At 38.0% G+C, this 57,490-nt stretch carries 59 protein-coding genes, 2 pseudogenes, 2 riboswitches and 1 other annotated feature (2 of these 64 only partly in view); of the genes and pseudogenes, 38 read left to right on the top strand and 23 right to left on the bottom strand.

The annotated features are described in order from the left end of the window. A pseudogene (locus tag ACQKMI_RS16255) lies at positions 1 to 398 on the bottom strand (serine hydrolase domain-containing protein) (it extends 595 nt beyond the left edge of the window). Positions 399 to 1,014: 616 nt separating this feature from the next. Here ACQKMI_RS16255 and ACQKMI_RS16250 point away from each other — a divergent pair. Further along, positions 1,015 to 2,640, top strand: a complete 1,626-nt coding sequence (locus tag ACQKMI_RS16250) for a long-chain fatty acid--CoA ligase (protein WP_427490564.1) — start codon at positions 1,015 to 1,017, stop codon at positions 2,638 to 2,640. 43 nt (positions 2,641 to 2,683) lie between these two features. Here the strand turns inward: ACQKMI_RS16250 and trpB are convergent, their stop codons facing one another. Then, positions 2,684 to 3,847, bottom strand: coding sequence for a tryptophan synthase subunit beta (gene trpB / locus ACQKMI_RS16245; protein ID WP_427490562.1), 1,164 nt, complete (start codon positions 3,845 to 3,847; stop codon positions 2,684 to 2,686). A 59-nt stretch (positions 3,848 to 3,906) separates the two neighbouring features. Continuing rightward, positions 3,907 to 4,107, bottom strand: a binding site (T-box leader). Positions 4,108 to 4,365: 258 nt separating this feature from the next. On the opposite strand from trpB, the gene ACQKMI_RS16240 reads away from it, so the two are divergent. Both ACQKMI_RS16240 and ACQKMI_RS16235 read left to right on the top strand, forming a co-directional pair. Then, complete coding sequence (locus tag ACQKMI_RS16240; RefSeq protein WP_427490560.1) at positions 4,366 to 5,097, top strand: MerR family transcriptional regulator; 732 nt, start codon at positions 4,366 to 4,368, stop codon at positions 5,095 to 5,097. Continuing rightward, positions 5,094 to 5,825 (top strand): CPBP family intramembrane glutamic endopeptidase, encoded by a 732-nt coding sequence (locus ACQKMI_RS16235; RefSeq protein WP_427490559.1) that lies wholly within the window; start codon positions 5,094 to 5,096, stop codon positions 5,823 to 5,825. The genes ACQKMI_RS16240 and ACQKMI_RS16235 overlap by 4 nt, the downstream gene beginning before the upstream one ends. 70 nt (positions 5,826 to 5,895) lie before the next feature. Here the strand turns inward: ACQKMI_RS16235 and ACQKMI_RS16230 are convergent, their stop codons facing one another. The 3 genes from ACQKMI_RS16230 to ACQKMI_RS16220 form a co-directional block, all read right to left on the bottom strand. After that, positions 5,896 to 6,378, bottom strand: a complete 483-nt coding sequence (locus ACQKMI_RS16230; protein WP_427490557.1) for a QueT transporter family protein — start codon at positions 6,376 to 6,378, stop codon at positions 5,896 to 5,898. Between the two features lie 6 nt (positions 6,379 to 6,384). Then, a riboswitch (PreQ1 riboswitch) is annotated at positions 6,385 to 6,429 on the bottom strand. 240 nt (positions 6,430 to 6,669) lie between these two features. Continuing rightward, a complete protein-coding gene (locus ACQKMI_RS16225; protein ID WP_427490555.1) occupies positions 6,670 to 7,065 on the bottom strand; it encodes a DUF1259 domain-containing protein in 396 nt (131 codons plus the stop codon). Positions 7,066 to 7,158: 93 nt separating this feature from the next. Next, positions 7,159 to 7,416 carry a hypothetical protein gene (locus ACQKMI_RS16220; RefSeq protein WP_427490553.1) on the bottom strand — a complete coding sequence of 86 codons (258 nt, stop codon included), beginning with the start codon at positions 7,414 to 7,416 and terminating at the stop codon, positions 7,159 to 7,161. Between the two features lie 168 nt (positions 7,417 to 7,584). Here ACQKMI_RS16220 and ACQKMI_RS16215 point away from each other — a divergent pair, with 168 nt between their 5' ends. From ACQKMI_RS16215 to ACQKMI_RS16195, 5 genes are all read left to right on the top strand, one after another. Continuing rightward, positions 7,585 to 7,944 (top strand): TetR/AcrR family transcriptional regulator, encoded by a 360-nt coding sequence (locus ACQKMI_RS16215; protein ID WP_427490551.1) that lies wholly within the window; start codon positions 7,585 to 7,587, stop codon positions 7,942 to 7,944. Positions 7,945 to 8,428: 484 nt separating this feature from the next. Beyond that, positions 8,429 to 9,451, top strand: a complete 1,023-nt coding sequence (locus ACQKMI_RS16210; RefSeq protein ID WP_427490549.1) for an ABC transporter substrate-binding protein — start codon at positions 8,429 to 8,431, stop codon at positions 9,449 to 9,451. 110 nt (positions 9,452 to 9,561) lie between these two features. After that, complete coding sequence (locus ACQKMI_RS16205; protein WP_427490547.1) at positions 9,562 to 10,590, top strand: ABC transporter permease; 1,029 nt, start codon at positions 9,562 to 9,564, stop codon at positions 10,588 to 10,590. Beyond that, on the top strand, positions 10,583 to 11,377 hold the full coding sequence (locus ACQKMI_RS16200) for an ABC transporter ATP-binding protein (RefSeq protein ID WP_427490545.1): 795 nt from the start codon (positions 10,583 to 10,585) through the stop codon (positions 11,375 to 11,377). The genes ACQKMI_RS16205 and ACQKMI_RS16200 overlap by 8 nt, the downstream gene beginning before the upstream one ends. Positions 11,378 to 11,554: 177 nt before the next feature. Beyond that, positions 11,555 to 12,520 (top strand): nuclease-related domain-containing protein, encoded by a 966-nt coding sequence (locus tag ACQKMI_RS16195; RefSeq protein ID WP_427490543.1) that lies wholly within the window; start codon positions 11,555 to 11,557, stop codon positions 12,518 to 12,520. Positions 12,521 to 12,786: 266 nt separating this feature from the next. On the opposite strand, the gene ilvA is transcribed toward ACQKMI_RS16195, so the two are convergent. Continuing rightward, positions 12,787 to 14,049 (bottom strand): threonine ammonia-lyase IlvA, encoded by a 1,263-nt coding sequence (gene ilvA, locus ACQKMI_RS16190; RefSeq protein ID WP_427490541.1) that lies wholly within the window; start codon positions 14,047 to 14,049, stop codon positions 12,787 to 12,789. Positions 14,050 to 14,273: 224 nt separating this feature from the next. On the opposite strand from ilvA, the gene ACQKMI_RS16185 reads away from it, so the two are divergent. Further along, on the top strand, positions 14,274 to 15,017 hold the full coding sequence (locus ACQKMI_RS16185) for a TerC family protein (protein ID WP_427490539.1): 744 nt from the start codon (positions 14,274 to 14,276) through the stop codon (positions 15,015 to 15,017). Between the two features lie 75 nt (positions 15,018 to 15,092). Here ACQKMI_RS16185 and bshB2 read toward each other — a convergent pair whose 3' ends face one another. From bshB2 to ACQKMI_RS16170, 3 genes are all read right to left on the bottom strand, one after another. Beyond that, positions 15,093 to 15,782: a bacillithiol biosynthesis deacetylase BshB2 gene (bshB2, locus tag ACQKMI_RS16180; RefSeq protein WP_427490537.1), complete on the bottom strand. Its 690-nt coding sequence runs from the start codon at positions 15,780 to 15,782 to the stop codon at positions 15,093 to 15,095. A 13-nt stretch (positions 15,783 to 15,795) separates the two neighbouring features. Continuing rightward, positions 15,796 to 16,146, bottom strand: coding sequence for a YojF family protein (locus tag ACQKMI_RS16175; RefSeq protein ID WP_053484519.1), 351 nt, complete (start codon positions 16,144 to 16,146; stop codon positions 15,796 to 15,798). 680 nt (positions 16,147 to 16,826) lie between these two features. Further along, entirely contained in the window at positions 16,827 to 17,153 is a 327-nt protein-coding gene (locus ACQKMI_RS16170; RefSeq protein ID WP_427416452.1) for a hypothetical protein, read from the bottom strand. A 235-nt stretch (positions 17,154 to 17,388) separates the two neighbouring features. On the opposite strand from ACQKMI_RS16170, the gene ACQKMI_RS16165 reads away from it, so the two are divergent. Continuing rightward, complete coding sequence (locus ACQKMI_RS16165) at positions 17,389 to 17,868, top strand: acyl-CoA thioesterase (RefSeq protein ID WP_427490618.1); 480 nt, start codon at positions 17,389 to 17,391, stop codon at positions 17,866 to 17,868. A 95-nt stretch (positions 17,869 to 17,963) separates the two neighbouring features. Here ACQKMI_RS16165 and thiD read toward each other — a convergent pair whose 3' ends face one another. Beyond that, positions 17,964 to 18,794 (bottom strand): bifunctional hydroxymethylpyrimidine kinase/phosphomethylpyrimidine kinase, encoded by an 831-nt coding sequence (thiD, locus tag ACQKMI_RS16160; RefSeq protein ID WP_427490535.1) that lies wholly within the window; start codon positions 18,792 to 18,794, stop codon positions 17,964 to 17,966. A gap of 340 nt (positions 18,795 to 19,134) precedes the next feature. On the opposite strand from thiD, the gene ACQKMI_RS16155 reads away from it, so the two are divergent. From ACQKMI_RS16155 to ACQKMI_RS16130, 6 genes are all read left to right on the top strand, one after another. After that, positions 19,135 to 19,812: a uracil-DNA glycosylase gene (locus tag ACQKMI_RS16155; protein ID WP_427490534.1), complete on the top strand. Its 678-nt coding sequence runs from the start codon at positions 19,135 to 19,137 to the stop codon at positions 19,810 to 19,812. A gap of 146 nt (positions 19,813 to 19,958) precedes the next feature. Next, positions 19,959 to 20,138 carry a hypothetical protein gene (locus ACQKMI_RS16150; RefSeq protein WP_049667953.1) on the top strand — a complete coding sequence of 60 codons (180 nt, stop codon included), beginning with the start codon at positions 19,959 to 19,961 and terminating at the stop codon, positions 20,136 to 20,138. Further along, a complete protein-coding gene (locus tag ACQKMI_RS16145) occupies positions 20,135 to 20,401 on the top strand; it encodes a YwdI family protein (protein WP_427490532.1) in 267 nt (88 codons plus the stop codon). The genes ACQKMI_RS16150 and ACQKMI_RS16145 overlap by 4 nt, the downstream gene beginning before the upstream one ends. Positions 20,402 to 20,424: 23 nt before the next feature. Continuing rightward, positions 20,425 to 20,805 carry a DUF423 domain-containing protein gene (locus ACQKMI_RS16140; protein ID WP_427490530.1) on the top strand — a complete coding sequence of 127 codons (381 nt, stop codon included), beginning with the start codon at positions 20,425 to 20,427 and terminating at the stop codon, positions 20,803 to 20,805. 209 nt (positions 20,806 to 21,014) lie between these two features. Beyond that, positions 21,015 to 22,193, top strand: coding sequence for a M20 family metallopeptidase (locus tag ACQKMI_RS16135; RefSeq protein WP_427490528.1), 1,179 nt, complete (start codon positions 21,015 to 21,017; stop codon positions 22,191 to 22,193). A gap of 211 nt (positions 22,194 to 22,404) precedes the next feature. Beyond that, positions 22,405 to 22,500, top strand: coding sequence for a putative holin-like toxin (locus tag ACQKMI_RS16130; protein WP_427490526.1), 96 nt, complete (start codon positions 22,405 to 22,407; stop codon positions 22,498 to 22,500). A gap of 314 nt (positions 22,501 to 22,814) precedes the next feature. On the opposite strand, the gene gerQ is transcribed toward ACQKMI_RS16130, so the two are convergent. The 3 genes from gerQ to ACQKMI_RS16115 all read right to left on the bottom strand — a co-directional run bounded on the left by gerQ (position 22,815) and on the right by ACQKMI_RS16115 (position 23,850). Continuing rightward, positions 22,815 to 23,156, bottom strand: a complete 342-nt coding sequence (gene gerQ / locus ACQKMI_RS16125; protein ID WP_427416458.1) for a spore coat protein GerQ — start codon at positions 23,154 to 23,156, stop codon at positions 22,815 to 22,817. A 21-nt stretch (positions 23,157 to 23,177) separates the two neighbouring features. Beyond that, positions 23,178 to 23,510 carry a cell wall hydrolase gene (locus ACQKMI_RS16120; RefSeq protein WP_427490524.1) on the bottom strand — a complete coding sequence of 111 codons (333 nt, stop codon included), beginning with the start codon at positions 23,508 to 23,510 and terminating at the stop codon, positions 23,178 to 23,180. 139 nt (positions 23,511 to 23,649) lie between these two features. Continuing rightward, positions 23,650 to 23,850: a hypothetical protein gene (locus ACQKMI_RS16115; RefSeq protein ID WP_427490522.1), complete on the bottom strand. Its 201-nt coding sequence runs from the start codon at positions 23,848 to 23,850 to the stop codon at positions 23,650 to 23,652. A gap of 740 nt (positions 23,851 to 24,590) precedes the next feature. On the opposite strand from ACQKMI_RS16115, the gene ACQKMI_RS16110 reads away from it, so the two are divergent. Next, positions 24,591 to 24,773 (top strand): hypothetical protein, encoded by a 183-nt coding sequence (locus ACQKMI_RS16110; RefSeq protein WP_079559343.1) that lies wholly within the window; start codon positions 24,591 to 24,593, stop codon positions 24,771 to 24,773. 42 nt (positions 24,774 to 24,815) lie between these two features. Here ACQKMI_RS16110 and hemQ read toward each other — a convergent pair whose 3' ends face one another. Further along, positions 24,816 to 25,565, bottom strand: coding sequence for a hydrogen peroxide-dependent heme synthase (gene hemQ, locus ACQKMI_RS16105; protein WP_427490520.1), 750 nt, complete (start codon positions 25,563 to 25,565; stop codon positions 24,816 to 24,818). Between the two features lie 157 nt (positions 25,566 to 25,722). On the opposite strand from hemQ, the gene ACQKMI_RS16100 reads away from it, so the two are divergent. Next, complete coding sequence (locus ACQKMI_RS16100; RefSeq protein WP_427490517.1) at positions 25,723 to 26,559, top strand: lipoate--protein ligase family protein; 837 nt, start codon at positions 25,723 to 25,725, stop codon at positions 26,557 to 26,559. Between the two features lie 75 nt (positions 26,560 to 26,634). On the opposite strand, the gene ACQKMI_RS16095 is transcribed toward ACQKMI_RS16100, so the two are convergent. Further along, positions 26,635 to 27,282 (bottom strand): RsfA family transcriptional regulator, encoded by a 648-nt coding sequence (locus ACQKMI_RS16095; protein WP_427415406.1) that lies wholly within the window; start codon positions 27,280 to 27,282, stop codon positions 26,635 to 26,637. 244 nt (positions 27,283 to 27,526) lie between these two features. Here ACQKMI_RS16095 and ACQKMI_RS16090 point away from each other — a divergent pair, with 244 nt between their 5' ends. From ACQKMI_RS16090 to ACQKMI_RS16080, 3 genes are all read left to right on the top strand, one after another. After that, a complete protein-coding gene (locus tag ACQKMI_RS16090; protein ID WP_049667962.1) occupies positions 27,527 to 27,751 on the top strand; it encodes a DUF1450 domain-containing protein in 225 nt (74 codons plus the stop codon). 334 nt (positions 27,752 to 28,085) lie between these two features. Next, on the top strand, positions 28,086 to 29,459 hold the full coding sequence (locus ACQKMI_RS16085; protein ID WP_427490515.1) for an HD domain-containing protein: 1,374 nt from the start codon (positions 28,086 to 28,088) through the stop codon (positions 29,457 to 29,459). Positions 29,460 to 29,956: 497 nt separating this feature from the next. Beyond that, the gene (locus ACQKMI_RS16080; protein ID WP_427490513.1) at positions 29,957 to 35,509 is read left to right on the top strand and encodes a SpaA isopeptide-forming pilin-related protein; all 5,553 of its coding nucleotides are present in this window, start codon (positions 29,957 to 29,959) and stop codon (positions 35,507 to 35,509) included. Positions 35,510 to 35,560: 51 nt separating this feature from the next. On the opposite strand, the gene ACQKMI_RS16075 is transcribed toward ACQKMI_RS16080, so the two are convergent. Together ACQKMI_RS16075 and ACQKMI_RS16070 are read right to left on the bottom strand one after the other, a co-directional pair. Continuing rightward, positions 35,561 to 36,229 carry a class A sortase gene (locus ACQKMI_RS16075; RefSeq protein WP_427490511.1) on the bottom strand — a complete coding sequence of 223 codons (669 nt, stop codon included), beginning with the start codon at positions 36,227 to 36,229 and terminating at the stop codon, positions 35,561 to 35,563. Between the two features lie 200 nt (positions 36,230 to 36,429). After that, positions 36,430 to 36,615, bottom strand: coding sequence for a 2-hydroxymuconate tautomerase (locus ACQKMI_RS16070; protein ID WP_053484500.1), 186 nt, complete (start codon positions 36,613 to 36,615; stop codon positions 36,430 to 36,432). 153 nt (positions 36,616 to 36,768) lie between these two features. Between ACQKMI_RS16070 and ACQKMI_RS16065 the strand changes: the two genes are divergently transcribed. Continuing rightward, complete coding sequence (locus ACQKMI_RS16065; RefSeq protein ID WP_427490509.1) at positions 36,769 to 37,284, top strand: YwhD family protein; 516 nt, start codon at positions 36,769 to 36,771, stop codon at positions 37,282 to 37,284. 351 nt (positions 37,285 to 37,635) lie between these two features. Here the strand turns inward: ACQKMI_RS16065 and ACQKMI_RS16060 are convergent, their stop codons facing one another. Further along, positions 37,636 to 39,690 (bottom strand): PBP1A family penicillin-binding protein, encoded by a 2,055-nt coding sequence (locus ACQKMI_RS16060; RefSeq protein WP_323648778.1) that lies wholly within the window; start codon positions 39,688 to 39,690, stop codon positions 37,636 to 37,638. Positions 39,691 to 40,106: 416 nt separating this feature from the next. On the opposite strand from ACQKMI_RS16060, the gene speB reads away from it, so the two are divergent. Then, positions 40,107 to 40,979: an agmatinase gene (gene speB, locus ACQKMI_RS16055; protein ID WP_427490507.1), complete on the top strand. Its 873-nt coding sequence runs from the start codon at positions 40,107 to 40,109 to the stop codon at positions 40,977 to 40,979. 102 nt (positions 40,980 to 41,081) lie between these two features. On the opposite strand, the pseudogene ACQKMI_RS16050 reads toward speB, so the two are convergent. The 3 genes and pseudogenes from ACQKMI_RS16050 to ACQKMI_RS16040 form a co-directional block, all read right to left on the bottom strand. After that, positions 41,082 to 41,198, bottom strand: a pseudogene (locus ACQKMI_RS16050) (tyrosine-type recombinase/integrase); the annotation flags it as partial. A 122-nt stretch (positions 41,199 to 41,320) separates the two neighbouring features. Further along, positions 41,321 to 42,436 (bottom strand): hypothetical protein, encoded by a 1,116-nt coding sequence (locus tag ACQKMI_RS16045; RefSeq protein ID WP_427490505.1) that lies wholly within the window; start codon positions 42,434 to 42,436, stop codon positions 41,321 to 41,323. Positions 42,437 to 42,887: 451 nt separating this feature from the next. Next, positions 42,888 to 43,604, bottom strand: a complete 717-nt coding sequence (locus ACQKMI_RS16040) for a 3-ketoacyl-ACP reductase (protein ID WP_427490503.1) — start codon at positions 43,602 to 43,604, stop codon at positions 42,888 to 42,890. A 168-nt stretch (positions 43,605 to 43,772) separates the two neighbouring features. Between ACQKMI_RS16040 and ACQKMI_RS16035 the strand changes: the two genes are divergently transcribed. The 4 genes from ACQKMI_RS16035 (at position 43,773) to ACQKMI_RS16020 (ending at position 45,775) form a co-directional block, all read left to right on the top strand. After that, the gene (locus ACQKMI_RS16035; protein ID WP_427415396.1) at positions 43,773 to 44,156 is read left to right on the top strand and encodes a winged helix-turn-helix transcriptional regulator; all 384 of its coding nucleotides are present in this window, start codon (positions 43,773 to 43,775) and stop codon (positions 44,154 to 44,156) included. Positions 44,157 to 44,254: 98 nt separating this feature from the next. Continuing rightward, on the top strand, positions 44,255 to 44,449 hold the full coding sequence (locus ACQKMI_RS16030; RefSeq protein ID WP_400725628.1) for a hypothetical protein: 195 nt from the start codon (positions 44,255 to 44,257) through the stop codon (positions 44,447 to 44,449). A 254-nt stretch (positions 44,450 to 44,703) separates the two neighbouring features. Beyond that, complete coding sequence (locus tag ACQKMI_RS16025; RefSeq protein WP_427490501.1) at positions 44,704 to 44,859, top strand: hypothetical protein; 156 nt, start codon at positions 44,704 to 44,706, stop codon at positions 44,857 to 44,859. Between the two features lie 157 nt (positions 44,860 to 45,016). Next, the gene (locus ACQKMI_RS16020; RefSeq protein ID WP_427490499.1) at positions 45,017 to 45,775 is read left to right on the top strand and encodes a CPBP family intramembrane glutamic endopeptidase; all 759 of its coding nucleotides are present in this window, start codon (positions 45,017 to 45,019) and stop codon (positions 45,773 to 45,775) included. 61 nt (positions 45,776 to 45,836) lie between these two features. On the opposite strand, the gene ACQKMI_RS16015 is transcribed toward ACQKMI_RS16020, so the two are convergent. Next, entirely contained in the window at positions 45,837 to 45,962 is a 126-nt protein-coding gene (locus tag ACQKMI_RS16015) for a hypothetical protein (protein WP_427490497.1), read from the bottom strand. A 271-nt stretch (positions 45,963 to 46,233) separates the two neighbouring features. Here ACQKMI_RS16015 and ACQKMI_RS16010 point away from each other — a divergent pair, with 271 nt between their 5' ends. Continuing rightward, a complete protein-coding gene (locus ACQKMI_RS16010; RefSeq protein ID WP_427490495.1) occupies positions 46,234 to 46,803 on the top strand; it encodes a TetR/AcrR family transcriptional regulator in 570 nt (189 codons plus the stop codon). Continuing rightward, positions 46,800 to 47,561: a CPBP family intramembrane glutamic endopeptidase gene (locus ACQKMI_RS16005; RefSeq protein ID WP_427490493.1), complete on the top strand. Its 762-nt coding sequence runs from the start codon at positions 46,800 to 46,802 to the stop codon at positions 47,559 to 47,561. The genes ACQKMI_RS16010 and ACQKMI_RS16005 overlap by 4 nt, the downstream gene beginning before the upstream one ends. A 64-nt stretch (positions 47,562 to 47,625) precedes the next feature. Here ACQKMI_RS16005 and ACQKMI_RS16000 read toward each other — a convergent pair whose 3' ends face one another. Next, positions 47,626 to 48,561, bottom strand: coding sequence for a threonine ammonia-lyase (locus ACQKMI_RS16000; protein WP_427490491.1), 936 nt, complete (start codon positions 48,559 to 48,561; stop codon positions 47,626 to 47,628). Between the two features lie 215 nt (positions 48,562 to 48,776). Between ACQKMI_RS16000 and ACQKMI_RS15995 the strand changes: the two genes are divergently transcribed. The 9 genes from ACQKMI_RS15995 to ACQKMI_RS15955 all read left to right on the top strand — a co-directional run. Then, on the top strand, positions 48,777 to 49,208 hold the full coding sequence (locus ACQKMI_RS15995) for a DUF1934 domain-containing protein (protein ID WP_427490489.1): 432 nt from the start codon (positions 48,777 to 48,779) through the stop codon (positions 49,206 to 49,208). Beyond that, positions 49,208 to 50,875 carry an arginine--tRNA ligase gene (gene argS, locus ACQKMI_RS15990; protein WP_427490487.1) on the top strand — a complete coding sequence of 556 codons (1,668 nt, stop codon included), beginning with the start codon at positions 49,208 to 49,210 and terminating at the stop codon, positions 50,873 to 50,875. Before ACQKMI_RS15995 ends, argS begins: the two co-directional genes overlap by 1 nt. 298 nt (positions 50,876 to 51,173) lie before the next feature. Next, a complete protein-coding gene (locus ACQKMI_RS15985; RefSeq protein WP_427490485.1) occupies positions 51,174 to 51,404 on the top strand; it encodes a hypothetical protein in 231 nt (76 codons plus the stop codon). Positions 51,405 to 51,496: 92 nt separating this feature from the next. Further along, entirely contained in the window at positions 51,497 to 51,886 is a 390-nt protein-coding gene (locus ACQKMI_RS15980) for a MerR family transcriptional regulator (RefSeq protein WP_427490483.1), read from the top strand. Next, entirely contained in the window at positions 51,879 to 53,381 is a 1,503-nt protein-coding gene (locus ACQKMI_RS15975) for a class I adenylate-forming enzyme family protein (protein WP_427490481.1), read from the top strand. The genes ACQKMI_RS15980 and ACQKMI_RS15975 overlap by 8 nt, the downstream gene beginning before the upstream one ends. A 1-nt stretch (position 53,382) precedes the next feature. Beyond that, a complete protein-coding gene (locus ACQKMI_RS15970) occupies positions 53,383 to 55,050 on the top strand; it encodes an acyl-CoA dehydrogenase family protein (RefSeq protein WP_427490479.1) in 1,668 nt (555 codons plus the stop codon). Positions 55,051 to 55,300: 250 nt separating this feature from the next. Next, positions 55,301 to 55,483, top strand: a riboswitch (cobalamin riboswitch). An 89-nt stretch (positions 55,484 to 55,572) separates the two neighbouring features. Further along, the gene (locus ACQKMI_RS15965) at positions 55,573 to 55,746 is read left to right on the top strand and encodes a hypothetical protein (RefSeq protein WP_427490477.1); all 174 of its coding nucleotides are present in this window, start codon (positions 55,573 to 55,575) and stop codon (positions 55,744 to 55,746) included. Between the two features lie 66 nt (positions 55,747 to 55,812). Next, entirely contained in the window at positions 55,813 to 56,778 is a 966-nt protein-coding gene (locus ACQKMI_RS15960) for an ABC transporter substrate-binding protein (RefSeq protein ID WP_427490475.1), read from the top strand. Further along, positions 56,775 to 57,490, top strand: the 5' portion of a protein-coding gene (locus tag ACQKMI_RS15955) for a FecCD family ABC transporter permease (RefSeq protein WP_427490473.1). The gene runs 286 nt beyond the window's last position; the window shows 716 of its 1,002 coding nt (coding positions 1-716); the start codon lies at positions 56,775 to 56,777; its stop codon lies off the right edge, out of view. Before ACQKMI_RS15960 ends, ACQKMI_RS15955 begins: the two co-directional genes overlap by 4 nt.

The raw sequence follows: 57,490 nt of genomic DNA, 5'->3' as shown, positions 1-57,490 counted from the left end.
ATGATATCCGTTGATGTACGAATTTAATAATTGGGATAATCTATCCATAGTTCGTCGTAATCTTCCATGACAGACTCATCAAAATAGTCGGGTATTCCCGATGTATGATTAAGCAACTGCCTGATGGTGATAAGAGGATCAATATTCTTTAAATCAAAATTCACGATGTCCCCGATACAACTATCAAAAGATAATCGACTTTGTTCAATCAATTGTAAAATGGCTATGGCAACAAATACTTTTCCTGCCGAGGCTGTTGCAAACTTCGTATCAATCTTGTTTGATACTTTATTTGGTAAATCTGCGTATCCAAAGGCTTTACGGTATACATTTTTACCATTTTGAGTGACTGATATGACCCCACTAAAATCTTCGTTTATACATTCGTCAAACCCCATTATTTCTCTCTCCTTTAAGTAAACTTATATTGAAGTATGCAAGTATTAATTTTACTCAATCTTCCCTCCAACGCTCCCAAGAAGCTTTGCTCTGTGTGAAAGCGAAGCGTCAGCAACAAAGCGCCTTGCCGGAACGGAAATCAACCCCACATTATGGTGATGAGCCATACAAGTGGATTTTCTAATATATTCTGGTTCATCATCGGAAGGTTAAGGTGTCATTTTGAAATATATGCTATGCGAATAAGTTGATTGGAGTGGAGACTGGGCGACTCCTCGGGGATCAGCGATAGAGGAACGAAGGCTAAAACCATCACATCCTGTGATAACGCCTTCGTGACCAACATCGTGTTGGCCCGAGACCCTGCAGCGAAGCGGCTCATCGGACGCCCCCAGGAAAGCGCCCAGTCGGAACGGAAATCAACCCCACATTATGTGGATGAGTTATTTTAGAAAAAGTTTACAATAAAAAGAAAATTATTGGAATTTATAGCTTAATTTATAATTTTCCAATATAATCATATTCAGAATATTAATAGTATTCAATTATAATTCTATTGATATTTCACAAGGGGTAAGAGAGGAAATTCACAATACGAAGGGATGGATGGTTTTTATGATGCAGACGCCGTTAGTATTAACAAACTTTTTTAAACGTGCAGAAACTTATTTTGCTAGAAAGACTATTGTTTCACGGACGAGTCCACAGAAGATTCACCGTTTAACATATGGAGAATGGGCGAAAAGGACGCGTCGCTTAGCGGATGCGCTCACAAAGCTGGGAATGACAAGAGGGATGAAGGTTGGCTCCTTTGCCTGGAATCAGCATCGCCACTTAGAGGCTTATTTTGCGGTACCATGTTCAGGCGCCGTTTTGCACATGGTGAATATTCGTTTATCAGAAGAGCATTTAACTTATATTATTAATCATGCAGAAGATGAGATTTTAATGATTGATGTAGATATGCTGCCAGTTATAGAAAACATTGCGCCTGAGCTCAAGACAGTGAAACATTATATTATAATGACGGATGAGGATACTTTGCCAGAAACGACATTACCGAATGCATTATCCTATGAGGATTTATTAGCAGCAGCAGATGAAAACTATCAGTTCCCAGAGGATATAGGGGAAGAGGAGCCTGCTGGCATGTGTTATACAAGTGCTACAACGGGAAATCCAAAAGGGGTGGTTTATTCACATCGAGGTTTAGTGCTACATAGTACGATGCTGAGTATGTCTGATTCAATGGGCATTTCTGAGCCTGATGTCGTGATGCCGATTGTACCGATGTTTCATGCAAATGCATGGGGCTTACCATTTGCAAGTGTCAATGTAGGTGCTACACAGGTATTGCCTGGTCCGCAATTCACATCGGCAATCATTTTGGATTTAGTAGAGCAGGAGAAAGTTACATTAACAGCTGGAGTGCCGACAATTTGGATTGGTGCGTTGCAAGAACAGGAGAAGCGTGAGCGAGATATAAGTTCATTACGTGCCATTTGTTGTGGCGGCTCTGCTTCACCTACTCGACTTATTCGTACATTTGAAGAGCAGTATGGCATACCGTATATTGTCGTGTATGGGATGACGGAAACAACACCGATTGTGGCGCTATCAAATTATATGTCTTGGATGGATGAATGGCCTATTGAAAAGCGTATTGAAGCGCGAGCAACGCAAGGGATGACGATGGCTGGTATTGAATCGAGTATTATAAACGACCATGGGGAAGTACCATGGGATGGAGAGACGATGGGTGAGTTACGTTTACGAGGCCCATGGATTTCACACGAGTATTATCGGGATGAACGTACAAATGATGCCTATCGAGACGGTTGGTTATATACAGGGGATATTGCGGTACGAACAGAGGATGGCTTTATCAAAATAACAGATCGTACAAAGGATTTAATTAAATCAGGTGGGGAGTGGATATCCTCAGTTGATTTAGAAAATACATTAATGACTCATGACGCTGTGTTGGAAGCAGCAGTTATTGCAATTCCGCATGTCAAATGGCAAGAACGCCCGTTAGCTTGCGTAGTATTGAAGGAAGGAATGTCAGCAAGTGAAGAGGAGCTTCTTGCGTTTTTAGAAAGTCAGTTTGCAAAATGGTGGGTACCAGATGATGTAGTATTTTTAGATGAAATTCCAAAAACATCAGTCGGAAAGTTTCTGAAAGCCAAGCTTCGAGATAATGTAGCAGAAATTTATCCGAAATTAGGTTCATTCGTATAGTTAAAAGAGCGATTTCCACAAAGGAAGTCGCTCTTTCATTTATTTATTTATTTAGCATTTGGAATACTTGTTCAACGTCTTTGTCTCCACGACCAGAAATATTAATAATAATGCTCTCTTCTGGAGATAATGTTGGCGCAAGCTTTAGTGCATGAGCAACTGCATGCGAGCTTTCAAGTGCAGGAATAATACCTTCAACTTTTGACAGTACTTGGAATGCATCAAGCACCTCTTCATTCGTCACCGTTACATATTCCCCACGACCAATTGTTTTTAAATAGCTATGCTCTGGACCAGCTCCGGGATAATCTAGTCCAGCGGCAATCGAATAGGTTGGTAATGGATTGCCCTCTGCATCTTGCAGTACTAAACATTTGAAGCCATGTAATTCACCCGGTGTTCCTTCATTTAATGTGGCAGCTTTATCTGGTTCAATACCGATGAGGCGAACCTGTTCATCTGCAATATATTCCGCAAATGCACCGATTGCATTACTACCGCCGCCGACACAAGCAAGTACTGCTGCAGGTAGCTTGCCTTCTTTTTCTAAAATTTGTTCGCGACTTTCACGGCTAATGACGGATTGGAAATGCTTCACCATTGAAGGGAACGGATGAGGCCCAACAGCAGAACCTAGTAAATAGAAAGTCGTCTCATAGTTTTCTACTAAATCAGCAAATGCTTCATCCACTGCATCCTTTAGTCGCCCTTGACCTTTATCAACAGCTACTACCTTTGCACCAAGAAGCTCCATACGGAAGACGTTTAATGCTTGGCGTTTAGTATCTTCTAAGCCCATATAAATTGTGCAATCCATCCCGAACATTGCGCAAGCAGTTGCTGTTGCTACACCATGTTGACCTGCACCTGTTTCAGCGATAACACGATGAGCACCCATGCGCTTGGCCAATAAAATCTGTCCAAGAACGTTATTAATTTTATGTGAACCTGTATGATTAAGATCTTCACGCTTTAAATAAATTTTTGCGCCACCTAATTGTTTTGTTAAATTTTCAGCAAAATAAAGTGGAGATTTGCGCCCAACGTATTCACGGAAATAATAATCTAGCTCTTTATTAAAGTCTTCATCGTCTTTATATTTTTGAAAGTTTTCATCTAAAATACTTAAAACATTTTGAAGCTCATCGGGAACAAAGCTACCGCCAAATTCACCGAAATATCCTTTTTTCTCTGCTACTGTACTCATCTTCTCTCGACTCCTCTATCTAATTTTTCCATAAAAAAAAGCCACTACAATCCTTCTGTAAAAAGGACGAGTAACCGTGGTGCCACCTTCATTCGCAAAAAATGCGCGCTTTCGTACTCCGATAACGGGGAGTAACTTCGTCCTCACATTTGATGAGGCTGCTCCAAAGTCCATTCACAAGTAAGCACTACTGATTTGCACCAACCATCAGCTCTCTTTAAGTACTACCGCTTGCTACTATTCTTTTTCTTCGCATTTATTGAAATGAATTGTAAGGTAGTTTCAGAATATTGTCAAGGCGTGCTGTGCAAAATCAAATCAATTAATCCCCGGCATAATTGTGCGACTCCGCTGAAAGAAATTTACAGGCAAGCTATTTTAAGAAGGATATAATGCATTAATTATTAACTGAAAATAAAGTTCTTTAATTCTTTATAAATAAAAGTAAAAATCACTATTGATTCTACCGTTACGTTAGAAACTATAATGAATGTATTAAAAGAAAAGGAGAAATATCAATGTATTCGATTGGTCAATTTTCAAAGAAAACAGGTGTCTCGATCCGTACTCTTCGCTATTATGATGAAATGAATTTGCTAAAGCCATCTTACATTTCGGAAACGGGACGTAGATTTTATGAAAATGAAGATATAATTACACTGCAAAAAATAACAGGATTAAAAACGTTAGGATTTTCGTTAAAAGATATTCAAGAGCTAATGAGGCAATCACAATGGGACATAACAGAGTCTTTAAAGTACCAAAAGGGGGAAATGCTCCGTAAATTGGTGGAAATTAAAAAGAATATTGAACTACTTGAATACACAATTTCGTTAGCGCAATCAAATCAGGTAATCGAACCAGAGATATTTATTGCATTAATTCAAAATAATTTACATATGGAATCTCAACAGCGATGGTTAAAGGATTATTTACCAAATGAAGTTGTAGATGAGATTTATGCTGTATCAAACGGTCACAACGTTCGTTATGATACACAATTAATAAACATTATAAATCAATTAAAAATAGCTTATAAGAACCAATTTACGGATACCGAAGTACATACTATTCTCGAAGGGCTTTTTTCTCAAGTACCACATGAACTATTTAATCGGTTACTAACAGAACCAAAACTAATGGAGATACAGTTGGATAGCATGTTATTTCCGTCACCATTTAGTAAACAAGAGGGAGAATGGTTAATTGAAAAAATAGAGAACATGCTAAAGGAGTATAAAACAAAATGAACATACTGTTATGGGGATTCATTGGGTTTACTCTTTTATATGAACCAATTATAGGTTATTGGTTATATCAAAGATTTAAAATACGTGTTCGGACTAATCCAGCAAGCAGAATACACTATTATAAGATTGTTATGCTAGGTTTGTGGTTACCGACACTTATTATTTTAATAGTAGTGGCAAATTCTGAACTTACTTTAGAAGAACTACGCGTAATAATGCCGAGTATTAACACAGAAGCATTAGGACCAATTGTTACATATATTGTCATAGTGGGAGCTCTATTATATAGTATATTGCTTTTATATTACGCGATTGGATATTTTATAAGTAATAATGTTAAAAGTAAGATGATATTAATGAAGCAAAAACAAATGAAGCATAAAGCGTTTACTGAGTTACTACCTGTTACAAAGAAAGACAAAGTTATCTGGAATCTAGTGGCATGGACAGCGGGGATCACAGAAGAAATTATTTACCGTGGATTTCTTATATTTGCATTTAACGCACTATTTCCAGAATGGTCAATTTGGTTCGTTCTATTGTGTACTTCAATAATATTTGGTCTTGCGCATACATATCAGAGTTTATCTGGTGTCATTCGGACAACCATTATTGGCTTTGTGTTCGGGATGCTTGCGATCGCATTGAACTCCATTATACCTCTAATACTTCTTCATGCTTTGATTGATTATGTTGGAAAATTAGGCGATGAGAATGAAAAGGATTAAATACAACAAAAAAGAGGAACGGTGAAACCGTCCCTCTTTTCATTAAATACGGCTCGATAAGATCCGTCAGTTAAATTAAATTTTTGAAGTTTAAGCGTTTATTCAATAGATACATAATCGGTGCACCAACCGCTAAAACAACAAATTCACCTGCAGCAACAGTTAACCATGTCCAGAAGAATGGTAATTCTAAAGCTAAGTTCAATTCGAAAGCAATGATGAACATTGTGCAAGTAAATAACAATGTATTGATGATTAAACGTGCCCAAATATTTTTGACAAATTTACAAATAAGAATGAACAACCCAAGTGTAATCATCGAATGGCCTACACCGAAAACTAAATCGTAAATGCCAAGTGGTGAAAAGATATTGGAGATAAAAACACCAATAATGATTCCAACGGCAAAGCGCGGATTAAACGCAACTAGATGGTTAAACATTTCCGATATACGGAACTGCACCTCGGTAAAGCCAAATGGTGTGACTAGCAATGTTATAGCAATGTAGAGCGCTGCAATAATGCCACTCGTAGCTAAAAATTTAATTTTCATATTTATTTCTCCTTAGTTTTTTTGCGTGGGATGGTTACGAACCACGTAAAGCAAATGCAATCATATCAATGTTCATGCTTATTTGTAAATAGCAAAGGGTAAAAAATATACGATAATAGTTAGATCTTGCTCAAAGCCCCTTAATGACAATGTATCTATGAAAAGGGACTTGTACACTTACTAGAAAATTATACAAAAATAGCAGATGATAAGTAACCTTGAAAGTTAGAAGTCGTGTCTATCGGGTCACTTGTTAAAAGAACTGCTTAGTTCTTTTAACAAGTGACCATTTCAATAGTTTTGTAAAACACTAAATGCTTGAGCAAATTTTTGAGCAAAGGTTAATGGAGGCTCTATTGATTGAAAATGGACGTACAAAATAGTTGGATCCGAATATATCCAATGATTATGAACAGCACTTATAATTAAGTTATTTTCTGCGAGTGCCTTAACAAATGGCTGTAATTCCTCTTGGCGTACTACTATTTCACCTAAGTTAAGTGCATTTCCATAGACATCAAGCGATTCGAACGTTATTCCAGCATGAAGTGCACTACGACTTGGGCGACCTTGAATCTTCACATGAAGGTTTCGAGGAAGTTTTACTGAGCATACGCCATGTTCCACAGAAGCTTTTCCGTTCGCAATCTGTGCAAATTTTGTACACATATCTTGAAAGCTTTGCATTTTAGACACCTCTCCTTTTTTATATTTATAGTGAGGATGTCTTGGCGCGAAAGTAGTACGTAAACATATCACTACCCTGTTTCCGATTTGAAATTACCCCTCTAAAATATTTCTAATTTCTTCTATTTCCAAAATTAAATCGTCTACTTGTTGCTTGAATTCATCTGTATATTCTAATTCCTCATCCAATTCTTTTGTATACTCTAAGGCATTTAAGGCGAAATCCAGAGCAAAAGCAAATAGACTGTCACATAGATTAGAAATGATTGTATCAATATTTCCTGTAGTTGTTGCATTTTGTTTCTCTTGTGAATAAGACGGCTGATTTAAATCGATATCATCATTATTCATGATATTCCTCCTTTTTGGGAACAGCACTAACCTCATTTGCATCATATGCGTTAAATGTAAAAAGGGGGACTAAAGTGAACATTTTTGTAGAAAAGTTAAATCACATCTAATCAGGTGTGGCTTTTTACTATACATAGTGCGGGAGCAAATTCTAAACGCGGGCTTAGATTGTTTATTAGAAACGGTTATCAAGGAACTACAACTAAAGAAATCGGCGACGCAGTTGGAATTAGCCAAGGATTACTGTTTCATTATTTCGGCTCTAAGGAAGAGGTATACCCTGAACTTTTAAATCGAGCTAAAGCTAGTATGTCTGTTATTGGGATTTCTGAAGGGGAATTTGCACAACCGTTAGAATATATAAATGTGATCGTTACTTCAATACTGGACTCCTTTAAAACGCATCCACTATCGGCAAAACTATTAATGTTAGTTGCTCAAACGCAAATTGCAAGTAACTTACCTGATACGATTCAACAAGTTGCTAAGGATCTTGCTGCATCTGAGGGAATTGAAAGTTTAGTATAAGAGGGTCAAGTTAAGGGAGTAGTACGAGAGGGTGATTCTAAAGCACTCGCGGGTTGTTTTTATTCTGCAATTCAAGGTGTTGCTCAAACGTACGTATGCTTCCCTGATATCCCGTGACCGCAAAAGTAGATGGTTAGTAGATATCTTAAAAAAGTAAGAGAGAATTATACGTGTTAATGGGGAATGTTAGGTACAGTTTTTACATATATTAGATTAAATTAGATGTCAGAAAAATAACTTCGCTAAATTGTCGAAAAAAATTTTGTTATGTTAGAAAAAGAAATCAATTTGTAAAAATAGCGCAGTTTAGCGGTTTAAAGCGACAAATTGAGCGAAAAGAAAGAATATTTAACTGAATCTAATAGTCAGAACATTCATAATGTTGTTGACGAATGTCGCTATTAAAGATACTATAGCGATACGTTCACACTTCGCTTGGATAAAGTGTGAGAAAAATCAGAGATTAAAATCGGGGGGATTATTTGTGAAAAGTAATTTAAAAAAGCTTTCGTTCCTGTTATTTGGGTTAGTTTTACTGCTAGCTGCTTGTGGTAGCAGTGGTTCTAGTACGTCGGATTCGAAAGGGAACGAAACGAATAATGCAAGTGGAAGCGACACTGCAGATGATAAAACATATAAGATTGGGATTACTCAAATTGTAGAGCATCCATCTTTAAATGCTGCAACTGAAGGTTTCAAAAAAGCAATTGAAGAATCTGGCTTAAAAGTAGAATACGATTCACAACTAGCGCAAGGGGATAACAGTCTTAACACGACGATTGCTAACAATCTAGTAAGTGCCAACGTAGATTTAATCTTTGCGAACTCTACGCCATCTGCACAAGCGGCGGCGACAGCTACTAGTGATATTCCAATTGTCTTCACTTCTGTAACAGATGCTGTTGGTGCGCAGCTCATTGACTCTATGGAGAAGCCAGGGAAAAATGTAACAGGAACGATCGATTTACATCCTGATACTATTTCGAAAACAGTAGCATTCTTAAAGGAATTGGGTGCGAAAAAAGTAGGTATGGTTTACAACGCTGGTGAACAAAACTCAGTAGCACAAGTAAAAGAAGTGAAAAAAGTGATGGGTGAACAAGGCCTAACAGTGGTTGAGGCATCTGCGGCAACTTCTGCGGAAGTAAAACAAGCTGCTGAATCATTAATCGGTAAAGCAGATGCATTCTATATCATTACTGATAATACAGTAGTTTCGGCACTGGAGTCTGTTATTGATGTAGCGAATGCTAATAAACTACCACTAGTTGTAGGCGAGCTTGACTCTGTGGCACGTGGTGGCTTAGCGGCATATGGTTTTGAATATTATGACATTGGTTATGAAGCAGGGCAAATGGCTGTGAAGATTCTAAAAGGTGAAGCAACTCCTGCTGATATTCCAGCTCAATATCCACAAAAGCTAAAACTATTAATCAATAAAAAAGTAGCGGATGGTTTAGGAATCGACATTAAAGATTCTTGGGGTGCAGAGCTTTTAGAAAAGTAATGACCTGACATGATCATCTATGGAGCGAAGCGGGGGAGAACTAAAACTGCCTCCGCTTTATCTTCTTTAAGCGTAAAAATTGAAATCAAATATGAGGAGATGATTCAATTATGTTTTTGGCAATATTTGGCGCAATGGAGCAAGGAATCATCTATGCAATTATGGCACTTGGTGTGTATTTAACATTCCGCGTGTTAGATTTTCCGGATTTAACGGTTGACGGAAGCTTTGTAACAGGAGCCGCTACAGCAGCGACGATGATTCTGCTCGGCTACCACCCGATCTTAGCGACTTTAGTAGCCATGGTTGCTGGATTTATCGCTGGATGTATGACAGGAATTCTTCACACAAAGGGGAAAATTAATCCTTTGTTATCGGGGATTTTAATGATGATTGCTTTATACTCTATTAATCTACGTATTATGGGATCAACGGCAGAAAATACGATAGGTCGACCGAATATTCCACTATTAAATTCAGAGACTTTATTTTCAAAGTTTCAAGCATTTTGGAGTAATTTAGGAATCGATACAGCATTAAATAACTTACTAAAAAGCTTCGGTGCTCCGCAATTACCTTCAACATGGAGCACGATTTTCGTAGTATTAATCATCACGATTTTAATTAAGTTCATTGCAGACTGGTTCTTGAAAACAGAGATCGGCCTCGCTATTCGAGCAACTGGTGATAATAAGCGTATGATTCGTAGCTTCTCGGCAAATACAGATACTCTTATTATTCTTGGGCTAGGACTTTCTAATGCACTTGTCGCATTTTCCGGAGCTTTAATCGCGCAATATTCGAAGTTCTCAGATGTAAGTATGGGAATTGGGATGATTGTTATCGGTCTGGCATCTGTTATTATCGGGGAAGCAATCTTCGGTACAAAAACGATTATGCGCACAACTTTCGCTGTCATTGCTGGAGCTATCATTTACCGCATTATTTTAGCACTAGCATTACGAGTAGATTTCCTTGATTCAGGAGATATGAAATTAATCACAGCTATCATTGTTATTATCGCGTTGATTTTACCTCAATTTATCAATAAGAGTAAGGAGCGCAAACGCAAGGTGAAGCGCGCAGCAGAGAAGACACGAGTAAAGACGGTTGAGCAAGGAGGGAAGGGCCTTGCTTAAATTAAAAGATATTAATAAGGTTTTCAATGAAGGTACGCCTGATGAAAAAATAGCACTTGCAGAAATTAATTTACACTTAAAACCAGGGGATTTTGTCACAATTATTGGTAGTAATGGAGCTGGTAAATCGACCGTGATGAATATGATTTCTGGCGCACTAACACCAGACTTCGGCACGGTTTCAATTGATGGAAATGAAGTTACGACTTTACCAGAATATAAGCGCTCCCACTACATCGGACGCGTATTCCAGGATCCAATGGCTGGTACAGCACCAACAATGACAATTGAGGAAAATTTAGCATTAGCTTATTCACGTAATAAGAGTAGAGGCGTGCGCTTCGGCGTTGATAAAAAGCGTCGGGAATTTTTTAAGGAATCTTTACAGATGTTAGGTTTAAATTTGGAAAACCGTCTATCTGCAAAAGTCGGCTTACTTTCCGGAGGGGAGCGTCAAGCGCTATCTCTTTTAATGGCAACCTTTACGAAGCCTTCGATTTTATTGCTAGATGAGCATACGGCAGCACTTGACCCATCTCGTGCAGAGTTAATCACACGTATTACGAAATATTTAGTTGAGAAAGACAACTTAACGACATTAATGGTCACGCACAATATGCAACAAGCATTAGACTTAGGAAATCGACTGATTATGATGGATAAAGGTCAAATCATTTTAGAGGTTGGCGAGGATCGCAAGCATGAATTAACCATCCCAGATTTAATGGCAGAGTTCGAACGTATCCGCGGTGAGAAAATGAACTCAGACCGTGCGTTACTAGGATAATAAATGATAAAACGCTCATACATTTAGTGTGGGCGTTTTTTTTGTTGGATGTCGATATTTTTTAGAAGTGGGGTGATAAATTAAAAAAAGTAGGTCGATAAACAATCAAAAGTTCTCGATAAATAAGCAAACTCTTTCGATAAAGTGCATTATAATCTAGCTAAAGGAGGTGAACATATGCTACTGAAAAAGCGGGGAGTTTCATCGAAGCAACGCATGTTAGAAATGATTGAGAGGCGGTTACCGAAATCTCACGCTAAGTATGATTATTTTCAAGAAATGCTAGGAAGAACAAAGGCTGGCATTGCTGGTGAGCAAAGAGTAGATCGAGAATGGCGGGAAATCTATTTGGAGCATGCGTATTATTTATTGCATGATGTAGAGCTTAAGGCTGAGAGTACTGGTGGATGGACACATCAAATGGATACATTATTTATGTCCCAACATTTTGTGCTAATCGTTGAAATTAAAAATATCGTTGGTCATGTAGAATATATGGAAGATAACCATCAATTTATTCGAATTACTTCTGATGGCAGAGTAGATGGCTTTAGAAATCCCTTTGATCAAGTGAAGCGACATGCTAGGTTTTTGCGTCGGCTATTTCAAATGAGCGGGCATCATATACCTATTGAATATATAGTCGTTTCTGCAAATCCGAATATGATTATGACGCCCACTTTCTTGTCCCAGCCAATTATTCATGTAAGTGGTTTGGCAGAAAGGATAGATCAACTGTTCAAGCAGCATCAACAAGTCTGTCTAAGTGAAAAAGATTTGAGAGAATTATCAGCGCATATTTTAACGAGGCACAAACCAATTCAATGGACCATAGATATTAAAGTGGATGAATTGAAGAAAGGTGCACTATGCTCGCATTGCCATTTTGACCATGTCCTACGTTACACTCATGGGAAATGGCGTTGTAGCAATTGCCAATCGATTGATAATCAATCGATGCTAGTCGCATTACATGATTTTCGATTAATGATGAGCAACAATATTACAAATGCTCAGTTTCGTAATTTTTTTGATATTGACTCAGAGAAGGCGGTTTATTATTTATTGAAAAAGTTAAAATTTGAAGCGATAGGTGAAAATAAAAATAGAAAATATATAATTCCTGCCAAATTGTTAGATTAAATGTAAGCGACGTAAACTATCGGTGCGGTCAGATAGTGTCGCTTGTAAGGTAGATGTCGATAAACGCTGAAAAGTTTCGATAGACAAGAGAAAAGTTTCGATAAACCTCAAAAAAGTCTCGATAAACAATCAAAAGTTCTCGATAAACCTCAAAAAGTCTCGATAAACAATCAAAAGTTCTCGATAAATCTAAAAAGTTCCTCAATAAAAATCTCTCATTCCCGCAAAAAAAAGCCACACTCACATAGCAAGTGTGACTCTTTATTTTAGACTAGTAAGCCAAATAGTTGAATGTCGTTGTTTACTTCTTTGTATTTGAAGCCGAATTCATCCATGCGTACTAGTAAGCCGTCGTAGTCCTCACGATTACCGAGCTCGATACCGACTAAGGCTGGACCACTTTCTCTGTTGTTTTTCTTTGTATATTCGAAAGTTGTAATGTCGTCATTTGGTCCTAGAACGCTAGTTAGGAATTGGCGAAGCGCGCCTGCACGTTGTGGGAAGCTTACGATGAAGTAGTATAGTAAGCCTTCGTGAATTAAAGATTTTTCTTTAATTTCCTGCATACGACCGATGTCATTATTACCACCACTAATGATAATAACGACTGATTTGCCTTTAATTTCCTCTTTATAAGAATCGAGGGCTGCTACTGATAATGCCCCAGCAGGCTCTGCGATTATGGCATGTTTATTGTAAAGATCTAAGATTGTTGTACATACTTTTCCTTCTGGTACTAGGACGATGTCGTCTAAATAGCGACGACAAACATCATATGTGTGATTACCGACGCATTTTACCGCAGCACCATCTACGAATTTGTCAATCCAATCAAGTGCTACTGCACCGCCTTCCGCAAATGCAGCCTTCATACTGCCTGCCCCAGCAGGTTCTACACCGATAATTTTGCTATGAGGAGAAAGGTTTTTCACATAGGCAGAAACACCGGACATTAAGCCACCACCACCAATACTACCAAATACGTAGTCAATTGGCTCCTCCATGTCATTCATAATTTCAACAGCGACCGTTCCTTGACCAGCAATGACATCAAAATCATCAAATGGGTGAATAAAGATTTTATCGTGTTCTTCACAGTAAGCGAAAGCACTTTCTGCAGAATCATCAAAGGTATCGCCTGATAAAATAATTTCTACATAATCACGACCAAACATACGCACTTGGTCAATTTTTTGCTTAGGTGTTGTTTGAGGCATAAAAATACTTGCTTGAATTTTCAATTGTGCACAGGCGTAGGCAACACCTTGAGCATGATTGCCCGCACTTGCGCAAACAACGCCAGCTTTACGAGCCTCTTCTTCAATTTTTTTAATCTTATAATAGGCACCGCGCAGTTTAAATGAGCGTACATGCTGTAAATCTTCGCGTTTAAAATAAATATTAGCTCCGTATTTCTCGGATAAATAGTCATTTTTTTGTAGCGGCGTGTGCACCACTACGTCTTTTAAAAAATGATGTGCAATCAAGATATTTTCTACTTGCACGGTTCTAGTGTCAGCAGCTTCCATAATATTCATCCTCCGTATGCGTATAAAACATTTATCTATGATAGCACACTTTATAAGCTTTTTGTCACTAATTTTTAGTAAATTCTAAATTTTCGGTGTCTATTTAATACAAAATTGATTTCTTCGAGAAATTTTTGGAGAAATAAAGGATGCACACATTTCCTCATAACGAAAATGGTCAAGCATATAATAGAATACCTTAGGACAAGTAGGAGGGTATGTAATTGGAAATCATTCAAGGAATTCTATCTACATACATTCAATTTTTCAATTGGGAAATGTGGAAAGAAATTTTGACTGACCCTGTATCTTGGGGGTTAATATCAACACTCATTATAATAGAAGGTTTACTTTCGGCTGATAACGCACTTGTATTAGCAGTGTTAGTAAAGCATTTGCCAAACAAGCAACGCAAACGAGCATTAATGTACGGAATGATGGGGGCTTATTTTTTCCGATTTTTATTTATTGGGATAGGCGTTTATTTGGTAGAATTCTGGTTTATTAAATTGCTAGGAGCTCTGTATTTGGGTTGGCTATGTGTCGCGCATTTCTTACAGATTGGGGAAGCGGATAGTGTCAAGGAAATGAAAAAAACAGGATTGATGGTTCGGCTTTTTGGAACGTTTTGGGCAACAGTTATTTCCGTAGAGCTGATGGATATTGCCTTTTCAATTGATGCAATTTTTGCAGCATTTGCGATATCCAATCAAATTTGGATATTACTAATCGGGGGAATGCTAGGTATTTTAATGATGAGAACGATTGCAGGCTTATTTTTAATCATTATTGAAAAAATACCAGAATTAGAGGCAACAGCATTTATTATTATTGGCATTATTGCACTGAAAATGCTAGCTAGCGTCATCGGTATTCACGTTCCACATTATATGTTTTTTGTTGTGTTAATTATTATATTTGCTATAACCTTCATGATACATTTCTTGAAAAAAATGAAGGTCGCTTAACATAAAAACGGTTCTGATCTCCATTTAGAAAGGGGACAGAACCGCTTTATTGTTAGTATCGAAACTAAAGCTTTTTTATTTTACATAATGATCAGGATTCACAATGTAGAACTTTTCAATATTAAGCCAGCTTTCGCTCATTGGTTCACCATCATCGATACGTTTTTCTGTTTCTTGCATCATCCAAGCAGTTTGGGATGCGTGTGCTTGTAAGGCTTTAATTTTATCCGCCTTCATTTCACTTATATTGACGACAACATGTGGCTCTCCATTTTTTTCAATCGTATCATTTGCAAAGGCACAGCCCATCACTTGTGGACGGGCAGCTTTTGGCATACGACGAACAGCTTCTACTACGGCACGTGCTGTTGCCTCATGGTCAGGATGCACAGCAAAACCAGGTAAGAATGTAAAGATAAGAGAAGGCATTAACTCCTCTATTAAACCTTCCATAAGCTTTACCATTTTTTCATCGTCTTCAAATTCAATCGTTTTATCACGGAAACCAAGCATACGTAAATCTTGTATTCCCATAGCATCTGCTGCTGCAATAAGCTCCTTACGTCGAATTTCTGGCAATGATTCACGTGTTGCAAAAGGTGGATTTCCTAAATTACGCCCCATCTCGCCTAAAGTTAAACAGGCATATGTAACAGGTGTATTCATTTTCTTCGTATAGTAGGCAATTGTTCCAGCAATTGAAAAAGCCTCATCATCTGGGTGAGGGTAAACAATTAAAATATGACGTTGTGGTTGTAAATTCAAAAAGTCGTCCCCCTTAATAAGTAAATGGCGTTTCGCTAATTTCAAGTGCAATCGCCAATTTACCTGAGTAATCTAGTCCTGCCATTAATAAACGGCCTAAATCATCTAATTCAAAATGTGTGATGCCTTGTGCATAAACCCAGCCATGTGCCATTTTCAAGCCAACACGATGGGGTGAATCATCTACCACTTTAGCAAGTTCATAGTTGATTTTAGCATTACGAATAAAAGCACCTGCATTAAAAAATTTCTCATCAAAGTGTGCTGCATAAGAACCGTTCGTCGTCTCAAGATGGATATAAACGTCTTTGTTGGCGAAAGAATTCAATAATTCCTGTAACGTCTTTACTTGTACCTCTTGCATCTTAACACTCCTCTCGATTATTTCTCCTTTAAGTATAGTAAAAATAATTCACAAAGGGAAATTGAATGCCTCCGTAGCATAACATCATCAATAACTTTCCTTCAAAGGTATCTAGAAGGCTTGTTCATTCACAAATTGAACTGCTTTTAGAGGATGTTCAAACACACACTGAATAAAGGAACTCAGTCTGACAACGCCACGTCCTGTGGCAATTTATCTACGCTTTCGCGCAAAAAAAAAAATTGTTGGCAGCCTAAAGCCTCTAAACGCAATTATACCAAGGCATAATTGAATGCATCTTTTAATCTATGAAAATGTATCGAGCAATATTCTTGAAAAAAATTTTGAAATATATCAATATAATAAGTGTGAAGCAATTTTGTACAAAATGTGTCGTTTTGTATTGTATCCGATTTCACAAACGAAAAGATACTGCGACCATAATTTCTTCCTAATTGACGGATAAGCAGTACATAGTGTTGAAGGGGATTTTAAACTAGGTAATAACGAATTCTATCTTGGTACAATAGATGACGTTCCTTTAACATTTTATGTATGGCTATGGCAAGGGAAGAAGACGGAAAGCTCATTATCATAGTATAGTAAAAAAAGCCGCGATTCTCTTTATGACGGAGAATCGCGGCTTTTTTATAATTAACGATTTTTGGAGTATGTATTTGTTAATATCGGTTGAGTTTTCGTTCAATGGAATCTAGACGATTGTTGAGATGTGATAGATGCTTATGCATTTGTCTATATAGTACATGTTGATTTTGCGCGTCGGATGTTCTTGTTTGTTCCATTGCCTCTTCCTCCTGTAATGCTAAAATGTTGGAGAGGGTTGCTAAGGAATACCCTATTGTCAAAACCATTGAAGATATTAATTCTACTTTAGTAGAAGTTATATCTCCACTTTGGATACCTGCATTTTCACCTAGGAGACCTGCTTCTTGGGCACCTAGATTAGGTGGATCAACATTTGTGTTTTGTTGTTTACGTCTTGCCATTTTTCTCCCTCCCATATACAGCTAATATATGGCATATGAAGTAGTAACGTATCTTGTCCTAAGCTTTTTACATTTGAAGCAATAATCCCTGCGCTTCTAAAGGTAAAATTCCTAATTTTCTAATAATTAAATTGATTTTTATGGATAAATAGAGCAATATAGTAAAAACAAACAGTTGTTTTTAGGGGGAATAAATGTGAATAAAGACTTTAAATATTGTAAAGAATCAAGAGTTATGCGTACAAGTCGCGTTTTTCCGAATGATATTAACAATCATAATACACTGTTTGGCGGTCGATTAATGAGTGACATCGATCAAGTAGCTTCAATTTCTGCTGCGAAGCATAGTCGTAGGGATTGCGTGACAGCCTCAACGGATTCTGTAGACTTCTTGCATCCAATACGCCCGACTGATTCTGTATATTTCGAATCTTATGTATCGTGGACAGGTATATCTTCAATGGAGGTTTTCGTAAAGGTTATTTCTGAGAAATTGAAAACGGGTGAACGTAAGGTAGCGGCAACAGCATTATTAACCTTTGTTGCATTAGATGAAAATAATAAACCAACTCCAGTGCCATCTGTCATTCCGGAAACAGTAGAGGAGACAAAGCTACATGAAACCGCAGCTGTACGAGCAAATGCACGTGCAGCGCGTAAAAAGGAAAGTAAGGCATTGGCCCAATTCATTTCAATAAACAATCCATGGGATTAACGGCTCGAATTGATGGAGAACTAAAAAAGGCATCTGATCACTAGACAGATGCCTTTTTCGTTGTTAAATTTTTTCGTTGTTAAATTTTTTCGTTGTTAAATTTCAGTTACCGTTACTTGTGGTGCGCCAAAACGAGATTTAGCACCGTGCATAACTGGTCCTACATAGTCATTTAATGCCCAACCGTGAGCGATTGCAGCTGAAACGAATTCTTTTGCTTCAATGACAGCCTCTTTTACTGAAAGACCGTTTGCCAAGTTTGCTGTTACTGAAGCAGCAAATGTACAGCCAGCCCCATGGTTATAAGTAGAAGCGACTTTTTCAGATTCTAATAAGTAGAATTTTTCACCGTCGAAGAATAAGTCAGTCGCTTTTTCGGTAGCTAACGCTTTTCCACCTTTAATGACAATAGCTTTAGCACCAAGCTCGTGGATTTTACGAGCTGTTGTTTTCATGTCCTCGATTGTTTTTGGTGTGCCAGTTCCTGCTAATTGTCCAGCCTCAAACAGGTTAGGTGTTGTAACTGCAGCTAATGGTAAAAGATGTTGAATCATTGCATCTGTGTTACCAGGGTTCAATACTTCATCTTCTCCCTTACATACCATTACAGGGTCAATAACAACATTTGTCGTACCAGATTTTGCGATAGCATCACCTGCGATACGAATAATTTCTTCCGTTGACAGCATACCAGTTTTTATTGCGTCAATACCTGTTGAAAGAGCTGTATCGATTTGTTTTTGTAAAAGCTCTGTCGGTAATGGCGTTACGTTATGAGTCCAACCGTTTGGATCCATTGTTACGACAACTGTTAATGCCACCATGCCATATGTGCCGTGCTCTTGAAATGTTTTAAGGTCGGCTTGCATACCTGCGCCACCTGATGTATCAGAACCAGCAATCGTTAAAGTTTTTTTAAGAACCATGTGGAAGATCTCCTTTATAGAGGGAATTTTTAAAATTATCATCTAGTATAGTCTTATTCTGGGTGTATAAAAATAGTCAGAATTATATATTTTTATAAGGTCAGTTTATCTTCTATTAGTAGAAGTCTCTTACCTCTATATAGGAAAGGAGTTCATATAGGGTGTTAGCCTAACATCATCGCGTCCATAACTGACCTGCAGTAGCAATACAGTCTTCATGAAGGGCTAAACAAAAAAGTAGATTCTGGACGCAATTATGCCTTGGCATAATTGAATTGAAGCTTGAATTCGACATTATTTTTTTGTACCGTTGTAAGAAGAGAAAGGGGCTTATATTAAGATGAAACAAGCATTTCCGAATGATTGGCAAGCAATACTTGCAGAAGAAATAGAAAAAACATACTATACAAAGCTATGTCAATTTGTAGAACATGAATATTCAACCCAAACAATTTATCCACCGATGAATGATATAATGAATGCATTTTATACGACAGCTTATCAAGATGTGAAGGTCGTAATTTTAGGTCAGGATCCTTATCATGGACCAAACCAAGCACATGGCTTAAGTTTTTCGGTCATGCCAGGAATCCCGCATCCACCAAGCTTACGAAATATGCTAAAAGAGTTACAGGATGATCTTGGCTGTCCAATCCCTTTGGACGGAACATTAACAAGATGGGCACGGCAAGGTGTAATGTTATTGAACACTGTATTAACTGTTCGAGCGGGCCAGGCGAATTCCCATAAAGAACAAGGATGGGAGCAATTTACGGATGCTGTCATCGATAAATTAGCTTCAAGAGATAAACCCATTATTTTTGTACTTTGGGGTAGACCAGCACAACGAAAAAAACAATTAATTCGTCAATACTCAACGCAACATTTTATTTTAGAAGCGCCTCATCCAAGTCCACTAAGTGCTTATCGAGGTTTTTTTGGCAGTAAACCATACTCGAAAATCAATGCACAGTTAGAGGAATGGGGAGAGCGAGCAATTGATTGGAGCCTAGCTTAGTGGTCTATATCTTCCGAAAGCGAAGCGACAGCAACAAAATGTTTTCTGTGCGAAAGCGAAGCGACAGCAACAATTAAGCCAAGGCGAAATTGATGCACTTATCGTTTCGTGTTACAGTTAATAATAGAAGAAAGTGGGTAACAACGATGAATGTAAATTGTTTCAAATGTCAATATTTCAAAGTAACATGGGACCCACAAACACCACGGGCCTGTGTAGCATATGGCTTTAAAACAAAGCAAATACCATCCGTTGTCGTTAAACAATCTTCTGGCACGGACTGTCTGAAATTTGTGCCAAAAGCAGAAAGTGGGAGAATGCAATGATTCCTTATCAAGCCGTTATTCAACAACTTGAAAAACAATTATCCGGTGTCAAAAATGCTGGAGACGAACAACAAATTCGTGAAGCTTTAACAGCAATCCGAGCATTATGCGACGTGGTATTAGACGCATCTGACGGCATTTCTAAAGCACAGTCAAAACCTCTGCCACAAATGCTAGTGTCAGAGCCGAAGCAAACAAGTTTATATACAGCAAAAATTGAAGAAGAAGACGGAGCGAATGGTGATTCAATTTTTGACTTTTAACCATTAAAGGCAGGGTAAACAATATGAAAAAATTTATCGTGACAGGTGCACTTCATGGCTTTTTAGCAGTGGCACTGGGTGCATTCGGTGCACATGCTTTAAAAGAAGTTCTAGACGATTATAGTCGCGGGATTTGGGAAACAGCTGTGCAGTATCAGATGTTTCAAGCTACAGCTATCCTTATCATTGGTATATTGATGAACTCCAAACTACTAGGTGCGGTCAAGCAGTTAAATTTAGCTGGAATCTTTTTTAACCTAGGTATTGTCTTCTTTTCAGGAAGCTTATATGTACTGGCAATCAGCGGCGTTAAAGTTCTTGGTGCGATCACACCAATTGGTGGTGTTCTATTTTTAGCTGGCTGGGTTCTAATTATAATAACTGCGCTTAAACATGCTCGATAAAATTCAGTTCCTACAAAGTTACTCCTTTACACTATGTGTGAGGGAGTTTTTGTTTTTTATAGACCTCTAGGATCAAGAGAATTTTTCTTCCGGATCAACAATATAATTTCTATAGAATGGTAGTTTTAATTCCTATTGTTTTTGTAAGGATTTATAGTACACTATAATTATCAAATAAGTTCGACAAATAAGAAGTGAGGTTTTGTGATATGGAGAAGCTTTTTACTTTACTAGATAATAACTATGATGAAATGGTAGCGATTCGCCGTCATCTACATGAATATCCGGAATTATCCTTTGAGGAAGTGGAAACACCAGCATATGTAGCTGCTTTTCATCGAGCGTTAGGACATGAGGTTCGTGAGCATGTAGGTGGACGGGGTGTTGTTGCAACTTTAAATGGAGGAAAGCCAGGTAAAACAGTGGCATTACGCGCTGATTTTGATGCTCTAGCCATTCAGGAGGAAAATGACATTCCTTATAAGTCAAAAGTGGATGGTAAAATGCATGCATGTGGACATGATGGTCATACTGCGACATTACTAGTGCTTGCTAAAGCGCTTCATGCAATGAAGGATGACATTGCAGGCAATATAGTTTTTATTCATCAGCATGCAGAAGAAATGGCGCCAGGTGGAGCAAAACCTATGATTGAAGATGGCTGTCTAGACGGGGTAGATGTTATTTTCGGTACACATTTATGGGCACCAACGCCATTGGGCGATATATTGGTGAGAGATGGGGCAATTATGGCTGCCGCGGATAAGGTGGAAATTACGATTCAAGGTAAAGGTGGTCACGGTGCGGAGCCTCATCATTCTATTGATGCTGTTACTTTAGCGTCACAGTTTGTAGTCAATGCGCAGCAGCTCATATCTCGTCGTATTGATCCATTAAAATCAGCCGTTTTAACAATTGGTCATCTTGAGGCCATTAATCCTTTTAATGTGATTGCAGAGCGAGTAGTGTTAGCTGGAACAGTCCGAACTTTTGACGAGCCCGTACGCAAACAAATGGAGCAAGAGCTTGAGGCCGTTTTAAATGCCTCTTGTTTGGCCTTTGGTGCAAGCTATAATTACCGTTATACGAGGGGCTATCCACCTGTTTACAACCACGCGAAAGAAACAGAATTTGTTGCACAACTGGCAGCTGATATACCAGGAGTAGAAAATATAATAACGTGCCCACCATTTATGATTGGTGAGGATTTTGCGTATTATTTAGAGAATGTACCAGGTACTTTTTTCTTCACAGGCGCTAAAAAGCCAGAGTGGGAAGTGGCATATCCTCATCATCATGCACGCTTTGATTTTGATGAGCGTGCAATGTTGATCGCTGCCAAAACTTTAGGAAAAGCAACATTGCAATTTTTACAAGAAAATAAATAGGGAGCTCTTTTAGGGCTTTCAATAAAAAATTGGCATGCTAGGAGGAATCCTACCATGCCAATTTTTCAATCTAATGATAAATGCCCGCGTAAATTCCTCATTAAAACATTTGCCATAATTAAGAGGTAACTAGATAGAGGTTTCAAGGCGGTTGGCGATCAAATTTCTACCTATTTTCTTCAAGTGATTGAAGGGAAAGGAGTTGATGCCAATGACTATTTTTGAAGCAATGACGCTGACTATTAATTTTGCAATTCTTATAGTGTCAGTAATTGCCTTGCCATTTACTTTTACACAAAAAAAGTAAACCGCCTCTGCCTCGCAAGCATGTGAGTAGGTTTACTTCTTTTCTCATTGCAAATCGCCTTTGAAGCGATTCGTCTTGTTACTAAGACCATTTGGTGCTGTCACACTGAATGGTCTTATATTTTTTATATACATCTTCAGTAAGAATATAACATGGAGATACGAGTTTATTCAAATAGAACAATTTTTTACTCAAATTGACAAAACAATAGGATAATTACCTCCAAGGTGCGAAGGAGCACCCCTTTGCTCGGTCCTCCTTGCTATTGAGGAGTGGAATTTAGAAAATACGAACTTATGAATAGTTCATTTCAATTATGGATTTTGGTTAAAGTAAGCCATTTCCTCATCGTATTCAGCAAAATCAAAGTAAATCATTGGGAATAGGAAACGATGATTTGATTTGAGTTCACGTAAAATAACATGATCTCGACCAGCAGCTTCTACAACGCCTCGCACAATTTTCGTGTTTTTTCCTGGCTCAATCGCATGTTCGAAAGAAAAATGGAAAGTACCAGGCTTTCCGCGATTCAAACGAAAAATATTTTCAATAAACGATTGCTCCCGTCCAGGTTGTCGTGCTCCGGGAATTACCTGTGGAGGCACTTGAGGCATTTGTTGTTGTTGCGTTGTCGGTGTCCAATAATAAGGCATCATAAGTTATCAACCTTCTTTCTTTTAGATTTGAGGACAATCTTCTTCGGTTGGCGAGAAGAAGCAATGCGCTTTGAATCTTCCCGTGTTCCACTGACCATACCATTGTGCTGGACAATCTCCCTCAGGTCTGAAAAACCATAGTGAACGAGTTGCTGGATGGAATCTTTCGCCTTGAATAACCCTCCTTGCTAATCGAAGGTCTTGATCACGTGCTCGTTGATAAAAGTAGCCTTTTACTGTCGCTTCAAAGCCCCCAGGACGCTGATAAACCATTTGTTCAATTGTACGAACATCCGTAAAATCTAAACAGTCTGCTCGTACACGATTGACGCCAACATTGCCGACCATCAGCATACCTAAGTTCCCTTCACCTTCTGCCTCGGCGCGCGCCTTGCTAGCATGGCTGTTTGTGCATCATTCGTCTTTATTACAGCGATTTTCACTCCTCCTCGCAGACAGTATATGCATGATGGTATCGTAGACATGTTCAATTTTAACTTTTTTCAGCAAGTGTTTTTGTACCGAAAGCGTAGCGACAGGTACAGAAGTTTCCCACCTCTATAGGCGGTGAGATGAATGGGGGGTAAGTTATTTTTTCAGTAGGTGTCCAAATACCTGCTGAAATAGTGGAACTCAGTCTAAGAACGCCACGTCCTGTGGCAACGACTGAGTGACCAACGTCGTGTTGGCCCAAAGCCTCCGGCGGATGTCACGGTATCGGAAAGGAGTTAATAGGGGATGTTAGCCTAAAATCATCGCATCCGTGCGATAACGGCTAACTGACCTGCATCGGTAAAAACGCCACGTCCTGTGGCATTACCGAAATGACCGACATCGTGTCGGCCCTCGTGCAGGCCTAAGCACAAAGCCGATTCCAGACGCAATTATGCCGAGGCATAATTGATTGAAAGAAATTCACAATTTAAAATTGCTAAGCATATATTAATAATGACGAGTCGTTTGTATAAGAGGGCCAGGTTTTAAATTCATGACCATAACGCTTATAAAAATGGGGAAATAGAGAATAGAAAATATAATGGGGAACGTGAGATAGGACATTGCATGTGTATTGAATACATGTGAGGTGACAAGGTATGGAGATTGGTGTTTGGGTAGGTATTTTGTTGAGTGCTGTGCTGGCATTTTTAGTGGGGAGTTTTTTCGGACAGCCACTCCATTGGTATCTCTTTATACTAATAATCGTAGTGGGATTTTTCATCAATACGATTATATTAATTTTGAAGGTTAAAGATGAAAGGTCTTGAAGCACAGCGCAGCCATATGAAAATAAGAAAGTGTCATCGTAATGGATGACACTTTCTTATTTTTTTTGATTGTGTAGGTGGAATCTGATGTTTGACAAGTATATTAAAAATAAACGGTGACATACTAAAGTTGGAAATTATTTTTTTGCTTTCATGAAGGAGTGTTATAATGCATACCTTTGGTACGTTTGTAGCAATTATCATAAGTGCATTCATCGCCGTTGGAATAGCAGAATACTATCAGCAACCGTATAATTGGTATTTAGTTTTCCTGATGATTCTAGCCGGTTTTTTTATTCATACAATTATTTTAATATTGGAATCAGAGAACAGCGAAGAAAGCGAATATTAAAAAATGCGAGTCCGATTGGTGGACTCGCATTTTTATATTTAATTAGACAGTTAATAATTTCACAAGTTTTTCTTGATCAAGAAGGTTACCAACGAAGAATGCACCAAACTCACCGTAGCGAGCTGACACTTCATCGAAACGCATTTCATATACTAATTTTTTGAATTGTAGTACATCATCCGCGAATAGTGTAACGCCCCATTCATGATCGTCGAAGCCAACAGAACCAGTAATGATTTGTTTAACTTTACCAGCATAGCCACGACCAATCATACCGTGAGAACGCATTAGCGATTTGCGATCATCCATTGAAAGCATATACCAGTTGTCATTGCCTTGGCGACGCTTATCCATTGGATAGAAGCATACATGCTTAGCACGTGGAAGCTCAGGATATAGACGGGCACGCACATGTGGATTTTGGTATGGATCTTCGTCTGAATCACCTGCTAAATAGTTAGAAAGCTCTACAACAGATACATATGAATATGTAGGAATTGTAAAATCAGCAATCGCTAATTTATTGAAATCAGCTTCAAGCTCTTGTAGCTCTTCCATAGTTTCACGTAAAGTCATAATCATAAAGTCAGCTTTTTGACCAACGATTGCGTAAAATGCATGGGCACCTGTTTTAGCGATATCAGCTTCGTTTAATTTTTCTAAATATGCAAGGAATTCTTCAACTGCTGCTTGGCGTTCTTCAGCAGAAACTAATTTCCATGAAGCCCAATCGATTGAGCGGAAATCATGTAAAGCGTACCAACCATCTAAAGTAATAGCTGCTTCATTCATTATTAAAAACACTCCTTTATAAGTGAATAGCATTCGAAATTTAGTTTATCATAGTTTGTACAAAATCCCTAAGTTCATGATTGTATTTCACGAATTTGACACCTTCCATAGATAATGTATTCTAAAGAGAAGAGATGTAAATAGAGGAGCTCCAATCATGAAAAGTATTTTACAACAGCCGATTTGGCGTTTTTACGATCAATCCATTAGCGCGAAGCAAAGATCGCCACTTGAATCCTTTGCTACAGACGACACGTTATGTCAGCTAGTTGGACAATTAGCCTCTCCGCCAACTATACGTACATGGGTACATGATGCATCTGTTGTGCTTGGTATTCAGGATCATCGTTTACCATATGTGCAGCAGGGCATGGACTTGCTCAAAGCACAAGGCTATCAACCTATCGTACGCAATTCAGGTGGATTAGCAGTAGTGCTCGATAAAGGTGTACTGAATATTTCTATTGTATTATCTGAACAAACGGAAGCGCTTAGTATTAATGATGGCTATGATGTAATGGTAGCTTTAGTAAAAAGCTTGTTCCCTGAAGTAGCAGATCAAATTGAAGCCTATGAAATTGTAGGCTCCTATTGTCCAGGCTCCTATGATTTAAGTATTAAAGGAAAGAAATTTGCTGGTATTTCTCAGAGACGTTTACGTCAAGGCGTAGCAGTGCAAATTTATTTATGTGTTGAAGGAAGCGGTTCAAATCGAGCCGCACTCATTCGTGACTTTTATGAGGAAAGTCTAAAAGGAGAAGAAACGAAATTTACGTATCCTAATATTGTCCCTGATGTGATGGCGTCATTATCTGAACTAATGGACGTATCATTAACAGTGGAAGCTGTTGTTATTCGCTTACAGCAACTTCTTAACAATATGGCAGAAGAAGAAATTCGAGTTGAATCTTTTCATGATGAAGAAATAACACTATATGCGTTTTATTTACAACGTATTTTTGAACGAAATACGAAAATGCTTGAACCGAAGTGATGAAGTGAAAGCCTTCAGCGGATGTCAGTGAGATATCGTGCGAGATAGATCGTTGCAAAGAAAAAAGCGATGCTGCTAATTAAGCGCATCGCCATTTTCTTGTGTATAAGGGCTGCTTACAACAAGATTCCCGTTTTTCTCCATTTTGAAAACTGGTGCAATTCGTTCATCCTCTTCATCTAGTGTAACTAGTCGTCTAGCACGGTTCATAATTTGTACAAATTGCTCGTAATCTTTTCGAATAGCTCTATTTTCCTCTTCTAGCTGTGTAATGGTTTTCTCTAGTTTTTTATTTTTCTCAGATGTTACGTGTACTAGTTGTCTCCATTTTGTAGACTCATTACCTATTTCACCAGAGTGCTGTAAACGTAATAAATAGGCTATGACAATATCAAGATTTAATGCAGATAGAGGAATTGATTTACCCTCTGCGGCACTACTATTGACTGTAAACATACTTGAAGCACGGCGTCTTGCCGGAGCTCCCAACACTCGCATTCTTTCTTTTCTTTCTTTTTTTGCTTCTGATAATTGTTCCTCGTATTCTTTACGAACAACAGCATTCCAACGAAAACCACATGCAGCAGCAGTACGATTCAAGGCATCACCAGCTTCTTCAAAGGCATTTAACTGTGTACTACCTTCTGTCACATGGCGAATGACCGCCTCTGCTAATAATTCATCGTTTTCATCTAACCAAGCATCTTGTCTGACTTTACTCATATTAAAATCCTCCCACCTTTATTTGGAACTTTTTATTTACAACTAGCATGACCAATCTTTTAACCTTTTATTCATCCATGTGGAAGGAATTATGCTTGAATACAAGGGGAATAATGCGATACAATACCCGATGTAGGTTTGTACGTATGCTACATACTTAAATATGTGAAAGTCATACGTTCAATAGAAACGATTTTTGATTTTTTGATTAAAAAAATACTATATAGAAAGGGTTGTTGACAAAATGGCAAACGAATTTAAAGTTTGCGATGAATGTCAGGCCGTTAACTTAAAAACGTTAATTCCAAAATTAAAGGAAATCGATCCTGATGCAACCATCGAAATTGGCTGTCATTCCTATTGTGGCCCAGGACGTAAAAAAACATTTACCTTTGTAAATAGCCGTCCTGTTGCTGCATTAACGGAAGAAGAACTAATGGAAAAGGTTTTAGCAAAGTTAAAAAAATAAGTAAGCAAAACGCTATCTTCACTAGTCTAGTTGGAGATAGTTTTTGTTTTTTGTGTGGATTTTTAATATCGACGGATAGAAGAGTCAGAGTGATGGAAAGAAGAGTCAGAGAGACGGATAGCCATTGAGGCGACGGATAGAACTACCAGAGCGATGGATGGAACCATCGAAACGACGGAAAGAACCATCGAAGTGACGGATTAATTCATCGAAACGATGGAAGGTTCACGTTCACGTCGCCTCATCAGATGGAAATTAGGTCAATAGAAACCTAAAATAAGACGAGAATACAGTGAGTTAGGTTGATAGTCTCTATAATTAAAAGTCAATATGTATGCTAGTCCTGTATTTATCGCATATAATAGAACAAATAGGAAACGGGGGTGCTGTACAATTGACACATTATGCAAAAGCTAAATTACAAGAGGAAAAAGTATTCAAGGATCCAGTGCATCGCTATGTGCATGTACGGGATCAAGTGATTTGGGATCTAGTTGGTACGAAAGAATTTCAGCGACTACGTCGAATTCGCCAGCTCGGTACAACATTTTTAGTATTCCACGGAGCAGAGCATAGTCGCTTTAGTCACTCACTTGGCGTTTACGAAATTGTACGCCGCATAGTAGATGATATATTTGCAGGTCGTCCAGAATGGGATGAAGATGAACGTCTGCTTGTGCTTTGTGCAGCCCTATTACACGATTTAGGGCATGGGCCATTTTCACATGCCTTTGAAAATGTTTTTGAGCTTGATCATGAATTTTATACAAGACAAATTTTGCTCGGTGATACAGAAGTGAATGCCGTATTAAAAAAAGTATCGGCTGATTTCCCAGAGAAAGTATCACAGGTTATTGAAAAAACATATCCGAATAAGCAGGTTGTCAGTTTAATATCGAGTCAAATCGACGCTGATCGTATGGATTACTTACAGCGCGATGCTTATTTCACTGGCGTAAGCTACGGTCATTTTGATATGGAGCGTATCTTAAGAGTAATGCGTCCACGGAAAAATCAGGTCGTTATCAAGGCGACGGGCATGCATGCGGTAGAAGATTATATAATGAGCCGCTATCAAATGTACTTACAAATTTATTTCCACCCAGTATCTCGTAGTGCAGAGGTTGTATTGAATAATATTTTAAAAAGAGCTAAGCAACTAAGCTTGGTAGGCTATAAATTTAAGCATGAGCCTACACACTTTTTAGCATTTTTCCGTAACTCCATTACACTTGATGATTATCTTGCATTAGATGAGAGTATTCTTTTTACATATTTTCAACTTTGGATGCAAGAAGAAGATGCTATATTAAGTGACTTAAGCCGTCGCTTTGTTAACCGAAAGTTATTTCAGTACATCGATTTAGATCCAGGTGTAGAGCTAGATAAATATCAAAAACTACAAGAGCTCTTTAAGCAAGCTGATTTAAATCCAGAATATTATCTTGTCCACGATACGACAGCAGATTTACCGTATGACTTTTATCGACCAGGAGAGGAAGAAGTCCGTGTTCCTATTTTCTTAGAAATGAAAAATGGAGAGCTACGAGAGCTATCACGTGAATCTATTATTGTTGATTCTATTTCCGGCCGCATGAAGCGAGATCATAAAGTATATTTCCCACTAGATTTCCTGGAGGACAACAGTATCCATCCTGCTGTGAAGAAACAAATATTAGCCTTGCTGCAAGGTCAGGAGAAAAAATAATAAAAAAAATTTTTGTGTATAATTGTGTGTATAAAAAATAAATGGAATTAATAGTATTCCGACATACCTATAGTGAAAAACAGTGAAAGTACTCTATATGAGTTATTTTCGCTGTTTTTTTGTTGTTGTATAAAGATGAAAAAAGTGGAAACTATATAGAAGTTTTTAGAATATTATAAATAAAAAGTCCTGGATTGTTTAGAATTTGTTTAGTATTATCTTTTACTATGAGTCTTAAACCCTAATGGGGTGAAACCTATTATTAAAGGTGTCACAAAAGCACTATGGATATATTCTGATTGTACATCGTACATACATAAGTCATCGTGAGTGCCTATTCGTGAGTATTTATTTGAGTGTATTCATATAGACGACAAGTGAATAGAAGGAAAGAGGGAACAACCTATTGTTTGCGGCATACTTTTCCATGACGAAAGATGCAACGTCGTCAGCAAATACCAACAGGTAGCTTTCTGAACTTAGAAAAGGAGAGAAACATGCAAAAATTTAAAAAGTTAAACATAGCAATAATCTTAACGCTACTCGTATTCCAAACAGTACTATCGCCGATTTCAGTGTTTGCGAATGACGTGGGTTCTAGCAATGAATTTAGTAGGGTAGCTAGTTCTGAAGATGGAGTAACAGATTCAGATGGAGCAACAGATTCAGATGGAGCAACAGATGCAATAGTAGATGATAATGCTGGCGTTGATGCATCAGAAACCCCTGAAGTACAAGACCTTCCTGAAAAAGAAAATGGTAGTGAGGAAACAGAAGGAAAAGAAGTTACATCTGAACCAGCTGCACCATCAGAAGGTGATAAAGAAGTTATTAATGAGGGAAAAACAGAAGAAACAGAAAGTGATCCCACTACAACTGAGGGTACTAAAGAAGAGGAACAAGAAGTAGTAGAAGACGAACCTCAAGAAGAGACTTCAAATGTACCAGAGGGGCCTATACCAGATAGAGAGCCAGCTCAAATTAATGTCAATATTATTAATCAGGATACTGTGAAAATTTATGACAAAGCCCCAGAAGCTATTCATGAAAACGGAGTAATTACAGATTACCGTCCGATGGGGAATGAACTAAAGAGTAATGTTGATGTAGATAGTGAAGCTTTTATTTTTATGAGATGGAATTTACCATATCGAACTGAGGGCTATGCGGCTGGAGATACTTTTACTTTTACATTGCCTCAGCAGATGAAAGGCTTTGATGTATCAACAACTCCAAAACCACTTAGTGGGGGAGTAGGTACTTATATTATTGATTCTAATGGTAATGTTACTTTTACTATTACAGATGACGTCGAGATACTCATGTTATTAAACACATTAGATGAAAATGGCTCAATACCTGGAACTTTTTGGGTTGGTGGTGGATTTGATGTAAATAACATGGAGAATTCCACATCTCAAGAATTAATATTCAAATGGCAAGACACGATAATTACAAATATACCAGTAGATTTTAAACCTTCGAACGTAACAGGTTCGAAAACAGGTAAAGCTTTCAGAGGGGATCAAGAATCAACTCGTAATTCAACGCATATTGAGTGGACTGTTGACTTCAACAAAGAAGGAAAGCATTTAACAAATGTTGTGTTAGAGGATGTCTTAAATAATGCTGCATTACAAGTAGATCCAACTTCTGTAAAATGGTCTATTTTACCGGTGAACTTAGATGGTACAGCTGGAACGCCATTAGACGAAAAGAGTGTCGATCCATCAAACATTAATGTAGACTCTGAGAGTAACTTCCAAATTAATCTCGGTGAGATCACAACTCCGATACGTGTTACATTTACAACAATTATTGATAAATCAAAATTAGAAACTGAAACTGATCCAAGTTTTTTCAATAAAATTTCAGTGACAGCAAATAATGAACAGGTTGAACAACTTACTTCTAATTCGATAAAAGTAAGCTTTAACAAACCTATTGAAAAACAATTTGTATCATATGATGCAAAGGAAAAATTATTAACTTGGCAAGTGAAATATAATTATGATCAAGCTAAGCGAGGCACAACTTGGTTTACAGATACTATAGGAGAAGGTCACAAATTTCATGAGGTAATTTCATGGGAAAAAATGAGTGTAGACTCAGATGGCAATGCTACAGTGGTATCGGATGTTAAGGGTGACTCAAATTATAGCGTAGAATCAACTGACAAAAATGAGGTAGTGTTTAAAGGGCCGGATGATGCAGAAGCATATTTAATTACGTATAGTACGAAATTAGATGAACGTGTATCAGAAGAGTGGAAGAGTTTTTCTAATAATGTTCATATATCTAACACAGAGCTAGGTGCTTCTGCTTCAACTTGGGTACAGCAAGGAATTTTTAAGAAAAGTGTAATAGGTACGGATTACAAAGCTAAAAACATTACATGGGAATTAAAAATCAATACAGATAACCAAAATATGAAAAATGTTGTTGTGACAGATGATTTTGATGGCCAAAACCTTACATTAAAACTTTCTGAATTAAAAAATGCGGGTGCCGACAAAATTGAATTTAAGCAATCTGATGGCAAATACTTAGATGTGACAAACGCAAAAGATAATGCAACAACTAATAATGGTTTTAAACTTACATTTAACAAATTAACTGAAGAAAAAATAATTCAGTATACTACTTCATATGATTCAACCAAACCTCTGCCAGATTCAATAAAAGGTTATGTGAATAAAGCTACTATTAAAGCGGATGGTTTAAATAATGTTAAAGAACAAGAAGCATCTGTGAAACCAACTGAATATACAGAGAACAATGGTAAGAAAACTGGAGTATACAATAAATACACTAGAGAGATTACTTGGGCAGTTGACGTTAACTACAACTATCAAACAATCACTAATGCAATATTAGAAGATTCATTTACAGGTAATCAAAAGTTGGTTAAAGATTCATTTGAAGTGCAAAAATTAGAAATAATTAATGACACAACTGTTAGACCAATAGGTGAAGATTTATATAACGCCAGTGCTCTAGTATTACCTATAGATGGTGATTCATTCAGCTTTAAATTAAAGTTAGGTGATTTAGTTAAAGAAACAGATTCTGCTTCACCAAACATGAAAGATGCTTATCGAATAACGTATAAAACAACGTTAGATTTAGAAGGAGAAACAATTGATAAGCTATATTCCAATCATGCAAAATTAACTGGAGATGGAGCAACAAAGGAATACTTTGATCGAGAGTATACAGTTGAACCTGATCATGGGGGAGAATTCCTTGATAAAACAGGTAAGCAAAATGGTGATTTAGCTAAGTGGAAAGTTGTGATGAATGCGAGTAGATCGTCGTTAATCGGAAATCCTACTTTAACAGATGAGCTAACGGGGGATCAAAAATATTTACCAGATACATTTGAGTTATCTGAAGAGATATCTGCAGATGAAGGTAAAAGTTGGAGCGAGAAACCTTTAAATATTACTCTAAATGAGGGCTCAGATAATGTGTACTCGATTGATAATGACGGAGAAAAGATTGCTACATTAACAATCAACGAAAAGAATTTTTCATTAGTATTTGACAATACTATTAATTCTAAATATGTATTAAAGTATTCTTCATATATTAACGAAGCCCATGGGGAATACATTAGTAATCAGGCGAAGTTTGCTGGAGAAGGCAAACAAGCAATTGATAGTGAGGATAATGAAAAGTTTCAAGTTCAGTGGGGAGCTTCTGGAGGAGCGGCTGCACTGAAAAAACAACCATTAAAGATTTTAAAAGTTGATAGTGAAACAAATGCACCTTTAGCAGGAGCAGAATTTAACTTATGGAATGCTAATGGAACTGTTTTATTAGAAAAAGGGTTAGTCACTAATGACAATGGAGAAATAGTAACTAAAAATTCCTATATTTCTTTGAACTATCAATTAGAAGAAGTTAAAGCTCCAGAAGGATATCAACTTAATTCAAAGAAACTAAAAGTGACATTTAAAAGTGATAAAGACGGTCAATACTCAGTTGTGAAAGTTAAAAACACAATTGATAAGGCTAAAGCATGTGAAGTAACGTTTATCAATACAGATGAAGAGACTAATGAAGTTATTGAAGCAAGCAGTAAATACCAAATTGTAAAAGTTATAAATGAAAATGAAAAAATAGTAATTATCCCTGAAATCACTTCGAATGGTGGGAAAATTACAACGCCTTTATTGCCAGCAGGAGATTATCAATTAATTCAAATTGAAGGTCCTGAAGGTTATTATAGTCAAGACGATCCAAACTTTGGAGGAGACAAAACGGTTGAATTTACTGTAAATCCAACAGATTGCTCTGCTGCTCCGAAAGAAATTCCACATAAAAAAATTCCTAACACTTGTGAGGTAATTTTCATTAATGTGAATAAAGATCGTGAAAGCACAATTACAAATCCTGCTACTTACAAAGTAGTTGATGAAGATGGTAACGATGTAATAACAGGTATTACTTCTAATGAAGAAGGTAAAGTAACTGTCCCATCATTACCTCCAGGTGAATATACACTTGTACAAACTGAGAAGCCTAACGGATTTGAAAAAGCAGCGGACCAAAAGTTCGTAGTTACTGAAAAAACTTCGGGAGATTGCTCAGTTGAACCAATTAAAATAATACACACACCAAATACGTGTGAAGTTATTTTTGTTACTACTTTTGACGACAAGGAGATTAAATCAGAATCAACTTATCAAGTAGTAGAAAAAGATAATCCGGAAGTAGTTGTTATTCAAGAAGTTAAGTCTGATGAAAATGGTAAAGTTACTCTACCTAAATTAAATCCTGGTGACTATACTCTTGTTCAAACTAATGCACCTGCAGGGTTTGAAAAGGCAGAGGATGTTGATTTTACTGTAACTAATAAGTCAGGAGACGAATGTCAGGCAGTGCCAACTCCAATTCCACATACACCAAATACATGTGAAGTGACTTTCATCAATAAAGATGGCGATCAAGATGTGAAAGCCTCTTCTGAATATAAAGTGATTGATGAAGATGGTACTACAGTCGTTGCAAGTGTAAAATCAGATTCAGACGGTAAAATCATCGTACCGAAATTACCACCTGGTGAATATCAACTTGTTCAAGTGAAAGTACCAACAGGATATTTACCTACAGATGAAGCAATTTCATTTACTATATCTGAAAAAGAAGATGGACCATGTACTGTTAAACCTATAGAAATTTCTGTAACACCGACAAACGCTTGTCCAATCTTCACATTAACAATTCAAGATAAGTACGGTGCAAATCGTCCAAATGTAGAATTTACGATTAAAGACTTAAATAACAATACTATTGCCACTGGTAAAACAAATGAAAATGGGATAGCAACAATCCCTTATACAGTTGAGCCAGGTAAATACCTTGTGTACGAAGGCGATGTGCGATTAGATGAAATTAATGTAATTGACTGCTCTGCATTAGTAAAACCACCTTTATCAACAGGTGGCGGCGGAGGAGGCGGTGGCTGGACGCCTGACCCAGATCCAGATCCAGGGAAACCGGTTGATCCAGGAAAACCAGTTGACCCAGATCCAGAAAAACCAGTGGATCCAGAAAAACCAAAACCAGATCCGGAAAAACCAGTTAATCCAGAAAAACCGACTCCAGATCCAGAGAAGCCGGTTAAACCAGAAAAACCAACACCAGAGCCAGGGAAGCCAGTTCATCCAACAACTCCAGGTGGTTCAGGTAACCAAACGGATCCAACAAACCCTGAAAAACCAACTGTAGAAGAAGTCATTGATCAAGGAAAAGAATTAAATCCATACAATCCTTCTACAACAGATAAAGATACATTAGATGAATATAAGGATTTCCTCGATAAATACAACGAATTATCTAAAGAGGAACAGGCAGAAGTTGAGAAATATCTTGATATTGATAAAATCAAAGCGGATGCTAAAGAACTGGAAGCGCAATTAAATGCGCAAGGCAAACTGCCACAAACAAATGGAGCAAACCAAACAGCTCTTACACTAATTGGTGTAGCTCTTGTTCTAGGCGCATTATTCTTATTGCGTCGTCGCAATACAGAAGTAAAATAATTTTCAATAAGAAAACCCCAAGATCGTAAAAATCTTGGGGTTTTTCTTTTGCTAGAAGGTTTCTGATAGTTTTGCAGGTGCTTTGTCGAATGGATAGTGCTCGACAAATTCTGCCTGAACGGCAAGTCGTTTCGTACCCTCATCAGCGCATGTAACGAGAGTTAAAAGGGTTTTATCAGGGATATCATCAATAACATAAACATCCGTTGCAGCGATGATTTCCTTAGTTGTTATTTTGTATTCATAAATATTCGTTAAATCCGTTAAATAAATCGTAGCTCCTATGCTAGCTTTGTATAAGGGACCAAATAAAATATCTTTTTCCTCAAAATAATGACCTGCTAATGCGTAGTTTCCTTGTCCAAGTTTTTGATTAGGCTTCATCGTGCCTGCTCCAACGGCAAGAGAGGCGTTCCCAACACCTTTAACGATAGGAAGTTTCATCTCCACACTAGGGACTGCGATACTACCGATGACAGGCATTTTATTGGCGGTTGTCTGGGCTTTTAAAACTTCCGCTATGGAAAGGGATTGAACGGCTTCAAATTCAAAATCAGCATCTGCATTTTTGTTTTTTGCCATCTCCTCAGCACTGTAATCAGCCGTATTTAATTGCTTACTCAAATGGGCGATAATTGCATGTTGAATGGGGTTAATAAAAATAAGTAAGAGGCCAACGATGAGCATACAAATGAGTAGTGGCAGTTTAAATTTATTCATTTCATAAATCACATCCTAGTATTGAAATTACGAGTTGCCGGTACAACAGAGCAGTTTCGCTGGAAGCGGGCTATTCCGTAGCCAGAACCGAGAAAACGCCGTAACAAGGGCAATGACAGCCTTCTAAACACTGCAATGCACTAGAAGGCTATAGACGTTAAAAATGGGTAGAGCTTTATGTGCTCTACCCGTTCTTATCTTTATTTATCGCTGAAGCGTACGCCTGCAACACCGTAATGGTTTTTAGACATTTCTTCGATGAAGACTGTTACATTTTCTGGTGGCGCATTCACTGTACGAGAAACGGCTTCTGTTACTTCTTTTACGAGTGCACGTTTTTGTTCTTCTGTACGACCTTCAAGCATTTTCACTGTTACGTATGGCATAATATTGCCTCCTTTATTGAATAATGTTGTATAGTTAGTTTATAAGAAAGTATATACTTCTTTTTGCGCCATGCCAGTGTCGTGTTTTATTACGACGCTAATGCGCATAACTATGCTTTACTTTTATAATAGCAGAATGGAGGTAGTTAAAGTATGGCAAATGAAGAAAAACCAAAACAAAAAATGGGCTTTACTATTATTAAAAATGACCCAACAGACGGACATAAGGGATTTGGTATCGGTTCGCTTTCGCTTGAAAACGTATCGCCAGTCATTATCGATATAGAAGAGGGGACGGCATCGGTTGAAATCGGTGCTATGCATGCTCGCAGTGATGTGGAACGAGGTATTAAGTTTACGACAGATCGCGCTGATTCAGAAGGTGGGAAAGCGTATTGGCTAGTATGGGTGACAATCGACCATAAAGCGGATGGACCTTACTATGCAGGTGTAACTGCGTGTGAAATGGTAGTTAATCGAGAAAAACGTCGTGGCTATAAAGTTTTAGCTGATCATGTGAATAAAATGGATAAATCTATGAAGCGTCATATTATTGTAGAACATATGGATGCACCGTCTAAAAAAGTGTTAGCTTCTTTCCTAGAAGAGCTCAATCCGGATTTATGGGCACGTAGTGAGGAGCAATTGCGTCAAGATTTATTTGTTTAATAGACCTACAATGATTGAACAATCTGTGACATTTTATAATCGCTTTCATATAAGGTTGAAAGTGGGTTTGAAACAAAGTAAACTTGATAAAGAGCTTACATTTTAGTAAGCTAGGACACTTGGTTCTGCGAATGTGATGAGCGCTATGCGGCATTTGAACAACCCAAACCCAAGCCAAATGCCCCATGATGCTCATCTACTTCGCGAGCCATAAAAATAAGAAAAGCTTTCTGTTCCCACGGACACGGCTCCGGGGAAGAGAAAGCTTTTCTTTTTCGTATATGTCTGTTACTTTGTCGAGAGCCTTCGCTTATAAAACGTTTATCGCTGATAAAGGTTCCGCGCGATTTGTTAATTTTTAAAAATGTTGAATGGGAGCATATTCCAGAATTCTCCCCACGTATTGGTATCGAGAATATCAAAGTTTGAACATTTTTCAGTTGGTACATCTTTAGCATCCATATAGACGAGACGTTGTTGAGGGCAGGCTTTTGTCGCTAATTTACCTGACTCAACATCGACGACCACACCTTTAACATCTTTCGGTTTTTTGAAATCCTCGTTCTTTGTTCCTTTATTAACAGTCTCCATAAAGTCGATCCAAATTTGCTTAGTAGCAGCAGTATCTTCTTTTGCTGTTAGATTTTTTCCTTGATCATAGCCGTTCCATACGCCAGCGGTTAAGCTAGGTGTAAATCCAATCAGCCACTGATCGCTATTAGTAGAGCCAGATTTTGCTGCATACGTATGCGTCATACGAGAGCGAATGCTAATCCCTGTAGCGGGAGAATAATCGCTAAAGACTGGATCGAAAATACCCGTCATCATTTCTGTTAAGATATACGTATTTTCTTTTGAGAGAACTGTTTCAGCATCTTTACTAACTTCTTTATTTTCGTAGATAGTATCGCCGTTAGCATTTTTAATAGTAACGATAGTAGTAGGCGTAGTTTCTTTACCTTGCGATGCTAAAATATTATAAGCATTCGTCATTTCATATAATGTTGTTTCAGTCGTTCCAAGCGCCATGGATAAATTGTCCTTCGCACCGATAGTCACGTTGAAGCGATCAGCCATTTCGTGAAATGGTTTAAATCCAATCTCCTCTAAAGTTTTAACAGCGTAAATATTATCAGAAATAGCGATAGCTTGTGCCATTGACATATCATGGTTTGCAAATTGACCGTTCACATTTTTAGGTGAATATGTGGCCCGTCCATGATCATAAGTGAAAGTTGTCTCACCTACATTTAAAAATGTTAATGGTGTATAACCATTCTCTAAAGCTGCCGCATATAAAATAGGTTTAATGGTCGAACCTGGCTGACGTTTTGCCTGTGTAACTCTGTTAAATGAACTTGCAGCATAGTCACGACCTCCAACTAATGCTGTAACGGAACCTGTTTTGGATTTCATACTAACAAAAGCAGTTTGAAGATCATCAGCAGGCATATGTTTAGCTACAGCTTCTTCCGCTGCCTTTTGGTGTTCTAGATTAAGAGTTGTTTGGATAGTCCAGCCACCCTCACTAATGTCGAGATTTTTTGATTTCAAAATTTCACTAGCCTCTTGCCATGCTACGTCAAGGAAAAATGGTGCTACAGATTTTGTGGCTACCCAGCTATCATTCTTTAAGACAAGCTTTTCACTTTCTGCACGTGTTTTTTCATCTTGCGTAATAGCACCTTGATCGGTCATCAGTTTTAAAATAACGTGTTGACGATTAGTTGCCTTATCTATATTGACAATAGGGGAGTAAATACTTGGCCCTTTTGGAACCCCAGTTAACATTGCTGCTTCCGCAAGTGTTAAATCTTTTGCAGATTTTCCATAATAAAATCGACTTGCAGCTTCTACGCCGTACATGCCATGGCCGTAGTAAACAGTATTTAAGTAACCTTCTAGTATTTCATCCTTATCATAAAAAACTTCTAATCTATAAGCATACAGTGCTTCATTTAATTTTCGTGTCCACGATTTCTCATGTGAAAGATATAGATTCCGAGCATATTGTTGTGTAATTGTACTAGCTCCTTGAACCTTACTTCCAGCCTTAAGGTCAACTAATAATGCACCAGCGATACGAGAAAAATCTAAACCGCCATGCTTATAAAAATCTTTATCCTCAACAGCTACTACTGCTTGCTTTAAATAGGGAGACATCTCATCCAGACTAACCCAGTAACGTCGTTCATTCGTAAAGTGATCCCCAATTTGGTTCTCATTTTCATCTAAGAAAATAGAGGCTTTAGGTACGGTTAAAGGCGGGGCACCAGCCACTTGAATATAGACGCGTAAAGCTATAAATGCTACTACAATTGCGGATGTAAAGGCAACAAAATAGGTAAGTGCTTTACGTGTACGCTTTGAACGTTGTTGCTTACGTTGATAGCTTTTTCTCTTCATCCGACTTCACCTCGTTTTCTCACACTTGCGTATAGTATGTGTTTGAACATTCATATTTAATCGAAATTATTGGTAAAAACTATTGCACTTTATTCAAAAACATCTATACTTTTTTTGTACTGTTTGAAATGCTAGCTTTCGACAAAAGAATAGCACATTGTAGATTTTAATCGAATTCTGCTAGACGTTCCAATAATGTATACGAGGATACAGGGAAAGAGGTTTCATTACATTCCTGTAAGCCCTTAATAGAGTAATGGTGAAAGGTTCATCATCGAAAGTTATAAAACAGATTTCATGTGGAAAAATGATGGGAGGGGAGATTGGACGCCCTCAGTCAGAACGGAAATCAATTCAGTGATGAACTGATGAAAATGAATGTAATAGGATTAATTTCTAAAAGTGGAGGTCTAGTAATGAGATTTGATGAAGCTTATTCGGGAAATGTTTTTATAAAAAGTCATCCTACGTATGAGGATGCTCAGGCGGTCATTTATGGTATGCCAATGGACTGGACAGTTAGTTACCGTCCGGGCTCACGTTTTGGTCCGCAGCGTATTCGTGAAGTATCTATTGGTCTAGAAGAATATAGCCCATATTTAGACCGTGAGTTAGAAGAAGTGAAATATTTTGATGCGGGTGATATTCCGTTACCATTCGGCAACGCACAGCGCTCGTTAGATGAAATTGAAAAATATATCGAGACGCTTTTAGCAGATGGTAAAATCCCTGTAGGTATGGGTGGCGAACATTTAGTATCGTGGCCTGTAATGAAAGCTGTATCAGCAAAATATGATGACTTAGCAATTATCCACTTCGATGCACATACAGACTTACGTGTAGAATATGAAGGGGAGCCTCTTTCACACTCAACACCTATTCGCAAAATTGCTGAACATATCGGACCGAAAAATGTATATTCATTTGGTATTCGTTCAGGTATGAAAGAAGAATTCGAATGGGCGAAGGAAAATGGCATGCACATTTCAAAATTCGAAGTGCTAGAGCCATTAAAAGAGGTATTACCGTCTTTAGCGGGTCGCAATGTTTACGTTACGATTGATATAGATGTACTTGATCCGGCACATGCACCAGGTACAGGAACAGTGGATTGCGGAGGCATTACATCAAAAGAATTACTAGCGTCAATTCATGCGATTGCAGGAAGTAACGTCAATGTAGTGGGCTTTGACCTAGTTGAAGTAGCACCAATCTACGACACATCAGAAATGACAGCGAATACAGCTTCAAAGTTATTGAGAGAAATGATTTTGGGCTGGGTAAAATAAGTAGAGTTTTCTAAATGTTGATATGAAGCGGTTAGAGTGGGGTTTAGCAATAAGCTAACCCCATTTTTCTTTAAACTTTGACATTTGCACCACCATTTCCTAGAGAACGTGTCCATAAACTGTATGGATCATCTCGGGAGTATTTCCGAATCGTTCGGCAATCGCTTTAACGGGGATACCATTATTCATTAGAATCGTAACATGTGAATGCCGTAATCCCACAGAAATATGGCGAGAGAATACCCACAATGAGCGTCTAGGACGATTCTATAAGGAGATAAGAAAGGGGTTAATCCCTAAATCATTGTTTAATGACTTTTGAGATAACCCCGAAATATATATTAATGTTTTGAAGTATAAACTTTACCGTTTATCGTTACTTTAGAAGCTGAGATTAGTATTTCTTTATTTGCTTCAAAATATGGATTTAAAATTTTGTCGATAGCGTCCCATTTTGCATTAGATTTTTCATAGTCACCTTTTTTATCAAGAGCTGTTGCTTCTTCATAAAGCTTTTTTAATTCTTTTTGATCATTTGCCTTGATTTCGAAATCAAAGTCAGACAAGTAATCTTCAAAGCTAAGTGGCTTAAAATAAGGATTAATCATTTCATCGAATTCACCCCATAGCTTTTCAGATAATTGATCATTTTTATCTTTGTCAGCTTTTTTAGCATCATCGTATATAGTTTTTAGTTTTGGCATAGCTTCAACCGGGATATTTAATTCCAAATCTGAGATGTATTCTTCAAATGTTAACGGTGGATTTAGAGCATCTAAGTAAGGTTGAAGAACCTTTTGGAATTCATCAAATTTTTCTTGTGCGTTTTCCTCTTTACCAGATTTCTCTAGTTTTATCCACTGTTGATAAATATCTTTCAGTTGTTTTTTATCTTTTTCTTTAATAACTATATTTTTTTCACTAAATCCATACTCTTCAATGAACTCTTCAAAGGATACAGGTACCCAGCTAGCTAAAATATATGGCTTTGTGATTTTATCCATTTCAAGATTAACTTTCTCTACTTCATCATATTTCTCTTCTTTTTCTAACTTCTTCGTTTGATTAAACAACTTTTCTAATTTTGCTAGGTCTTTTTTTGTTATTTCTTTAGGTAAGCTTTTTTTATATACGTCAAACGTATAGAAGTCTGAATAATCTTGTACTAAGCTACCTTCTACAGAGATTTCCTGACCTTCTACTAAGTTCATTTTTTCTAATTGCTCATCTGAAAATTTCTGAATTCCAATATAATAGTTTTTTCCGTCTTTTCCTTTAATTGTGATGCTATCTCCGTAAACGCTTTTAATAGTTCCTTTAATTTGTTGCTCAGCTTTAACAGTTATTTCGTTTGTTGTTTTTGCTATTGTTGCCTCAGCTTGATGTGGTGTGAAGACAGCCATTCCTATTGTTAGTGCTGATACAATCATCCAAGATTTTTTAGTTGTTTTTTTCATAATTATTTCTCCTTTTGTTTAAATGGTTTAATTACTAATTATTGGACGTCTTTCCAACTGCGAAAAGTTAGTTATAGTTAAAAAATTTTTTTAATAGTTGGAAGGTATAGATCGATAATTAAAACGAAGGCGAAAAAAGAGGCTATACATTTAATGAATAATGAGTTAGAACTTAAGGAAATAATTCTCTTTAATTGTGGTGCTAGAAGAAGGTGCTAGTAAAGTACTGCGATAGAACCTTTTGCGTAAGCTGGATAAAATGAGTAGGGTCTTCGAAAAGAAGCAGGTGAGTGGGGGTAACTTTAAGCTCTAACTACAGAAACTATTTGCTCATCCAATTCCTAGAGAAAGTAGCCATAAACTGTATGAATCTCATAGGAGCATATTATTAAAAAAGAAAGGCGCCATCCAACATACATCGGATAGCGCCTTGATCTTTCAAATAGTTCTATTAAGGATTCGTTGACCAAAGTCCAGCATGTTTTAAGACAACACGTGGGTGCAGCTTTAGTTGTGCAACCATTAAATCTGCTAAATCTTCTGCTTGCATTACTTTTTCTGGATTGCCGTCTGTTAAGTTTAGTTCAACAGCCATATCTGTAGCAACTGTACTTGGTGTTAATGTTGTAACGCGAATATTTTTCTTACGCACTTCAAGCATTAATGACTCACTTAGTCCAATAACTGCAGCTTTTGAAGCCGAGTATGCGCTTGTAATTGGTGCACCTTTTTGACCCGCTGTAGAGGAAATATTAATGATATCGCCTGTATTGCGCTCGATCATCTCTGGTAATACAGCGCGCGTTGTGTAATACACACCTTTTACGTTGACATCGATAATATTTGTCCATTCTTCAGGCGTTAAGTCCATGAAGCCACCGAATTTTGAAATACCAGCATTGTTTACTAAAATATCGATCGCGCCAAGCTCACCTCGAATAGATTCAACGGCTGTAGTAATAGAGTCTAAATCCGCTACATTTGCCGCAGCGATGGCTACCTTCACATCATATTGTTTTAGTTCCTCTGCTACTTGTTGTAAATTTTCAAGCGTACGTCCAACAAGACCTACGTGAATACCTTCTTGCGCAAAAGCTACTGCTGTTGCGCGTCCAATTCCACGTCCTGCTCCTGTAATTAACGCCACTTTTCCTGCGATTGTTTGCATGTTTTTCTCTCCTTTAGATGAGATCGTTTTATTTAGATGAAAAAATAGATTAAGATTTGTCTTTAAGACTAACTTCATTTTACTACGGTTTTCTACATTGTGAAGAGTGCACTTTTTGGTGCGGAGGTTACTAAAAGTTACTTACAAGAAAAGGAGTCAGTTAGCTCTATGTCAGATAAATTAAGAGAAGAGATAAAACAGAGAATAGTAAATAATGATTATCATTGTGAAAAAGAACTTACATTATCAATCATTAGCGGTAAATGGAAGGTTGTTATTCTGTGGCATTTAGGCGTCGAAGGACCACATCGCTTCAGTGAGCTTCAAAGACTTTTCCCGAAAATATCTCATAAGATATTATCAAACCAATTACGTGAACTGATGGAAGATGGGATTGTTCATAGAGAAGTGTTTCCAGAAGTTCCTCCAAAAGTCGAATATTCAATGACTGAACTAGGGATGACGTTATTACCAATCGTTGAGATGATGTATGATTGGGGCAAAAAAAGAATTGATCAAATTAAACAAGAAAGCAATAACGAGATCATTTAGGATGATTTAAGTTGTCGGTGTTGTTTTTAACTTTAATGCCCTTAAGACGGTTGAACTTTTCGTAACCTGTAACGTCTTTTTTTAAAAGGGGTGAGCTAATGGGAGTTTGGTATTTCTTAATCTTATTTGTAGGGCTGTTTTTGATATTTAAAGGACTATTTACGAAAAAGCAATCTTTGTTAATGAAGAAAATTGGTATTGTATTTGTAGGATTATTATGTATTTCATTCTCGATATTTATGTTTTCACCAGGAAGTGCAGAAATTATTTCGAATTTGTTAAATTTGGAATGAGGGGAATTTAAAAGTGGGGAGGTATAAGAGTTCACTTTTAGCCCCGCTTGTATTTGGCTAACATAATCATTACAGGGTTCAATAGATATGGGGAGTTACTATGCTTTCTTGGGAAAAAAGCTCATTTACAAAGTGAGCTTTTTTATTTTTTTTTGGAAACTTTTTGATTAGATTCACATATCTTATTGACGTAGCCGAAAAAAATTTTACATTATAGGTAACGTACGTTACCTATTGGGAAGAGGCAAATTTTTTTGGCACCAAAAGAGCGATTTAAAGAGGAAATTTTATTGGATTGTGCTTTTGAAATGGTTAGGAAGAGTGGCATTGATAGTGTGAATGCAAGGGATTTAGCAAAAGAGTTAGGTTGTTCGACAAAGCCTATATTTCGATTATTATTTCTAAATTAACAGGATTAACTCAAACCTCTGCTAGATCTTTATTTATAGATATATGGTTAACAACGCATGGTATTGCGACAATGTGTGCGACGAATACCTGCGATTTAGATAGCTCGGAAGACGTTTTTGAAGGAGTTAAACAAAAATTATTGAATGGAGGAAATAAATGAAAATGAAAAATTCACCTATTCTTTTATCAATATTATTTACTGTGCTTGCACTTGTTTTTCCTGCTATAGCTGGGGCAATTATAACAATCAAAAATATAAGTAGCTCAAGCTCAATATTTTTGATTCAATTTATCTCCACTGTAGCTGGTGTTCTAGTTACTCTTTGGATCATGAAAAAAAGTAAATTCTCTTTCCAAGATTTCGGATTCAGAAAGTTTAAAGCAGAGGCGTGGATGGCTGTTATCGTTGTTATTGAGCTGGTTCAATTCTTAAATGGTATTACAGATAATAATGGTTTTTCTACGCAGTATGTATTTATTTTACTTCTATTTGTTATTGCAGTTGGTTTTTGTGAAGAGCTTATTTTCCGAGGTCTAATTTTTAAATATTTATCAGCAAAAGGGCTTAAAGTGGCTATTCTAGGTTCCTCAATTTTGTTTGGTATTGGACATCTTGCAAATTTAGCTTCCGGTCAGGATTTTTTAATGACATTACTACAAATTATTTTTGCATTCCTCTTTGGGCTAGTTTGTGCAGAAATTGTAGCAAAGACAAAAAGTATTATTTTACCGATTGTCTGGCACGCAACGCACGATTTTATAGCTTTCTTGACTGATAAAAGTGAGCCGAATGTCCTTGCGGTTTCTATTTATGTCTTTCAGTGTATAGTGTTAATAGGGCTCGCAATTTATTTCTGGAGAGCTTTATTTACAAAGAAAGATAAGGCGGGAGCGATAATCATAAACAATGGGTAGCCTGAGAGTTACGTTTAATGGAATCCGCTAAGAGAACTGGTACTTGGCTAGATAAAACAATTTATTTAACTTCTTCAGCTGGTGTCCAAACACCTGTGGAAATAGAGGAACTCAGTCTAAGAACACCACGTCCTGTGGCAACGACTGAGTAACCAACATCGTGTTGGCCTAAAGCCCCCGGACGCAATTATGCCGAGGCATAATTGATTAGTGTGGGGCTAAAAGTGAGGAAGTGTAATGAGCTCACTTTTAGCCCCGCTTGCTTTTAAAGCTTAACTAACATAATCATTCCAAGGATACCTTTGTTTATCACAATAGCTATTGAAAAAGGAGGCTCATTTACAAAGTGAGCTTTTTTTATTTCTTTGGAATTTTTTGAATGTCTTATTGACATTAATAGGAAAATACTGTTACATTATAGGTAACAATCGTTACCTAATGGGAGGAGGCGAATTTTCTTGGCACCAAAAGAACGGTTTACCGAGGAGATTTTATTGGATTGTGCATTTGAAATGGCTAGAAAAAGTGGCATTGATAGTATTAATGCAAGGGATTTAGCAAAAGAGTTAGGTTGTTCGACAAAGCCTATTTTTCGATTATTCTCGAGCATGGACGATTTAAAGTATGCCATATATGAAAGAGCCGGCAATCTTTATAACGAAAGAATGTTTCAAGGTTTGCAAGAAAGCTCTTTTTTAGGAATGGGGTTAGCTTATATTAATTTTGCTCGTGAGGAAAAAAAGTTATTTGAACTGTTATTCCTATCGAATAAATATAAAATCTCAAGCTTTTCGGATTTAATAAATGAAGTAGAAAACCAAGGAATTATAGCGCTAATTTCTAAATTAACGGGATTAACTCAAACCTCTGCTAGATCTTTATTTATCGATATATGGTTAACTGCGCATGGTATTGCGACAATGTGTGCGACGAATACTTGCGATTTAGACAGCTCGGAAATTGAAGGTATTTTAATAGATGTTTTTGAAGGCGTTAAACTAAAATTATTGAATGGAGAAAATAAATGAAAATGAAAAATTCACCTATTCTTTTATCGATACTATTTACTTTACTTGCAATTGTATTTCCTTTCATAGCTGGTGTAATTATATCTGTCAAAAATATAAGTAGCTTAAGCTCTATACGTTTGATTCAATTTATTGCCTTTGCAGTTGGTGTACTAGTTACTCTTTGGATCATGAAAAAAAGTAAATTCTCTTTCAAAGATTTCGGGTTTAGAAGATTTAAAGCAGAGGCTTGGATGGTTGTTATCGTTGTTTTTGAGCTGGTTGCATTTTTTAATGGTATTACAGATCAAGATGGTCTTTCTGCACAATATGTACTTATTTTGCTTCTATTTGTTATTGCCGTTGGTCTTTGTGAAGAGTTTATTTTTCGAGGCTTAATTTTCAAATATTTATCAGCAAACGGGCTTAAAACGGCTATTATAGGCTCCTCTATTTTGTTTGGTATTGGACATCTTGCAAATGTATTTTCCGGTGCTGATCTTTTAATGACATTACTACAAATAACTTTCGCATTCCTCTTTGGATTAGTTTGTGCTGAAATTGTTGCAAAGACAAAAAGTATTATGTTTCCGATTATCTGGCACGCTTCGCATGATTTTATTGCGTTCATGACCGATAAAAGTGAGCCAACGGTTCTTGCTATTTCGATTTATGTCTTTCATTGTCTAGTGTTAATGGGTCTAGCCATTTATTTCTGGAGAGTTTTATTTCCTAAGAAGGCTGCAATGAAATTAGAAAATCCTGAGAGCTACGTTTGAACACGACATGTCAAAAAGGCATCTACTCATTCATTTGAGTGGATGCCTTTTTGGGCTAGTCTCCTTAAATTAAAGCCTCTAATCCTACATTACCTCCTGAAATGAAGAAACATACTTTTTCGTTTTTACGAATAGGTAAAGCTCCTTGCAGGGCAGCGCCAATTCCGATAGAGGAGGAGGGCTCTGCAATAATTTTACCCTCGGAGAGTAAGGTTTTCATCCCACGTTGGATCAAAGCCTCATCTACACTTACAACCTCATCGACAAGCTGTTGAACAATTGGAAAGTTCCGTTCACCAGGCTGTAAAGTTCGTAGGGCATCTGCCAAAGATTTTTGTTCCGCTAAAAGCAATCTTTCCCCAGCTGCTAAGCTTTTTGTATAACGTGAAACAACAGCAGGCTCCACACCGATTATTTTGATATGAGGGGCTATGGGTTTGACAGCAGTTGCAACGCCACTAATTAATCCACCACCGCCAACAGGAACAACAATAGTATCGACATCAGGAAGCTGTGCCATTATTTCCAAACCTGCTGTTCCTTGTCCTGCCATAATATCGTAATCATCATAGGGATGTATGTTGCAATAGCCATAATCACGACTGAGTTTTTCTGTTAGGGAATGTCTTTCCGCCAGCTTACACTGGACAACCTCTGCACCTAATGCACGTATTCCTTCCACTTTCACGCTAGGTGCTGAATTTGGCAGAACAATTGTTGCCTTACAATTTAATAGCTTGGCAGCATAGGCGACACCCTTGCCATGATTGCCAGAGGAAGCAGCAACTACGCCTTTTTGTAATTGTTCTAGTGGTAAGGAAAGCATTTTATTAAGAGCCCCTCGAAGCTTAAAGGAGTTTGTCTTTTGCATATTCTCGGCTTTTATGTAGACGTGACATCCTAAAAGATCATCGAGCCCGTTTAATTGAATAATAGGTGTTTCAAATAGATAAGAGGAAATTCTTCGTTTAGCATCATGAATCTGTTCAAGTGTTAACATACAGCAACCCTCATTTCGATAAAATAATTGAAAATTCAAATTCTTTAACATAACTGTAGATTTACAGGAGATTTATGTCAATCCTTAAATAATAAGTCATTATGAACAAATTACTGCCACATCGCATAGAATACTTACTTCTATCTTGAAAAATTATGAGTATTCATCCTATAATAAAAAGGTTATAGTAAAAACATTAAAAGGGAGCGTCCATAATGGCGAACGAAGCAAGATCGCAGGTGAACATTAAGCTCATTTCTACGATTCGCCCAATTGATGGGGAATCTGAAGGTTATGAAATGTTGCTGACAGGGCAGCTACTTGAAAAAGCAGGAAGCATCTATTTGAAATATGAAGAGGTGCAGGAGGATAAAACCATCCGCACAACTATGAAGCTAGGCAATGAACAGGCATTAATTATGCGTAATGGAGCAGTAAAAATGCGACTACCACTTAACATAATTGAACAACAAATGGGTCATTATGAAAGTGAATTAGGTTCAATGCCACTCGTCATAGACACGAAAGAAATGACGTTTACAAAGCAGGCAGTAAGCGGAGATTTCCATGTACAGTACGATTTACTAATGGGTGGGCAATCCGTTGGCAATTATACATTAGACATTACATTTACGGAGGTACAATGATGAACGCAGTAGAACAAGTACAACAAGCCATTAAAGTGGCAATTGCGCAGGCTGTTGAAAAATCTGGCTTAGTCGAAGCTGGCACAGAGTTAAATATTCACCTAGAAACACCGAAGGATAAAGCAAATGGTGACTATGCAACAAACATTGCTATGCAATTAACGAAGTTAGCAAAAAAACCACCTCGTGCGATTGCAGAAGCTATTTTAGAAAATATTGACACAGCAGGTACAGATATTGAAAAAATCGATATTGCTGGCCCTGGCTTCATGAATATTACTGTGCGTAAAGAATTCCTATCAGGTGTAGTAAAAGCAGTGCTTGAGCAAGGTGCTGATTATGGCCGTTCTAATGCTGGCGCAGGAGAAAAAGTTCAAGTTGAATTCGTATCTGCAAATCCAACAGGTGATCTTCATTTAGGTCATGCACGTGGAGCTTCTGTAGGGGATTCATTATGTAATGTGTTAGATATGGCAGGTTATGAAGTATCTCGTGAGTACTACATTAACGATGCGGGTAACCAAATTAATAACTTAGCTTATTCACTTGAAGCGCGTTACAAGCAAGCTTTAGGATTGGATGCTGAAATGCCAGCGGATGGCTACCACGGTTCAGATATTATTGAAATCGCTGGTAAACTAGCAGGCGAGCATGGCGATGCAATTTTATCAAAAGCTGAAGAAGAGCGTTTTGCATTCTTCCGTCAACATGGTTTAGCGTTAGAATTAGCCAAGTTAAAAACAGACCTTGCAAACTTCCGTGTAAACTTTAATGTGTGGTATTCAGAAACTTCACTATACGAAAACGGCAAAATCGAAGTAGCGTTAGATAAACTGAAAGCGAATGGCCATGTATTTGAAGAAGACGGTGCGACTTGGTTCCGTTCGACAACATTTGGCGATGATAAAGACCGCGTGTTAATTAAAAATGATGGCTCTTTCACATATCTGACTCCAGATATCGCATATCATGAAGATAAAATTGTACGTGGCTTCGATAAATTAATTAATATTTGGGGCGCTGATCACCACGGCTATATCCCACGTATGAAGGCTGCTATTCAGGCGCTTGGTTACGACCGTGATACACTTGAAGTAGAAATCATCCAAATGGTTCAACTTTATAAAAACGGTGAGAAATTCAAAATGTCTAAACGTACAGGGAACGCTGTTACAATGCGTGAGCTTGTAGAAGAAGTTGGCTTAGATGCAGTTCGTTACTTCTTCGTGAAAACTGCAGGCGATTCTCACATGGACTTTGACCTTGACCTTGCTGTATCGCAATCAAACGAAAACCCAGTGTATTACGCACAATATGCGCATGCACGTATTTCTTCAATTTTACGCTCAGCAAATGAGCAAGGCTTTGCTGCAACAACAGATCATTTAAGCCTGCTAACTGCTGAAAAAGAAATCGATTTACTGAAAAAAGTGGGCGACTTCCCGAAAGTGGTAGCAGATGCTGCGAAGCACCGCACACCACACCGTATCGCCAACTATATTCAAGAAACAGCAGCTGCATTCCACAGCTTCTATAACGCTGAAAAAGTGTTAGATGCTTCAAATAAAGAGCTAACAGAAGCTCGCTTAGCCCTTATCACTGCTGTGCGTACAACAATTGCCAACGCACTACGCTTAATCGGCGTATCAGCACCAGAAAAAATGTAATAATCATCTTTCTAGCCCCCGGCACGATCATGTGCCGGGGGTTTTTTATGTCTTAGAAGCTGGGGTGGTTAAAGCTACGGAAAGAGTAACCGAAGCGACGGAAAGAACCGCCAGAGCTACGGAAAGAGTCCGAAGCGACGGAAGAAGTAGCCAGGGTGAAGGAAAGAACAGTCGAAGCGACGGAAGGAATTTGAAGCGACGGAAAGAACTGTCGAAGTGACGGAAGGAAGCGTCAAAGCGACGGAAAGAACTGTCGAAGTGACGGAAAGAATCGGACGCGACGGAAAGAACAGTCAAAGTGACGGATAGATTAGCCAAAGTCGTGGATAGAACAGTCAAAGTCGTGGATAGCCCCGCCAAAGTCGTGGATAGAACAGTCAAAGTCGTGGATAGCCCCGCCAAAGTCGTGGATAGAACAACCAAAGTCGTGGATAGAACAGTCAAAGTCGTGGATAGCCCCGCAGAAGTCGTGGATAGAATCATCGAAGTGCCGGATAAAATCACTGAACTAATCGATTCATCTTCTTAAATCGATAATTTTCTGTAAATTTCATATTTCTTGTTGATGTTTACGTTAGCGTCAATGATATACTGATGAAAAATGGGAAAGGGGAGATGATATTGAAGACGATTCAAGAAGTGGCTAAGCAGTTTAATGTTTCGACACGGACTATTCGCTATTATGAGGAGCTAGGGCTGCTTCATCCCAATCGATCATCTACTAATCAACGAACCTTTTCAAAAAAAGAATTAGCGAAGCTTAAGCTTATTTTCCGAGGAAAGCGGTACGGTTTTTCACTTGAGGAGATTAAGGAAATGGTATTGCTGTTTGATTATGATCGCTCGGGTATTCAGCAGTTGGAGCGTACGGTCGAATATGGGGAGCAAAAAATTCAAGAAGTTAATGGCAAAATAGCAGAGCTGATACAGATGAAAAACGAGTTACAGCAATTACAAGGCATGTTTATAGAAAAATTAGCGACTTTAAAGGGAGAGATACATGATGAATAGTTCGAATTTGTTAGCGCGTAATGCGCGAAAGTACCCTATGAGTGAAGCGGTTGTTTGTCAGGATCAACGAGTGACTTATCGTGATTTAGATGAGCAAGTGACACGTCTTAGTCATGCTTTAGTAGAGCAGGGTGTGCGACAAGGCGATAAAGTAATCATTTTTATGCCAAATGTTGTAGAGTTTGTTGTTAGCTATTTTGCTATTCAGCGCATCGGGGCTATTGTCGTTCCAGTTAATGCGAAATTTACGCTGCAAGAGGTTGAGTATGTGGCACTGCATGCTGATGCTAAAGCTATTCTAGTACATGAGGCAATTTTTGCAGCAGTCGAAAACATTACGGTAGTCCCTTTAAAAATCAAAACGGGCCAAGAGCAGGGTGGCTGGCTAAACTATGAAACACTTATTGAACATGCAAGCACTCAACCAATTGATTGCCAGTTGACTGAAGATGATGTCTCAACGATTTTATATACATCGGGTACAACGGGAAAACCAAAGGGTGTGTTGTTTAGCTATCGCAATATATTAACTGTGGCGCAAATGATTGCAGTGGAAATGGAAGTAAAGCCAGAAAGCCGAATCCTTCTTATGATGCCGTTGACGCATTCAGCTCCATTACATTTATTTTTAATGGCAGGGGTACTTGTAGGCTCGACAAATGTGCTAACGTCAACGTTTACACCTGATTTATTGATTGATTCAATGGAGCAGGAGCGGACAACGCATTTCTTTGGGGCACCTGTTGCATATTTGTTAACTGCCCAACTGCCAAGATTGCAAACAGCTGATTTATCATCGATGAAGTGGTGGGCATATGGTGGCGCACCGTTATCACAAAACGAAGTCCAGCATTTACAAAAAGCTTTCAGAACAGAAAATTTAACCTGTGTCTATGGCTTAACAGAGGCTGGTCCTAACGGTTCAATATTGTTTGGTGAAGAGCATGCAACGAAAGCGGGGAGCGTTGGGCGGCGTGCACCACTTGGAGCGGAGCTGCGTATTATCAACGACAATGGAGAAGATGTCAGTGTTGGTGAAGTAGGAGAAATTGTGATATTCGGTGAGGGCAATATGCAGGGCTATTACAAGGATGATATCGCAACAAAGGCTGCATTTATAGATGGTTGGCTAAAAACAGGTGACTTAGCTCGTTTAGATGAGGACGGCTATATTTGGATTGTCGATCGTAAGAAGGATGTCATTTTTTCAGGTGGTGTGAATATTTATCCGAAAGAAATTGAAGATCGTATGTTGAGCTATGAGGGGATATTTGAAGTTGCTGTAATAGGTGTGCCGCATCCGGAGTGGGGAGAAACGGTGAAGGCCGTTTATGCTGCTAAAACAGATATTGACGAGAACAGACTTAAAGCTTATTTAGAGGAGCATCTTGCTAAATATAAAATCCCACGCATTTTTGAACGTGTGGAAGCGCTACCACGAAATGCATCGGGCAAAATACTAAAACAAACTTTGAAGGGACAAGAGGTGAGATAGCATGAAAGTTTTACAGCAGAAAGAAATGAAAACAACGAACTTTTTTAAAGAGAATGATACACTTCATAAAGTTTTAGAAATGATGCTAGATAAAGAGTTTGTGGAATATGCAACACGTGAGCTAACAGATTTCGGTGAGCTTTGTGCAGGAGATATTGATGTGAGAGCCAAGCATACGGATAGAGAGGGTGAACCTCGATTACAAAGATATAATGCTTATGGTGAAGAAGTGTCTGAGATTTGGGTCAATGATGGCTATAAGAAAACAATTGAAGAGACGTACAATACCGGCATTGTTGGCTATGTGCATAAGGATATTCCGCAACTAGGTAGAAAGGGCAACTATGTGTATAGCTTTGCTCAAGGCTATATACTATCACATGCTGAACCAGGCTTTTACTGTCCTGTTACGTTAACGATGGCAACTGCTTATTTACTTGATCATTATGCGAGTGATGAGGTGAAGGAGCGCTTTTTACCACACGTTTGTGCAACAGGAGAGACAGAGCTCTATGAGGGGGCAACATTTTTAACGGAGCGCCAAGGTGGCTCTGATGTTGGGGCGAATGTTGTGGAGGCAAGAAAGGACGGCAAGCAGTATCGTTTATATGGTGAGAAATATTTTGCATCTAACGCAGGAATGTGTGGAGTAACCATGGTATTGGCACGCATGGAAGGGGCTCAGGCAGGCTCAAAGGGTTTAACATTGTTTGCAGTTCCATGGAGAAATGATGATGGCACAGTTAATAATCTGCGCGTTCGGCGTTTAAAGGATAAACTTGGTGTTAGAGCAGTACCTTCTGGTGAGGTGGAATTTGATGGTGCGCTAGCGTATGTTGTAGGTGATCCAAATAAAGGAATTTACTATATGTTGGAGGCGCTTAATTTATCAAGAATTTGCAATGCGGTTGCTTCAATCGGCATTATGCGCCGCGGCTATTTAGAGGCGAAGCATTATGTGACAAATCGTCATGCCTTTGGTAAACCTTTAACGCAATACCCTATGATTCAGGATACACTAGGGAAATTTGCTGCCAAACTTCATGTAGAAGTTGCTACGGTTTTTGACCTTATTCAGCTGTACGATAAAGTAACTAGTGGACAGGGGAATAAAGAGGACATTATTTTGAATCGCTTGTATATTGCGATCATGAAAAAAGAAACGGCAGAGCAAGCTGTACATTATGCTAGTGAAGCTATTGAATTACATGGCGGAAACGGCTATATTGAAGATTTTGTTACACCACGGTTATTAAGAGATGCACAGGTACTTACTGTGTGGGAGGGGACTGCGAATATTTTAGCTTTAGAGCTCATTCGTTTAGTTGATAAGTTTCATGTGCACGAAATGTTTGTGCGTGTCATGGAGGAACGTCTAGAAAAACTAACTGACAATCCATTAGTCGAAATTGTCGTGGATCAATTAGCAAAACTAGATTCAACTTTGCAAACATTTAGCCGTTTAGATGATGCAACGAAAACGTTCGAGGCAAAAAAGGTCGCAGAGAAAATGGCGCATTTATATGAAAGTGTGGTAGCAGTCGAATGGGCACAAAGATTCGGCGGCAAATATGAGAAGCTAGCAGATATTTATTTAGATAACACATGGTCATTACGAGAAATGGGTGCACCAATGAAAACGGTACAGTATTTTTCAGATATAGTTTAACTTTTTCAGCGGATGTCCAAATATCCGCTGAAATAGAGGAACTCAGTCTAAGAACGCCACGTCCTGTGGCGACGACTGAGTGACCAACATCACGTTGGCCCAAAGCCTCCGGCGGATGTCACAGATTCGGAAAGGAGTGCTTTGTGCAAGCACAAAGCCGAATCTGGACGCAATTATGCCGAGGCATAATTGATTTAATTAGAGTCGTCTCGAATGGAGGCGACTTCTTTGATTTTCATGTATAATAAAATCAACTGAATATTATAAAGGTTCTTTACTTAAGTAAAGTGAAAAGGGAAATCGGTGTAAATCCGATGCGGTCCCGCCACTGTATGTGTGAGTTTTTTCAATCTGCGCCACTGAAAATTTCGGGAAGGCTTGAAAAAGCGTATGAAGCACGAGCCAGGAGACCTGCCTTTATAGAAAACACGTTGTAGCCTACGAGGATAGGATGGTGGATTTTGTATATGTATATTGTGCAAATTTGACCCCCTCATTTTTTTATGATGAGGGGTATTTGTTTTGAAGATGAATATCGATAAATTTGAAAAAGTGGGCGATAAACCTACAATGTTGGGTGATAAACTCAAAAAGTTGGGCGATAAACCTAAAATTTTGGGTGATAAATCCACAATGTTAGGTGATACACCCAAAATGTCAGGCAAAAACCCACAACCTCGAGCGATAAAAACCTAAAATGTATCGATCAATCAGAAAAACGAGTCGCTAACTTTATGCACAGATAGACTAAGGGGGATTCACATGAAGAAATTTTGGAAAATAGGATTATCAGCATTTTTAGCTGTTGGCTTGCTTGCAGCATGCAACACAAAAGAGGCGACAAATGACAAGTCGTCATCTGCTGAGCAGCAAGAGACATCAAAAGTAGATCAAGCAACATTCCCAATGACGATAACGGATGCTACTGGCAAAGATATTACGCTAGAAGCACCTCCTGAAAAAATAGTTTCTCTCATTCCAAGTAACACTGAAATTTTATTTAGTCTTGGCTTAAATGATGAAATAGTGGGTGTAACAGATAATGACGATTATCCACCAGAGGCTAGTAAAAAAGAAAAGGTTGGCGGTATGGATTATAATATTGAACAAATTATTGCTTTATCGCCAGATATCGTTCTTGCGCATGCATCGGGTATGAGTTATTCAAAAGGAGCAATTGAACAGCTTGAGTCTGCAGGTGTGAAAGTATTTGTTGTAGCGGATGCGAAAAACTTTAATGAAACTTACACAACGATTGAACAGCTTGGTCGTGTAACAGGAAAACTAGAAGAGGCTAAAAAAATAGTCGCAAACATGAAGGCAAAAGTTGAAGAAGTCGAAACAAAACTTGAGGATGTTAAGCCAAAGAAAGTCTTTGTAGAATCTTCTGATGAACCACAGATTTATACAGCTGGTAAAGGTACATTTATGAATGAAATGCTAGAAATGATTCATGCTGAAAATGTGGCAGCAGATGTAAATGACTGGTATCAAATTGATGCTGAACAAATTATCACGAAAAATCCAGATGTCATTGTTGTGGCATATAATTATGTACCTGATATTTTAACGAAAATTCCACAACGTCCAGGCTTTGAGACAATTACTGCCGTGAAAAATAAAGCCATAGTACAAGTGGATGAAAATACGACAAGTCGTCAAGGTCCTCGTTTAGCAGATGGTCTTGAGGAATTAGCAAAGGCCGTCTACCCAGAGGCGTTTAAATGAGTAAAACAATTGTAGCCTATGTAACAGCGATTACGCTTTTAATCATTAGCATCTGGTGTGGTGTGGCGATAGGCTCAGTTCATATTCCATTAGAAGTATTGTGGAATAAGGCCGCTGATGAAACAGCTGCCAATATTTTATGGAAGATTCGTTTACCTCGAGTTCTGCTAGCAGGGCTTGTAGGGGCATCACTTGCTATTGCAGGGGCAGCTTTTCAAGGCTTATTAAAAAACCCTTTGGCTGATCCTTATACGTTAGGTGTTTCCTCTGGTGCATCAGTGGGCGCAGTAATGACGATTTTCTTTAGTGTCTCAATACCTGTAATCGGCAATTTCACATTGCCAACCTTTAGTATGATAGGAGCCATATTAACGATGGTAGCTGTTATGGGCTTTGCTAGAATAGTAGACCGTTCACTAAAAATGGAAACTCTTATTTTAACTGGGGTTATATTTAGTTCATTTTTAGGTTCTTTGATTTCATTAATGATTGCTTTATCGGGTGAGGAGTTACGCCAAGTGATTGGATGGCTGCTTGGCTCAGTATCGATGCGTGGTTGGCCTTACGTTCAGATGATCATCCCGTTTGTTATCATTGGCTCCATTATGCTTTGGACACAAAGACGCGAGTTAAATGTTCTGTTGTATGGAGAAGAACGTGCGAAGCATTTAGGTGTCAATGTTAAGCGTAGTAAATATATTATTTTAGTGGG

Source organism: Lysinibacillus sp. NPDC097214 (assembly GCF_050277945.1).
Classification (GTDB): Bacteria; Bacillota; Bacilli; order Bacillales_A; family Planococcaceae; genus Lysinibacillus; species Lysinibacillus xylanilyticus_B.
Note: the sequence above shows the minus strand (reverse complement) of the source record. Positions and strands in the feature narration are given on the sequence as shown.

Coding starts and splice junctions, on each gene's coding strand:
- ACQKMI_RS16035 (WP_427415396.1), top strand. CDS start 43,773: ATGTCAGATAAATTAAGAGAAGAGATAAAACAGAGAATAGTAAATAAT.
- ACQKMI_RS16170 (WP_427416452.1), bottom strand. CDS start 17,153: ATGGCAAGACGTAAACAACAAAACACAAATGTTGATCCACCTAATCTA.
- ACQKMI_RS16095 (WP_427415406.1), bottom strand. CDS start 27,282: ATGAGTAAAGTCAGACAAGATGCTTGGTTAGATGAAAACGATGAATTA.
- ACQKMI_RS16145 (WP_427490532.1), top strand. CDS start 20,135: ATGATTCCTTATCAAGCCGTTATTCAACAACTTGAAAAACAATTATCC.
- ACQKMI_RS16205 (WP_427490547.1), top strand. CDS start 9,562: ATGTTTTTGGCAATATTTGGCGCAATGGAGCAAGGAATCATCTATGCA.
- ACQKMI_RS16060 (WP_323648778.1), bottom strand. CDS start 39,690: ATGAAGAGAAAAAGCTATCAACGTAAGCAACAACGTTCAAAGCGTACA.
- ACQKMI_RS15995 (WP_427490489.1), top strand. CDS start 48,777: ATGGCGAACGAAGCAAGATCGCAGGTGAACATTAAGCTCATTTCTACG.
- ACQKMI_RS16140 (WP_427490530.1), top strand. CDS start 20,425: ATGAAAAAATTTATCGTGACAGGTGCACTTCATGGCTTTTTAGCAGTG.
- ACQKMI_RS15970 (WP_427490479.1), top strand. CDS start 53,383: ATGAAAGTTTTACAGCAGAAAGAAATGAAAACAACGAACTTTTTTAAA.
- ACQKMI_RS16225 (WP_427490555.1), bottom strand. CDS start 7,065: ATGCAAAGCTTTCAAGATATGTGTACAAAATTTGCACAGATTGCGAAC.
- ACQKMI_RS16120 (WP_427490524.1), bottom strand. CDS start 23,510: ATGCTGATGGTCGGCAATGTTGGCGTCAATCGTGTACGAGCAGACTGT.
- ACQKMI_RS16040 (WP_427490503.1), bottom strand. CDS start 43,604: ATGCAAACAATCGCAGGAAAAGTGGCGTTAATTACAGGAGCAGGACGT.
- speB (WP_427490507.1), top strand. CDS start 40,107: ATGAGATTTGATGAAGCTTATTCGGGAAATGTTTTTATAAAAAGTCAT.
- ACQKMI_RS16045 (WP_427490505.1), bottom strand. CDS start 42,436: ATGAAAAAAACAACTAAAAAATCTTGGATGATTGTATCAGCACTAACA.
- argS (WP_427490487.1), top strand. CDS start 49,208: ATGAACGCAGTAGAACAAGTACAACAAGCCATTAAAGTGGCAATTGCG.
- ACQKMI_RS16150 (WP_049667953.1), top strand. CDS start 19,959: ATGAATGTAAATTGTTTCAAATGTCAATATTTCAAAGTAACATGGGAC.
- ACQKMI_RS16000 (WP_427490491.1), bottom strand. CDS start 48,561: ATGTTAACACTTGAACAGATTCATGATGCTAAACGAAGAATTTCCTCT.
- ACQKMI_RS16070 (WP_053484500.1), bottom strand. CDS start 36,615: ATGCCATACGTAACAGTGAAAATGCTTGAAGGTCGTACAGAAGAACAA.
- ACQKMI_RS16240 (WP_427490560.1), top strand. CDS start 4,366: ATGTATTCGATTGGTCAATTTTCAAAGAAAACAGGTGTCTCGATCCGT.
- ACQKMI_RS16110 (WP_079559343.1), top strand. CDS start 24,591: ATGCATACCTTTGGTACGTTTGTAGCAATTATCATAAGTGCATTCATC.
- ACQKMI_RS16065 (WP_427490509.1), top strand. CDS start 36,769: ATGGCAAATGAAGAAAAACCAAAACAAAAAATGGGCTTTACTATTATT.
- ACQKMI_RS16250 (WP_427490564.1), top strand. CDS start 1,015: ATGATGCAGACGCCGTTAGTATTAACAAACTTTTTTAAACGTGCAGAA.
- trpB (WP_427490562.1), bottom strand. CDS start 3,847: ATGAGTACAGTAGCAGAGAAAAAAGGATATTTCGGTGAATTTGGCGGT.
- ACQKMI_RS16030 (WP_400725628.1), top strand. CDS start 44,255: ATGGGAGTTTGGTATTTCTTAATCTTATTTGTAGGGCTGTTTTTGATA.
- ACQKMI_RS16155 (WP_427490534.1), top strand. CDS start 19,135: ATGAAACAAGCATTTCCGAATGATTGGCAAGCAATACTTGCAGAAGAA.
- ACQKMI_RS16230 (WP_427490557.1), bottom strand. CDS start 6,378: ATGAAAATTAAATTTTTAGCTACGAGTGGCATTATTGCAGCGCTCTAC.
- hemQ (WP_427490520.1), bottom strand. CDS start 25,565: ATGAATGAAGCAGCTATTACTTTAGATGGTTGGTACGCTTTACATGAT.
- ACQKMI_RS16020 (WP_427490499.1), top strand. CDS start 45,017: ATGAAAATGAAAAATTCACCTATTCTTTTATCAATATTATTTACTGTG.
- ACQKMI_RS16075 (WP_427490511.1), bottom strand. CDS start 36,229: ATGAATAAATTTAAACTGCCACTACTCATTTGTATGCTCATCGTTGGC.
- ACQKMI_RS15960 (WP_427490475.1), top strand. CDS start 55,813: ATGAAGAAATTTTGGAAAATAGGATTATCAGCATTTTTAGCTGTTGGC.
- ACQKMI_RS16165 (WP_427490618.1), top strand. CDS start 17,389: ATGCGTACAAGTCGCGTTTTTCCGAATGATATTAACAATCATAATACA.
- ilvA (WP_427490541.1), bottom strand. CDS start 14,049: ATGGAAGCTGCTGACACTAGAACCGTGCAAGTAGAAAATATCTTGATT.
- ACQKMI_RS16175 (WP_053484519.1), bottom strand. CDS start 16,146: ATGCAAGAGGTACAAGTAAAGACGTTACAGGAATTATTGAATTCTTTC.
- gerQ (WP_427416458.1), bottom strand. CDS start 23,156: ATGATGCCTTATTATTGGACACCGACAACGCAACAACAACAAATGCCT.
- ACQKMI_RS15975 (WP_427490481.1), top strand. CDS start 51,879: ATGAATAGTTCGAATTTGTTAGCGCGTAATGCGCGAAAGTACCCTATG.
- ACQKMI_RS16085 (WP_427490515.1), top strand. CDS start 28,086: ATGCTAGTCCTGTATTTATCGCATATAATAGAACAAATAGGAAACGGG.
- ACQKMI_RS16130 (WP_427490526.1), top strand. CDS start 22,405: ATGACTATTTTTGAAGCAATGACGCTGACTATTAATTTTGCAATTCTT.
- ACQKMI_RS16005 (WP_427490493.1), top strand. CDS start 46,800: ATGAAAATGAAAAATTCACCTATTCTTTTATCGATACTATTTACTTTA.
- ACQKMI_RS16100 (WP_427490517.1), top strand. CDS start 25,723: ATGAAAAGTATTTTACAACAGCCGATTTGGCGTTTTTACGATCAATCC.
- ACQKMI_RS16195 (WP_427490543.1), top strand. CDS start 11,555: ATGCTACTGAAAAAGCGGGGAGTTTCATCGAAGCAACGCATGTTAGAA.
- ACQKMI_RS16090 (WP_049667962.1), top strand. CDS start 27,527: ATGGCAAACGAATTTAAAGTTTGCGATGAATGTCAGGCCGTTAACTTA.
- thiD (WP_427490535.1), bottom strand. CDS start 18,794: ATGGTTCTTAAAAAAACTTTAACGATTGCTGGTTCTGATACATCAGGT.
- ACQKMI_RS16080 (WP_427490513.1), top strand. CDS start 29,957: ATGCAAAAATTTAAAAAGTTAAACATAGCAATAATCTTAACGCTACTC.
- ACQKMI_RS16135 (WP_427490528.1), top strand. CDS start 21,015: ATGGAGAAGCTTTTTACTTTACTAGATAATAACTATGATGAAATGGTA.
- ACQKMI_RS16235 (WP_427490559.1), top strand. CDS start 5,094: ATGAACATACTGTTATGGGGATTCATTGGGTTTACTCTTTTATATGAA.
- ACQKMI_RS16220 (WP_427490553.1), bottom strand. CDS start 7,416: ATGAATAATGATGATATCGATTTAAATCAGCCGTCTTATTCACAAGAG.